Annotated in this window: 43 protein-coding genes, 1 tRNA gene, 1 pseudogene and 1 riboswitch; of the genes and pseudogenes, 18 read left to right on the top strand and 27 right to left on the bottom strand. The window is 66.9% G+C overall.

Annotated features, from left to right (window positions below; genetic code table 11):
- From Q331_RS0116615 to Q331_RS0116600, 4 genes and pseudogenes are all read right to left on the bottom strand, one after another.
- Positions 1-1,182 (bottom strand): annotated as a pseudogene (locus Q331_RS0116615) (5-methyltetrahydropteroyltriglutamate--homocysteine S-methyltransferase); the annotation flags it as partial.
- An 86-nt stretch (positions 1,183-1,268) separates the two neighbouring features.
- Positions 1,269-1,474: riboswitch (cobalamin riboswitch) on the bottom strand.
- Positions 1,475-1,628: 154 nt separating this feature from the next.
- Positions 1,629-2,438: a heme ABC transporter ATP-binding protein gene (locus tag Q331_RS0116610; protein ID WP_026381597.1), complete on the bottom strand. Its 810-nt coding sequence runs from the start codon at positions 2,436-2,438 to the stop codon at positions 1,629-1,631.
- Positions 2,439-2,445: 7 nt separating this feature from the next.
- Positions 2,446-3,543, bottom strand: a complete 1,098-nt coding sequence (locus tag Q331_RS0116605; RefSeq protein ID WP_026381596.1) for a FecCD family ABC transporter permease — start codon at positions 3,541-3,543, stop codon at positions 2,446-2,448.
- A gap of 24 nt (positions 3,544-3,567) precedes the next feature.
- On the bottom strand, positions 3,568-4,437 hold the full coding sequence (locus Q331_RS0116600) for a heme/hemin ABC transporter substrate-binding protein (RefSeq protein WP_245615711.1): 870 nt from the start codon (positions 4,435-4,437) through the stop codon (positions 3,568-3,570).
- A gap of 297 nt (positions 4,438-4,734) precedes the next feature.
- On the opposite strand from Q331_RS0116600, the gene Q331_RS0116595 reads away from it, so the two are divergent.
- The 8 genes from Q331_RS0116595 (at position 4,735) to Q331_RS23230 (ending at position 12,312) form a co-directional block, all read left to right on the top strand.
- Positions 4,735-6,819, top strand: coding sequence for a TonB-dependent receptor domain-containing protein (locus tag Q331_RS0116595; protein WP_322786513.1), 2,085 nt, complete (start codon positions 4,735-4,737; stop codon positions 6,817-6,819).
- A gap of 66 nt (positions 6,820-6,885) precedes the next feature.
- Entirely contained in the window at positions 6,886-8,244 is a 1,359-nt protein-coding gene (hutW, locus tag Q331_RS22235; RefSeq protein WP_051631287.1) for a heme anaerobic degradation radical SAM methyltransferase ChuW/HutW, read from the top strand.
- A gap of 65 nt (positions 8,245-8,309) precedes the next feature.
- Positions 8,310-8,825, top strand: a complete 516-nt coding sequence (gene hutX, locus Q331_RS0116585) for a heme utilization cystosolic carrier protein HutX (protein ID WP_026381593.1) — start codon at positions 8,310-8,312, stop codon at positions 8,823-8,825.
- Positions 8,826-9,116: 291 nt separating this feature from the next.
- Positions 9,117-9,593: a hypothetical protein gene (locus tag Q331_RS22230; RefSeq protein ID WP_051631286.1), complete on the top strand. Its 477-nt coding sequence runs from the start codon at positions 9,117-9,119 to the stop codon at positions 9,591-9,593.
- 68 nt (positions 9,594-9,661) lie between these two features.
- Entirely contained in the window at positions 9,662-10,504 is an 843-nt protein-coding gene (locus Q331_RS0116570) for a MotA/TolQ/ExbB proton channel family protein (protein WP_156953389.1), read from the top strand.
- Positions 10,494-10,886 (top strand): ExbD/TolR family protein, encoded by a 393-nt coding sequence (locus tag Q331_RS0116565; protein ID WP_026381591.1) that lies wholly within the window; start codon positions 10,494-10,496, stop codon positions 10,884-10,886. The genes Q331_RS0116570 and Q331_RS0116565 overlap by 11 nt, the downstream gene beginning before the upstream one ends.
- An 8-nt stretch (positions 10,887-10,894) precedes the next feature.
- Complete coding sequence (locus Q331_RS23235) at positions 10,895-11,296, top strand: ExbD/TolR family protein (RefSeq protein WP_084175116.1); 402 nt, start codon at positions 10,895-10,897, stop codon at positions 11,294-11,296.
- Positions 11,293-12,312: an energy transducer TonB family protein gene (locus Q331_RS23230; protein ID WP_051631283.1), complete on the top strand. Its 1,020-nt coding sequence runs from the start codon at positions 11,293-11,295 to the stop codon at positions 12,310-12,312. Before Q331_RS23235 ends, Q331_RS23230 begins: the two co-directional genes overlap by 4 nt.
- On the opposite strand, the gene Q331_RS24065 is transcribed toward Q331_RS23230, so the two are convergent.
- The 4 genes from Q331_RS24065 to Q331_RS22210 form a co-directional block, all read right to left on the bottom strand.
- Positions 12,293-12,610 carry a hypothetical protein gene (locus Q331_RS24065; protein ID WP_026381590.1) on the bottom strand — a complete coding sequence of 106 codons (318 nt, stop codon included), beginning with the start codon at positions 12,608-12,610 and terminating at the stop codon, positions 12,293-12,295. The genes Q331_RS23230 and Q331_RS24065 overlap by 20 nt on opposite strands.
- 31 nt (positions 12,611-12,641) lie before the next feature.
- Positions 12,642-12,718: transfer RNA gene (locus Q331_RS0116545), tRNA-Pro, on the bottom strand.
- A 346-nt stretch (positions 12,719-13,064) separates the two neighbouring features.
- On the bottom strand, positions 13,065-14,780 hold the full coding sequence (locus Q331_RS22215; protein ID WP_084175115.1) for an amidohydrolase: 1,716 nt from the start codon (positions 14,778-14,780) through the stop codon (positions 13,065-13,067).
- 449 nt (positions 14,781-15,229) lie between these two features.
- Complete coding sequence (locus Q331_RS22210; RefSeq protein ID WP_156953388.1) at positions 15,230-16,093, bottom strand: cell envelope integrity EipB family protein; 864 nt, start codon at positions 16,091-16,093, stop codon at positions 15,230-15,232.
- Positions 16,094-16,219: 126 nt separating this feature from the next.
- On the opposite strand from Q331_RS22210, the gene Q331_RS0116530 reads away from it, so the two are divergent.
- The 4 genes from Q331_RS0116530 to Q331_RS0116515 all read left to right on the top strand — a co-directional run bounded on the left by Q331_RS0116530 (position 16,220) and on the right by Q331_RS0116515 (position 19,144).
- A complete protein-coding gene (locus Q331_RS0116530) occupies positions 16,220-16,681 on the top strand; it encodes a RidA family protein (protein WP_026381589.1) in 462 nt (153 codons plus the stop codon).
- On the top strand, positions 16,681-17,430 hold the full coding sequence (locus Q331_RS0116525) for a glycerophosphodiester phosphodiesterase family protein (RefSeq protein WP_026381588.1): 750 nt from the start codon (positions 16,681-16,683) through the stop codon (positions 17,428-17,430). The genes Q331_RS0116530 and Q331_RS0116525 overlap by 1 nt, the downstream gene beginning before the upstream one ends.
- 64 nt (positions 17,431-17,494) lie before the next feature.
- Positions 17,495-18,688 (top strand): GNAT family N-acetyltransferase, encoded by a 1,194-nt coding sequence (locus Q331_RS0116520; RefSeq protein ID WP_026381587.1) that lies wholly within the window; start codon positions 17,495-17,497, stop codon positions 18,686-18,688.
- Between the two features lie 18 nt (positions 18,689-18,706).
- Positions 18,707-19,144, top strand: coding sequence for an HIT family protein (locus Q331_RS0116515; RefSeq protein WP_026381586.1), 438 nt, complete (start codon positions 18,707-18,709; stop codon positions 19,142-19,144).
- Positions 19,145-19,149: 5 nt separating this feature from the next.
- Here the strand turns inward: Q331_RS0116515 and Q331_RS0116510 are convergent, their stop codons facing one another.
- The 7 genes from Q331_RS0116510 to Q331_RS0116480 all read right to left on the bottom strand — a co-directional run bounded on the left by Q331_RS0116510 (position 19,150) and on the right by Q331_RS0116480 (position 24,774).
- Entirely contained in the window at positions 19,150-19,617 is a 468-nt protein-coding gene (locus Q331_RS0116510) for a hypothetical protein (protein WP_026381585.1), read from the bottom strand.
- Positions 19,618-19,636: 19 nt separating this feature from the next.
- On the bottom strand, positions 19,637-19,972 hold the full coding sequence (locus Q331_RS22205) for an STAS-like domain-containing protein (RefSeq protein ID WP_051631281.1): 336 nt from the start codon (positions 19,970-19,972) through the stop codon (positions 19,637-19,639).
- A 204-nt stretch (positions 19,973-20,176) separates the two neighbouring features.
- Positions 20,177-20,518 (bottom strand): AzlD domain-containing protein, encoded by a 342-nt coding sequence (locus tag Q331_RS0116500; RefSeq protein WP_026381584.1) that lies wholly within the window; start codon positions 20,516-20,518, stop codon positions 20,177-20,179.
- Positions 20,515-21,240, bottom strand: coding sequence for an AzlC family ABC transporter permease (locus Q331_RS0116495; RefSeq protein WP_026381583.1), 726 nt, complete (start codon positions 21,238-21,240; stop codon positions 20,515-20,517). Before Q331_RS0116495 ends, Q331_RS0116500 begins: the two co-directional genes overlap by 4 nt.
- 142 nt (positions 21,241-21,382) lie before the next feature.
- Positions 21,383-23,824 carry an ATP-dependent Clp protease ATP-binding subunit ClpA gene (gene clpA, locus Q331_RS0116490; RefSeq protein ID WP_026381582.1) on the bottom strand — a complete coding sequence of 814 codons (2,442 nt, stop codon included), beginning with the start codon at positions 23,822-23,824 and terminating at the stop codon, positions 21,383-21,385.
- Positions 23,825-23,863: 39 nt separating this feature from the next.
- Positions 23,864-24,199: an ATP-dependent Clp protease adapter ClpS gene (clpS, locus tag Q331_RS22200; RefSeq protein ID WP_051631280.1), complete on the bottom strand. Its 336-nt coding sequence runs from the start codon at positions 24,197-24,199 to the stop codon at positions 23,864-23,866.
- Between the two features lie 248 nt (positions 24,200-24,447).
- Positions 24,448-24,774, bottom strand: a complete 327-nt coding sequence (locus tag Q331_RS0116480) for a phasin family protein (protein ID WP_026381581.1) — start codon at positions 24,772-24,774, stop codon at positions 24,448-24,450.
- Between the two features lie 344 nt (positions 24,775-25,118).
- Between Q331_RS0116480 and Q331_RS22195 the strand changes: the two genes are divergently transcribed.
- Complete coding sequence (locus Q331_RS22195) at positions 25,119-26,576, top strand: SPOR domain-containing protein (protein ID WP_051631279.1); 1,458 nt, start codon at positions 25,119-25,121, stop codon at positions 26,574-26,576.
- Between the two features lie 39 nt (positions 26,577-26,615).
- On the opposite strand, the gene Q331_RS0116470 is transcribed toward Q331_RS22195, so the two are convergent.
- Both Q331_RS0116470 and Q331_RS0116465 read right to left on the bottom strand, forming a co-directional pair.
- Complete coding sequence (locus tag Q331_RS0116470) at positions 26,616-27,248, bottom strand: DnaJ domain-containing protein (RefSeq protein ID WP_245615709.1); 633 nt, start codon at positions 27,246-27,248, stop codon at positions 26,616-26,618.
- 100 nt (positions 27,249-27,348) lie between these two features.
- Positions 27,349-28,080, bottom strand: a complete 732-nt coding sequence (locus tag Q331_RS0116465) for a vWA domain-containing protein (RefSeq protein ID WP_034492755.1) — start codon at positions 28,078-28,080, stop codon at positions 27,349-27,351.
- A gap of 100 nt (positions 28,081-28,180) precedes the next feature.
- Here Q331_RS0116465 and panC point away from each other — a divergent pair, with 100 nt between their 5' ends.
- A complete protein-coding gene (panC, locus tag Q331_RS0116460) occupies positions 28,181-29,023 on the top strand; it encodes a pantoate--beta-alanine ligase (RefSeq protein WP_026381578.1) in 843 nt (280 codons plus the stop codon).
- Positions 29,024-29,035: 12 nt separating this feature from the next.
- Here the strand turns inward: panC and Q331_RS0116455 are convergent, their stop codons facing one another.
- A complete protein-coding gene (locus Q331_RS0116455; RefSeq protein WP_026381577.1) occupies positions 29,036-29,473 on the bottom strand; it encodes a DUF1489 family protein in 438 nt (145 codons plus the stop codon).
- 97 nt (positions 29,474-29,570) lie between these two features.
- Between Q331_RS0116455 and Q331_RS0116450 the strand changes: the two genes are divergently transcribed.
- Positions 29,571-29,774, top strand: a complete 204-nt coding sequence (locus Q331_RS0116450; RefSeq protein ID WP_026381576.1) for a dodecin family protein — start codon at positions 29,571-29,573, stop codon at positions 29,772-29,774.
- Here the strand turns inward: Q331_RS0116450 and Q331_RS22190 are convergent.
- Positions 29,764-31,743, bottom strand: a complete 1,980-nt coding sequence (locus tag Q331_RS22190; protein WP_051631278.1) for an ATP-binding protein — start codon at positions 31,741-31,743, stop codon at positions 29,764-29,766. The genes Q331_RS0116450 and Q331_RS22190 overlap by 11 nt on opposite strands.
- A gap of 83 nt (positions 31,744-31,826) precedes the next feature.
- A complete protein-coding gene (locus Q331_RS0116440) occupies positions 31,827-33,233 on the bottom strand; it encodes an L-serine ammonia-lyase (RefSeq protein WP_026381575.1) in 1,407 nt (468 codons plus the stop codon).
- A 174-nt stretch (positions 33,234-33,407) separates the two neighbouring features.
- Between Q331_RS0116440 and Q331_RS22185 the strand changes: the two genes are divergently transcribed.
- Positions 33,408-33,680 carry a Flp family type IVb pilin gene (locus Q331_RS22185; protein ID WP_034492753.1) on the top strand — a complete coding sequence of 91 codons (273 nt, stop codon included), beginning with the start codon at positions 33,408-33,410 and terminating at the stop codon, positions 33,678-33,680.
- A gap of 19 nt (positions 33,681-33,699) precedes the next feature.
- On the opposite strand, the gene Q331_RS0116430 is transcribed toward Q331_RS22185, so the two are convergent.
- From Q331_RS0116430 to Q331_RS0116405, 6 genes are all read right to left on the bottom strand, one after another.
- Positions 33,700-34,296, bottom strand: coding sequence for a DUF2585 family protein (locus Q331_RS0116430; RefSeq protein WP_084175113.1), 597 nt, complete (start codon positions 34,294-34,296; stop codon positions 33,700-33,702).
- A gap of 11 nt (positions 34,297-34,307) precedes the next feature.
- A complete protein-coding gene (locus Q331_RS0116425; RefSeq protein ID WP_026381573.1) occupies positions 34,308-35,699 on the bottom strand; it encodes a pyruvate dehydrogenase complex dihydrolipoamide acetyltransferase in 1,392 nt (463 codons plus the stop codon).
- A gap of 24 nt (positions 35,700-35,723) precedes the next feature.
- Positions 35,724-36,317 (bottom strand): Uma2 family endonuclease, encoded by a 594-nt coding sequence (locus Q331_RS0116420; protein WP_026381572.1) that lies wholly within the window; start codon positions 36,315-36,317, stop codon positions 35,724-35,726.
- A gap of 23 nt (positions 36,318-36,340) precedes the next feature.
- A complete protein-coding gene (locus Q331_RS0116415; RefSeq protein ID WP_026381571.1) occupies positions 36,341-37,795 on the bottom strand; it encodes a pyruvate dehydrogenase complex E1 component subunit beta in 1,455 nt (484 codons plus the stop codon).
- A gap of 7 nt (positions 37,796-37,802) precedes the next feature.
- A complete protein-coding gene (gene pdhA / locus Q331_RS0116410; RefSeq protein ID WP_051631277.1) occupies positions 37,803-38,945 on the bottom strand; it encodes a pyruvate dehydrogenase (acetyl-transferring) E1 component subunit alpha in 1,143 nt (380 codons plus the stop codon).
- A gap of 143 nt (positions 38,946-39,088) precedes the next feature.
- On the bottom strand, positions 39,089-39,412 hold the full coding sequence (locus Q331_RS0116405) for an FtsB family cell division protein (protein ID WP_026381569.1): 324 nt from the start codon (positions 39,410-39,412) through the stop codon (positions 39,089-39,091).
- A gap of 320 nt (positions 39,413-39,732) precedes the next feature.
- Here Q331_RS0116405 and Q331_RS0116400 point away from each other — a divergent pair, with 320 nt between their 5' ends.
- On the top strand, positions 39,733-40,251 hold the full coding sequence (locus Q331_RS0116400) for a VOC family protein (protein ID WP_407637784.1): 519 nt from the start codon (positions 39,733-39,735) through the stop codon (positions 40,249-40,251).
- A 35-nt stretch (positions 40,252-40,286) separates the two neighbouring features.
- Positions 40,287-41,057: a class I SAM-dependent methyltransferase gene (locus tag Q331_RS0116395; RefSeq protein ID WP_026381567.1), complete on the top strand. Its 771-nt coding sequence runs from the start codon at positions 40,287-40,289 to the stop codon at positions 41,055-41,057.
- 192 nt (positions 41,058-41,249) lie between these two features.
- Here the strand turns inward: Q331_RS0116395 and Q331_RS22180 are convergent.
- Positions 41,250-41,541, bottom strand: a 292-nt coding sequence (locus Q331_RS22180; protein ID WP_034492672.1) for an IS4 family transposase, incomplete at its 5' end; no start/stop codon positions are given.

Below are 41,541 nucleotides of genomic sequence, written 5' to 3'. Positions count from 1 at the left end.
GCGGCGGCTTTCAACGGCGGCGCTGGAAGCGGCCAAAGCTTCGGCGACGGCCTCCCTGCCCTCTCCGAGCGCACGGGCGAGCGTGACGATCTCGCCCATCTTCTGCCGGGAGAAGGCCAGCCAGCCTTTCAGCTCCGGATCGAGACCTTCTTCCAGTTCGACGTCGATCGGCACGTGCAGGAGCGAACAGGAAGGAGCGATCTCCACATGGTCTCGGCCGCGCGTGGCGATGACCGGCTCCAGCCTCTCCACCAGCTTTTCCAGATCGGTGCGCCAGATATTCCGCCCATCGATGGCGCCGAGCGAGAGGACCATGCAGGGCGGAGCCTTGTCGACGATGCGGTCGAGTTCGTCGCCGCCGCGGGTGAGGTCGAGATGCAGACCGCCGACCGGCAGGCCGAGCGCCGTATCGAGATTGTCGCCCAAACCGCCGAAATAGGTGTTGAGCATGATGGGCGTATAGGGATGCGTCGGCGCCAGCACGTCATAGGCGCGCTTCAGCGCCTTCTGCGTCGCCGGATCGGCATCGAGCGACAGGCAGGGCTCGTCGATCTGCATCCATTCTACCCCGGCCTCGCGGAAGCGGTCGAGGAGCTGGCCGTAGACCGGCAGAAGGCCCTCCAGGAGCGATAGCGTGTCGAAGCCATCTTCCTTGGCCTTGGCGAGCTTCAGGAAGCTGACCGGGCCGAGGAGGACCGGACGCGTCGCAAAGCCGAGCGCCTTCGCCTCGGCGAATTCATCGAGCGGCTTGGTGGTGGCCAGCGTGAAGCGCTGGTCGGGCGCAAGCTCCGGGACGATGTAGTGGTAGTTGGTGTCGAACCACTTCGTCATCTCAAGGGCCGGCACGCTCCGCCCGTCGATCTCACCGCCGCGCGCCATGGCGAAGTAGGTGTCGAGCGAGACCTCGCCGCCATCCCAGCCATAGATGTCGGGGATGGCCCCGACCATGACGGCCGTGTCGAGGACATGGTCATAGAGAGAAAAATCGTTCGACGGGATGTCGTCGATTCCGATCGTATCCTGATAGGCCCAGTTCGCGGCTCTGAGCTCGGCGGCCTTCTTCAAGAGCGCGCCGGCACCAGACTTGCCGGCCCAGTAGCTCTCCAGTGCGAATTTCAGCTCGCGGCGCGACCCGATGCGCGGGACGCCCAAAGTGGCTGTGGGAAGCGGAAATTTTTCCAAGAGTAACCCCCGTTGGCTGGACGGACGGGGGACGGGACGGGAACGCTGAAAGCGGGCCGCGACCTCCGGGACACCCCGCCCGAGGACATTGCACATTCGTCGGGGCAGGTTTCCTGGCTGGCGGCTCGGCGCCTCGTCCGGCCTTCCCGAAGCTTGCCGCTTCAGTGGCTTTTGGTGGACTTCGGCTCGCCGCTTACAGTTGCGGGGGCAGCTCCGGCCTTGCTTCTCGGCGCACCGGATTCCCTCTTAGCCTCGGCTCGCAAGCCGGGGCACCTCGACGGTCCACGTGTGCGATAGGCGCAGCGCCCCTGTCAAGAGATATAAAGATGTCTTTATGTTTTTATATCCTTTCCTGGTCGCAGATGCGGAGACGATTGCCGCCACACGAGGCCGCTCTTTGAAAGCGACCGCAATCATGACGCAAAAAGGCGAGCTCTCCGGCCGCTTCAGGCGCGGCGGCGTTCGGCCCCGCTTGCCGATTGCGGCAGCACGAAGGGCGTGCCAGCCCGGGGCACCGACCCGACGGAAAGCCGGCACTCGAAGACCTCGTGCAGGACCTCGTCGCGCAACACCTCGCCCGGCGGCCCGGCCGCCCATACGCCGCCCCGTTTCATCATCACCACCCGGTCGGCGAACATGGCCGCAAGATTGAGGTCGTGCAGGACGGCGATGACGCCGCCGCCGGCGCGGGCGAAGTCCGCCGCCAGCTCCATGATGCCGAGCTGATGCTTGATATCTAGGCTGGAGACCGGCTCATCGAGAAACAGCCAGCGCGGCTCGCCGTCCACGACCGGCGTCCACACCTGGCACAAGACGCGGGCAAGCTGCACCCGCTGCTGCTCGCCGCCGGAAAGCTCCTGATAGAAACGGCCGGAGAAGCCGGCGAGATCGACCCGCCGCAGCGCCTCTTCAGGCAAGCGCTCCGCCTCGCCGGGCGGAAGCCGCGCGCCGTTCCCCGTGAGCCCGAGGCGCACGATTTCCAGCACCGTGAAGGGGAAGGAGAGCGCCGTCTTCTGGGGCAGGACGCCGCGCAGAAGAGCCAGCTCCCAGGGCCGCATGGCGCGGCGATCGCGGCCGTTGATGGCGATGCGGCCGGTGGAGGCGATCTCGCCGTCGACGGCACGCAGTAGCGTCGTCTTGCCGGAGCCGTTCGGCCCGACGATGGCGGTGACTTCGCCCGCCGCGGCCGTGAGCGAGACGCCGGAAAGGATGTCGCGGCGCCCGAACCGCACCTTCAAATCCTCCACCTCGATCATCGCCGCCTCACAGATCGAGCACGCCGCGCCGACGCAAGAGAATCCACAAGAAGAAGGGCGCGCCGACGGCGGCCGTGACGATGCCAATGGGAAACTCGGCCGGGGCGACGATGGTGCGGCTCACCGCGTCGGCGAGAAGCAGGAGCACCGCGCCGAGCAATGCCGAGGCGGGAATGAGGTAGCGGTTGTCCGGACCGATCGCGAGACGCAAGAGATGCGGCACGACGATGCCGACGAAACCGATGCCGCCGCTGACGGCCACCGAGGCCCCCACCGCCGCCGCGACCGAGGTGATGGCGATCATCTTCATGCGCTGCACCGGAATGCCGAGATGGTGAGCGCTCGCCTCGCCGAGCGAAAGCGCGTTGAGGGAACGGGCGAGGAAGGGCGTGGCCATGAGGGCGAGGACGATGATCGGCCCGGCCGCAGCGATCTTGCTCCAGGTGGCGCCGGCAAGCGAGCCCAGGCCCCAGAAGGTGAGATCGCGAAGCTGCGCGTCGTCGGCGAGAAAGATGAGAACGCCCGATAGCGCGCCGGCGAGCGCGGCCAGCGCGATGCCGGCCAGAAGCATGGTGGCGATCGAGGTCTGACCCCGGCGCGTGGCCACGCGGTAGAGGATGAGGGTGGAGAGGAGGCCGCCGAAGAAGGCGGCCAGCGGCAGCGCGAAGATGCCGAAAAGGGCGATGGCCGGGCCGAGGAGAGTGCTGCCGAGGACGATGACGGTGATGGCGCCCAGGCCCGCCCCGGCCGAGACGCCGACAAGGCCGGGATCGGCGAGCGGGTTGCGAAACAGCCCCTGCATGACCGCCCCGGAGACGGCAAGCGCCGCCCCGACCAGGCTGCCCAGGATCGCCCGCGGCAGGCGGATGTCGCCGATGATGATGCGCTCGTGCTGGCTGACACCCTCCCCGCCCGCAAGGAGCAGATCGCGCAGGAGCGGCAACGGCGAGGCGTCGGAAGCGCCGGCCGTCAGGCTGAAGAGAAACGTCGCGGCGAAGGCGACGACAAGCCCTGCAATCGTAGCTTTTGCCAGGAAGGAGCGATCGCCAGCAATGCAAGGGCGGCGTCGAAAGCCTGGCGAGGCGATGGAAAGATCGGCTGACATCGATGGATCCTTCGCTTGCCGCGCCTAGCGGAGCGCCACTTCACCATGGAGGGCGGCAGCGAGGTCGCGCGCCGCGTCGGCGGTGCGCGGGCCAAAGCCGAGGAGATAGAGCCCGTCCATGCGGATGAGCTTGCCCGCCTCGCCCGCCGGTGTGGCCTTCAGCGCAGGGCTCTCGAGGATCTGCGCCGCATCTTCGTCCGCCTCGCCGCGATCCATCATCAAGATGGCGTCCGGCGCGGCCTCAATCAGCGCCTCGTCGGTCAGCGCCTTGTAGCCGGCGTAATCCGTTACGGCGTTGCGGGCGCCGGCAAGCCGGATCATGGCGTCGGCGGCCGTGCCGGTGCCGGCCGCCAGCACCTTGCCGCCCTGCATGGAGAGGATGAAGAGGACGCGCTTGCGCTCCGGGATGGCGGAAACCTCCTCGCCTAAACGGCGAAACTCCGCTTGAACGGTGCGGGCAAGCGCGTCCGCCTTGTCTTCCACGCCGAGCGCCGCCCCGACCTTTTCGATCTTCGCCACGACGCCCTCGGCGCTGTGACCCTCCGGGATGGTCACGACCGGTATGCCGGACCGTTGCAGAACCAGCATCGTCTCCGGGGGACCGCTGCCGGCGATCGACAGGATGGCCTCGGGACCGACGGAGAGCACGCCTTCCGGCGAGAGCTGGCGCATATAGCCGACATCCGGCAGTTCCTTCGCGGCCGCCGGATAGGTGCTCGTGGTATCGCGAGCGACAAGGCGATCCTCCTCGCCGAGCGCATAGACGATCTCCGTCACCGAACCGCCGATGGAAACGAACTTCGCGTCGGCGGGAAGATTGCCTGCCTCCTGCGCCGAAGCGCGCGAGGGCACCCCGGTCCCGGCGAGAGCGGCGATCGCAAGCACAAGCGCCACGGGCTTCAGGCCGCTGGCAATCTTCCCGACAACGGTTCCACCCCTTCGCAACTGATGCATTTCAGCAACTCTCCCTGTGCCTGTCGGCGTCTCGCGCCAGAAATCTTGACTCCAAATATCATGTTTTATACGCCCCTACAAAATATGATTTTTGAAATCATGTTTTTGGCACAAGCGAAAGGAATCGAGGTCATGCGAGGAAGCGGCAGCGTGCTGCATATTGGGGCCGTCATGAACCGGACCGCCGCGCGGAGCGCGCGGCAAGCCCTTCTTCAAGCCCTGCTTGTGGGAGCGGCCGTGCTTGCGCTGGCGCCGCAGGCCGGCGCACAGGAGGCGACCCCTCCGACGCCAGTGCCGGCGAGCGGCGAGGCGGTCCTCCTCGATCCGATCTCGGTCATCAGCCGTACCGGCGAGACGGCGATCGAGAGCATGGCCTCCGTCAGCGTCGTCGACGAGGAGGCGATTGCGCGCAAGATGGCGACGACGCCGCTCGGCCTCTTCCGCGACGTGCCGGGTATCAGCATTCAGGCCGACGCCAAGCGCAGCAATTCCTCCATCAATATCCGCGGCCTGCAGGATTTCGGGCGGGTGCAGGTGATCGTCGACGGCGCGCGGCAGAATTTCCAGCGCTCCGGCCATGGCACGCAGAGCGTCTTTTGGATCGACCCGCTGCTTCTGCAGCAGGCGGAGGTGATCCGCGGGCCGGTCGCCAACACCTACGGCTCGGGCGCGATCGGCGGCGTGGTGATGTTCGAGACCAAGGACGCCTCCGACTTCCTGCGCGACTGGGAGAGATGGGCCTTCGCCGGGACGGGCCAGTACGAGAGCAACGGCGACGGCTGGACGACGAGCGCCATCGGCGCGGCGCGCATCAACGAGAACATCGACGTGCTCGGCAACATCGTCTGGCGCGACTACGGTTCCTACGAGGACGGCGCGGGCATCGCCGTTCCCCATACCGGCTTCGACGTCTTGAGCGGCATGGTGAAGACCTCCATCCGCCCTACCGACAACAGCGAGGTGAAGCTCGGCTGGATCGGGACCGACGACGGCTGGTCGGAGCGCTCAGGCAATTCGGACCTCGACCTTGCGCAGAACACTTTCACCGGCCGCTACCATGTCACCGACGCGCAGGAGAGCTGGCTGGACCTGCATCTCAACACCTCACTCAACATGGCGCGGCTGGAACAGACCTACCGGGCGGCCGTCGGGCAGTTCGACGTCGATACCGGACGGCCGGTCACCATCCCGGCCGGCGCCAAGACGAACTACGACCTCGACACCTATGGGATCGACCTGTGGAACACGTCGCGCTTTGAGACCGGCATGGCCTCGCACGAGCTCACCTATGGCGGCGACTGGTTGAAGGACGAGGTCGTCACCTCCTCGCCGCTCGGCGGCAGCGACTTCTACACCCCCTCCGGCTCGCGCCAGACCTGGGGCGCCTATATCCAGGAAAAGCTCGGCATCGGCTGGTTCGAGGCGATCGCCGGTCTGCGCTACGACAGCTACGAGCTGAGCGGGACGAATGCCGAGAGCTCCGGTGAGCGCCTGTCGCCGCGGCTGACCCTCGGCGTCTCGCCCTTCTCCGGCGAAGCGTGGGGCGGCCTCAAAATCTACGGCACCTACGCGGAAGGCTACCGCTCGCCCACCCTCAGCGAGACCCTCATCAGCGGCCTTCATCCTTCCGGCGTCGTCTTCCCGTTCCTGCCCAATCCGGACCTTGAACCGGAGGTCGGCAAGACCTGGGAGCTGGGGGTGAACTACCGCCGCGACGGGCTCTTCCGCCCCGACGACCGGCTGCGCATCAAGGCCGCCTACTACCGCAACAACGTGGAGGACTTCATCGACGGGCAGCAGCTGTCGCCCTTCGATCCGACGAGCGGATGCCCGCTGCGCGCCGACCTCTTCCGCACCGGCAGTTACGCGCCGATCTGCTTCCAATACCAGAACTTCGCCAAGGCCAAGCTGTGGGGCTGGGAGTTGGAGGGCACCTACGACGCCGGCTGGGTCTTCGCCGGCGCCAATGCCTCCTTCACCGAAGGCTACCGCGTCGCCGAGGGCGCGAAGGAGGACATCACCACCCTGCCCTCCAGCAAATTCGGCGGCCATCTCGGCTTCCGCCTCCTAGAGGAGCGCCTCAGCTTCGGCGGTGAGGTGGAGCACCACGTGGCGCCCGACAGCGCCACCTTCGCCAAGGACTACACGCTTGTGAACGCCTTCGCGCAGTACGACGTCAACGAGAACTTCAGCACATCCTTGCGCGCCGAGAACCTCTTCGACGTGCGCTACGCCAACCCGCTCAACGCGACGACGACCTCCATCGTCCACGAGCCGGGTCTCAGCGTGAAGCTGGCCGCGACCCTGCGTTTCGGCGGCTGAGCGAGGAGCGGGGCCGGCCGCTGCGGCCGGCCCCATCCCGAAAGTTGAGGCTCGGAGGGCTCACCCATGCAGATACGACCTATTGAGGAATTCTTTGCCCGCGAGGACGGCGTGCCGCTCGCCCAAGCCTTTTCGGCAAGCCGGCCGGTGCACCCTTCCGTCGGTATGGTGCCCATTGCCGAAGCGGAGCGCGCCTGCACCTGGCAGGCGCTGAGCCGAAGACCGCGCCAGGGCAAGAGCGTCGCCTATCTCCACATCCCCTTCTGCGAGAACCACTGCCTTTTCTGCGGCTTCTATCGCAATGCCTGGCGGCCGGAGGACGGCGCGCGTTACCTGCGTGCGGTGGCCGAGCACTTGGCGACAGACGGCGAGCGGCCCTACCAGGCACAGGGTCCGATCCACGCCCTTTACTTCGGCGGCGGCACGCCGACGGCGCTGGCCGCCCGCGACCTCGCGCATCTCATCGAGGCCGCCCGACAGCACCTGCCGCTCGCGCCCGATTGCGAGATCACGGTGGAAGGCCGCGCCTACAACTTCACTCCCGACAAGGTGGAAGCGATCTTCGATGCCGGGGCCAACCGGGTCTCCCTGGGCGTGCAGAGCTTCGATACCAGGCTGCGCCGCTCGCTCGGCCGGAAAACCACGCGCGAGGAGCTTCTGCGCTTCATCGACAGCCTCATCCTCGCCGATCGCGGCGCCATCGTCGCCGATCTCATTTACGGCCTTCCCGGCCAGACGATGGAGATGTGGGAGAGGGATCTGCGCATCGCCTGTGCCCTTAGCCTCGACGGCATCGACATCTACTCGCTGAAGCTCATACCCGGCACCCCGCTGCTGACGGCGATCGAAAAGGGCAAATTCGCACCGACGGCGCGCGAGGCTCTTGGCGGCTACTACGCCCGCGCCGTGGAGCTCCTGGAGGATGCGCGCTGGGAAGCTGTCTCCACCACACATTGGCGCTCCACGACCCGCGAGCGCAATCTCTACAACCTCCTCGTCAAGGGCGGCGCCAGCTGCCTCGCCTTCGGCGCCGGGGCCGGCGGCAATGTGCACGGCCATTCCTACAGCATCACCCGCGACGTGACCGCTTTCCAGACGGCCATCGAACGCAGCGAGGCCCCGCTCGGCCATCTGGCCCGCCAGGCCCCGCATACCGACCTCTTCAACCGTATCAAGGGCGGCATGGAACGCCGCCATCTGAACTTGCCGTGGCTGAAGGAGGAATTGCGGCGGCGCGCGGGGCTCAATGCCGACGCCGTTCTCGGCCCCTTGATCGGGCAGTGGCAGCGGGCGGGCCTGGTGGAGATCAGCGAGGACTGGCTCGATCTCACCGTCGCCGGCAGCTTCTGGCAAGCGACCCTGACCCAGAATCTGCTGGATTGGCTTGGGCAGAGCCTGCGCCCTGTCGGGCGGGCGGTGCCGTAGCGCCTTTCCCGGTTCTCTTCCTTTTCGCGATTTTCCACACCCAGCCGCATCACAGGAGAAACGGCATGACCTTGAGTGACAACGACCGCGCCCGCCTGAGGCAAGCAATACTCGACCAACCCGCAGCAGCGCTGGAGGACATCGCCCGCGCGGCAGGCTGCAGCACGGCGGAGGTTGTGGCAAGCCTGCCGGAGGGGCAGGCCGTCATCGTGCCGGGCACGCATTTCGCGCGCGTCATTGAGGACGTCACCGGCTGGGGCGAAGTCACCTTCATCGTCAATACCGGCGACGTCATCTTGGAGGTGAAGGCGGAAGTGCCGAAGGGATCGGAAGCGAAGGGCTTCTTCAATCTCCACGGCAAGCCGCTTGGCGGGCACATCCGGGCAAACGCCTGCGCGACGATCGCCTTCGTCAGCCGCAAGCTCTTCGACAGCGAGACGAAGTCGGTGCAGTTCTACGGCAAGGACGGCGCCTGCATGTTCAAGATCTATCTCGGCCGCGACGAGAGGCGACAGCTCCTGCCTGAACAGGTCGCCGCCTTCGATGCCCTGCGCGCGGAACTTGCGCCGGTCGCGGCGTGACGCCTTCCATAGACGGGCTTCGACAGACCGGAGGGAAGCGCTTGCAGGACACCTGCGCCGATTCCGAACCTGCCGCAGGGGGCGGCAAGGGTGCGCTTCAGCCCGACCTCCGCCTTCGATATGATCGCCGTGGCGGGGGGATTCGACCCGCTCTTTTTCGGCATCTTCATCCGACGGCCGAAAAGTTGACTTTATTTGTCAGGTTATATAGCGACTTCCGCAACAAGGAGGCCGGGAGCTTCCGCGCGGCCCAGGCGGGCGCCTTTTCGACCAAGCACAGGGAGAGCCACCGTGCGCATCGGCCCAGTTTACCCGGCGAGACACGCTTTTCTCGCGGCCGGCCTTTGCCTTGCCGCCGCGACCGCTTCGGCAGCCGATAGCGCAGGCATCGCCGTGGAGCTCAACAGCCTGCAGGCCAGCGGCGATGCCTGCCGCATATCGCTCGTCTACACCAACGGGCTTGAGGTGACGCTTGAGGCATTGGAATTGGAGACCGTGCTCTTCGACCGAGATGGCGGCGCCTCGCGCTTCCTTGTCCTGAAGTCGCAGCCGCTGATCCCCGGCAAGATCCGCGTCTCGCAATACGAGCTTTCCGGCATGGCCTGCGAGGATGTCGGCTTCCTCCTCATCAACGACGTTGTCGCCTGCAAGGGTGAAGGGCTCGACCCGGCCATCTGCCTGAAACACCTTGCGCCCTCCAGCCGCACGCAAGCCGGCCTCGTCCTGACGCAGGCCGACCGCAAGGCTGCCGCGGCGGAGGCGGAGTAGTCCCTATGCCGGAGAGCGGAACGCTTGTTGCGCAACCGCCCTTGAGGCTGGCGCAATCGGAATCGAAGATGCCGACAGATGCCGCGAGCGCCCCCGCGGACGGGGCAGCCACGGCCCCGGAGGCCGCCCCCTCCCCGCCGGCGCCCCCCCTGCCCGACCCGGCCGCCGGCGCGCCGCCGCCCCTGGAGGCGGCGCCGGAGCCGACGCTTCTCTTGGGCTACGACCTGTCCCCGCTCACCGACTTTCTCGCTCTCGGCGGGCCGGTGGTCGTGATTCTTCTCGTCCTTTCCGTTGCCGGCCTTGCCATCATTTTGAAGAAACTTGCCGACATCCTGCCGCTGGGCGGCCGGCGACGCGCCAGGATCGCGGGCGCGGTCGCGCTGTGGCGGCGCGGAGAAAGGCCGGAGGCGCTCGCGGAGGCCGAGCGCCTGGAAGGGCCGACAGCCGCCGTCGTTTCGGCCGCGATGCGCCTTGCTCTCGCCGACATGCCCAGCCCGCTCCTGCGCGAGGAGGTGGAGCGGCTCGGCGGAGAAGCGTTGCATACGCTCCGCAGCTATCTGCGGGGTCTTGAAGCCATTGCACAGGTTTCGCCCTTGCTCGGCCTCTTCGGCACCATCCTCGGCATGATCGAAGCTTTCCGGGTGCTCCAGGATGCCGGCCCTAACGTCGATCCGGCGATGCTCGCCGGCGGCATCTGGGTGGCGCTTCTGACCACGGCCGTCGGCCTTGCCGTCGCCATCCCCTGCAACCTTGCCCTGCATTGGTTCGAGGGGCGGATCGAGGGCGAGCGCCAGTCGATGGAGAGCCTTGCGACATCTGTCCTGGTTTCCAGCGAGGCGGCGGCGCAGGTCGCAGGCGAGAAGGCGCCGGCGCTGAAGCCCCATCTGGGCGAGCTCGCCCATGCGCATTGACCGGCATCGCCCGCGCCGACGCGCCATCAGCATGACGCCGCTCATCGACGTCGTCTTCCTGCTTCTCCTCTTCTTCATGCTCGCCTCCACCTTCGCCCGTTTCGGCGCGGTGGACGTGTCGCTGGCGCACGAAGGGAGCGGGCCGGCGGCGACGGGCGAGCGCAGGAACGTGCTCCTCTCCGTCGCGGAGGATGCCGGCTATGCCATCGACGGCATCGCCGTTGAGAAGGATCGCCTCGCCGAGGCACTGAAAGCGGGCCGCGAGGACGGTTCCTGGCGCATCGTCGTCAGAGCCTCGCCGCGGGCCGTCGCCCAGGATGTGGTGGAAGCGATCGACGAGGCGCGCCGGGCCGCCATCGGCCCGGTCGTGCTCGTTCCCTGAGGCCGGCCATGAAGTTCGCCAGGCAAGCGCCATCCCGAGCCGCCGACGAACTCGTGCCGCTCATCAACGTCGTCTTCCTCATGCTCATCTTCTTCCTGCTGGCCGGCACGCTGATGCCGACGCCGGCCGCCCCCCTGCGCTACATCGAGGGGGCCGGCGAGGCCGCGCCAGCCATCCCGGCCGATGCCGTCTATGTCGACCATGCCGGCGTCATCTGTCTGCGCGACGGTCCGGCCTCCGCACAGGCTCTCAAGACCCGCCTCGCCGAGGCGCGCATGGCTGGGGAGCCGCTGCCGCTCGTCCTCGACCGGGCGCTTTCCATGCAGACCTTGCGCCCGGTACTTTCCCGCCTCAGCGAGGCAGGCGTCAGCAAGGTCGACATCATCACCATCCGCGGGAGCGCAAGGTGAGAGCGGAACGCCTGCGATGGAGCCTCGCCGTCGGCGGCGCAGCGCTTTTGCATCTCGGCGTCCTGCTCTACTTCGCCCACGCGGCGGTATCTGCCGATGGCGGGGGCGGCCGGCCAGAGGCCGTCGCCGGCATTGCGGAGGCCACGCTCCTTCTGCCGACAAGCGAGGACGCCCCAGCCGTTGAGGAGCTCTCGGAGGCCGACACAGCCGAGGATGCCGAAGAGATGCGGGATTTCGCCGAGCTCTCCGAGGTCGCGCCTAGGGACCTCGCCCCCTTGACGCCGGTGGAGGTTCCGGCTGTCGCCCCGGACGACGTCGGGCAGGCGCGCGAAGCGGAAGTCCCCGCCGAGGTGGCGCCGGAGGAGCTTTCGGAGGTCCTGATGCAAGAGACTTGGACGCAAGCCGCCCCGGAAGAGACCGCCCCGATGCCGCCCGTCGCCGACCCGCTTCAAACCGTCACCGAAGCGATCGAGCTTGAACCGCTTGCCGAAACGCCCATGCCAAGGGCGCGGCCGGACGAGGTGCCTGAAGAGGCGCTCGCCGAATACCGGCGGCAGAAGCGCCAGGAGGCGCGCCGGATCGCCGAGATCCAGCGCGCCAAGGCCGAGGCACGCGAACGCCGGCAAACCACCGCGCGGGCCGCCGAGCGCAAGGCGGCCTCCCAGCGCCGCAAGGCGGCTTCCGCCGGTGCCGTCGCCGGGCGGGAAGGGCCGCGCGATCCCGGCCCAAATCGGCGCGCCCTTTCAAGCTATAACAGCCGCGTCTATGCCCATCTCGCCCGCCACAAGCGCTTTCCCCCCGGTGCCCGCCGGAACGGCACGGCGACGGTGCGCTTCACGCTGAGCGCCTCCGGCAACGCGCAAGGCCTGCGCCTCGTCGCCGGTTCCGGCGATGCCGCGCTCGATGAGGCGGCCGTCGCCATGGTGCGGCGGGCCTCGCCCTTTCCGCCCATTCCCGCCGAGGTCGGTCGCAGCTCGATGACCTTCACCGTGCCGATCAACTTCGCGCGCCGGTGAAGGACGAGACCCGCGCCGCAAGAGCCACGTCGTGCGGCGGACGAAGCGGCGCGCCGGGCCGCAGATTCCAGCCTGCGGCGATACCCGATTCGCGGTGGTCTGAGCCCTTTGGCTCCCGGCGCTGCCGCGGCGCAGAGAAGGGGTACTGGGAGAAGGGCGACCATGCCGTCCCGAAAACCGGAGCCTGCGAAACGTCGTCAGTTTCGTTGTCGGTGTCGTTGGCGGTGTCGTTGGCGGTGTCGTTGGCGGTGTCGTTGGCGGTGTCGTTGGCGGTCGATTGTCCGATGACATCAACCATCCGAGAAACGATTTCTTTTCAATGAGTTGAATGGTCGGGGCAGCAGGATTCGAACCTGCGACCCCCTGCTCCCAAAGCAGGTGCGCTACCAGACTGCGCTATGCCCCGAACCCGTGGATGACGGCGGGAAAGTAGGCCCCGGCCGGCCGTGCCGCAAGGTGAAAAGCGGAACGGCATCGCCCTGTCCATGCCAATCGCATCATCGGCGGTGACGAGAGATTTCCGCAGCCGCCTTTCCGCGGTCCCCTCGCGGACGAAAAGGCCGCCAGGAGATTGCGGCGCCGCCCTTTCAGGCGACGCCGCAGCTTTCTTCGGTTCTACCAGGCGCCGCCCTTTCAGGCGACGCCGCAGCTTTCTTCGGTCCTACCAGGCGCCGCCCTTTCAGGCGATGCCGCAGATTTCTTCGGTCCTACCAGGCGCCGCCCTTTCAGGCGACGCCGCGGCATTTCTCCGCCTATTCGGCGGAGGCGGAATAGACCGTCGTGCCTTCCTTGATCGTCTCGACCACCTCCAGGCTATCCAGCGTCTCCGGATCGATGCTCAGCGGATCGCCCGACAAAATCACCAGATCGGCGAGCTTGCCGACCTCCAGGGAGCCTTTCCGGTCGTCCTCGAAATGGTGATAGGCCGGCCAGATGGTCATCGCCTTCAGCGCCGTCATCACGTCGACGCGCTGATCGGGGCCGATGATGTCGCCGGAGCGCGAGCGCCGGGTGACGGTCGCGTCCAGAACCCGCATGGAATCGGGAAAGGCGACGGGGGCGTCGGTGTGGCTGGAGAAGATCATGCCGCGCTTGCGCAGCCAGCCCGTCGGCGAAATGCTGTCAGCGAGCTCGGGACCGACCGTGTGGTCGCGGTGCCAGTCCCCCCAATAGAAGGTGTGCATGGGAAACAGCGAGGAGATGATGTTGTTGCGCTTCAAGGCGTCGACCTGATCCTCGCGCAGGAACTGGCCGTGGATCAGCACCGGGCGCAGATCGCCGGCGTCCTGATGGGATTTCTGGGCCGCCTCGTGCGCGGCGAGAAACAGATCGGAGGCCGCCTCGCCGTTGGAATGGGTGACGATCTGAATGCCGTTCTCGTAGGCCCATTCCACCGCGTCGATGATGTCCTCGTTGGGGGCGGCGGCGTAGCCGACATAGCCCGGCTCATAATCGCCGACCGGATCGTAATAGGGGCGATCGCGCCAGGCGGTGAAGCCCTGGGGCGAGCCGTCGATGGTCAGCTTCGCTCCCGCAACGCGCACGTGGTTCTCGTATTCGCGGCTGACATTTTCCTTGATGAAGTCGCGGTCGACGAGCACGTCCGGATAGGTGAGAACGTCGATCTTGAAGTCGCCCTCGGCACCGACTTCGCGCAAAATCTCGACGATGGCGGGGATGGAGCGGCCTTCCTCGGCGGTCGTGTAGCCGAAGCTCGTCCAAAGCTCGGCGCCGCCGCGGGCCAGCGCCTTGGCGCCCTCCGTGCCGAGCTGGCTCAGCAGTTTCACCAGAACCGGGCCGTGCGCCATCTCCTCAAGCACGCCGTTCGGCTCGCCGTCCGGCCCCTTGCGAATCACTCCGCCGACCGGATCGGGGGTATCGGAAGTGATGCCGGCGATCTCCAGAGCCTTGGAATTGGCTACGCCGAAATGCGCCGATTGGTGGACGATGTAGATCGGAATGTCGCTGGAGATGGCGTCCAGATCCTCCTTCGTCGGATGGCGGTGCTCGGCAAGGATCGCGTTGTCGTAGCCGAAGCCCATGATGAGATTGTACTCCTCGACGACCTCGCCATTGGCCTCGATCCAGTCGCGGATCACCTGCTGCAGAGAGGCGATGTCGGTGAGCTCGCCATCGGGCGGGGCGAGAAGATTGGCCGACAGGGCCTGCAGGCCGCCCAGGAAGACATGACCGTGGGCATCGAAGAAACCGGGCAGAAGGGCGCGGCCGTCGAGCTCCGTCACCGCCGTCGCCTCGCCGCGATGTTGCATCACCTCGTCTTGCGGACCGACGGCGAGAATGCGCCCGTCCTTGACCGCGATCGCCTCCGTCACCGGCAGGCTATCGTCCATGGTGATCACCGGACCGCCCGTAAAGATGCGATCGGCGACCTCCTGCGCGAGGGCGGGGATCGGGGCCACCATGGTCAAACAGCTCGCCAGTCCTGCAAGCCGCACAAGTCGATTCATACACTTTCTCCTTCGCTTCAAAGACAAAACACGCACTCAAGCCGACCTTGACCGTTCCCCAAACGTATTCTTATTTGAAAAGCTAATCTGCTGTAAATTTCCGGCAAATCCACCCATCCACGAACACTCGTTCGCGTAAGCAGGCAACATCGCCATCGCCGCCCTCGCCTCGTCCCAAACCTTTGCCGAATTGGCCGAGAAAACCGGCCGAATCGACGAGGTCAGCCTAACCGGCCTTGCACGCATGGATCAGGAAAAAATCGGCCGGGCGCGATGTTCCCGGCGGCGCCCAATCGCTTCGCCGCGCGCGGGCGAACGGCGCCAGGTGGCGGTCCGTGTCGCCGAGCGCTCCTCATCATCGTGCGGAAGCGCATGCCCGCCACGGTCGCGGACCTTGAACCGGCCACGGCCCCCCAAAAAAGGCGCGGGACGCGCCGAGGTTGAAACCGCTAATGGCTGCAGGGCGTCGTCGCCAATTCCTCGATGCCCTGAAGCTCGCCGGACAGGACGTAATCGCCGTAATCCATGACGAGGTTGCGGGTGACGCCGTTCTCGTAGAGCGTGAAGCTCATCTGGTAGGCTGGCACCTCCTCGCCGAGAGCGTCCGGATCCTCGCTCTCCTCGTTGAAATAGGCGATGGAGACCGGCCAATGCATGCCGTGCATCAGCGGGCTTTGCGGCGCGCCGGGCGCATCCGGACCAGGCCCGCCGGCCTTGCCCGGAAGGCCGATGATGGCGCTCGCCGTATCGGTGCGCTCGCCGGTGCCGGAGCCCTCGTAGATGGTGCTGGACAGAAAACGCTGGTCGGCGCGCGCGGCCGTCAGAAGCGCGTTGAGATGCTGGCCGGGAAACAGCGGCGGCTTCTTGAACTCCACCGTCTTGGCATGCGGCATCGACAGATCCACCACAACCCGGCCATCCTCGCGCCGGGCCACGCCCTCCACATCCTCGATGATCCTGTCGTTGAGATAGGTGCGCGAGGCGAAGCGGTAGAGCTGGCCATCGCCGCCCTCGAAGGTGGAGACGCGGAAATCGAGCAGCCGGTCGCCCTCCTCGCCGCCGATCAGATTGACGACGAGGCGCTGGGTCATGGAAAAACCCTCGCAGGCATTGCCGGAGACCTCGAAGACCATGCGGCCGCGGGCATCGTCGATGCCGGAGGCATCCGTCGACTCCGCCAGGCGGATGTCGTAGACGGCGCGATGCGGCACGGGCGCCGTCTCCTGCTGCGGAGCCGGCAGGGGCGTGGCAGCCGTCAAGAGAAACAGGCCGGCGATGCCGGCAAGAGGGCGGGCGAACGGTATCCTCAGCATCGGAGCCTTCAAATCGAGGAGTGCGGCGAAAGCGCGGCGCAAGGCGCTTGGCTGCCGAGAATGGCAGCGGCGAGCAGAAAATCAACCGGCGAGAGGCGCAAGGCGCATCGCGGATGGGAGAAGAGGATGGGCATTGCCGAAAAACTGAGCCAGATGGGCATCGTGTTGCCGCAAGCGGCGCCGCCGGCCGCCAACTACCTGCCCTGGCGGCGGCATGGCGAGCTTCTTCTCATCTCCGGCCAACTGCCGATGAAGGAAGGAAAGCTGGCGCTCACCGGCAAGCTCGGCGCGGGACTTGATGTCGCAGCCGGCCAGGAGGCGGCGCGGCTTTGCGCCATCAACGTTCTCGCCCAGGCCAAGGCGGGGCTCGACGGCGACCTGGAGAGGCTCGGCGCGCTGTTGCGGATCACCGGCTACGTGGCGAGCGCGCCCGGCTTCAGCGAGCAGCACCTCGTCATCAACGGCGCTTCCGACCTCTTCGCCGAAGTGCTCGGCAAGCGCGGGGCGCATTCGCGCGCGGCCGTCGGCGTCGCCTCGCTGCCGCTCGACGCGGCTGTGGAGGTCGACGCCATCATCGCGCTCGCCTGATGCTTGCCGCCGACGGCCTCGTTCAGCGGCCCATCGCGCATCGGGGCCTGCACGACATGCTGCGAGGCCAGCAGCGCGGGGCGCTCGGCGGCCGGGACCGGGTTCGGCGGCCGGAGAACTCGCTCGCAGCCTTCAAGGCGGCGATGGAGCGCGGCTACGCCATCGAATGCGACCTGCAGCCCTCGCGCGAGGGCGAGCCGATGGTGTTTCACGACGAATCCCTCAGACGCCTGACGGGCGCGGAAGGACAAATCCGCCAAAGCTCACTGGCGGAGATCTCCCTGCTGCGTCTTCTCGGCACGGAGGAAGGGGTGCCGAGCCTGCAGGAGCTGCTTGATCTCGTCGTGGGACGGGTGCCGCTCGTCCTGGAACTGAAGAGCGTGGCGGGCGAGAATGCCGGCTTCGCCGAGCGGGTGGCGGCCGTGCTCGCCGGCTATGACGGCCCCGTCGGCGTCATGTCTTTCGACCCGCTCCTCCTCCAGGATGTGCGCCGGGCGGGCCTTGAAGCGCCTGTCGGCCTGACGCTGACGGGCGAGGCGGAGAGCGTCGCCGCCCATCTTGCCACGATGGCGCGGCTGAAGCTCGACTTCGCCTCCTGCCGTCTCGCCGACCTTGCCCATTTCGCCCCCGCCTACCGCGAGCTCCACCAAGACCGCGCCCTCATCTCCTGGACCGTCAGGTCGCCGGCGGAGGCGGAGGCATCGCGGCGGCATGGCGCGCAGATCACCTTCGAGGGATTCCTGCCGTAGGATCGACCTCAAGTCGGCGGCGCAGGCATTGCGCGCCGGACCTCCCGCCTTACCTTTCAAGAGCATGGAAGAGGCTTCACCCGCCGCCGAGATATCCCTGCGCGCCCTTGCCGGCATCGGCGAGGTGGAACGCGCGGCGTGGGACGCGCTCGCCAATCCCCCGGGCGAGCCGCAGAACCCTTTCCTCTCCTGGGATTTTCTGGAGGCGCTGGAGGCGGCCGGCTGCGCCGGCGCGCGCACCGGCTGGGCGCCGCGCCATCTCGTCCTTAGCGGGCCGGACGGGATCGCCGGCGCCCTGCCCTGCTATCTGAAGAGCCATTCGCAGGGCGAGTACGTCTTCGACTACGGCTGGGCCGACGCTTTTGAGCGCGCCGGCGGGCGCTACTATCCGAAGCTGCAAGTCTCCATCCCCTTCACGCCCGTCACCGGCCGGCGCCTCCTGGTCGAGCCCGGGCCGAAGGCGCAGGAGAACCGCCAGCTTCTCGTCGCGGGCCTGGCGGAACTCAGGCGCCAACTCGACGTCTCCTCGGCGCATGCGACCTTCGTGACGGGGACGGAGGCGGAGGAACTCTCCAAGCTCGGCTTCCTCATCCGCAACGACCAGCAGTTTCACTTCCAGAGCGAAGGCTACGGAGACTTCGGGGACTTTCTCGCCGCGCTCGCCTCGCGCAAGCGCAAGGCCATCCGCAAGGAGCGGCGCGAGGCGCTTTCCGCCGGGATTTCCGTGCAATGGCTCACCGGCGATGCCATCACGGAGGCCGATTGGGATGCCTTCTTCGCCTTCTACATGGATACCGGGGCGCGCAAATGGGGCCGGCCCTATCTCAATCGCCGCTTCTTCTCGCTCATCGGCGAGCGGATGGCCGACAAGATCCTGCTCATCCTCGCGCGCCGCGACGGGCGCACCATCGCCGGGGCGCTCAATTTCATCGGCTCCGACACGCTCTACGGGCGCTACTGGGGCTGCCTGGAGGAGCACCCCTATCTGCATTTTGAGATCTGCTACTATCAGGCGATCGAGTTCGCCCTGGCGCACGGCCTTGCGCGCGTAGAGGCCGGGGCGCAAGGCGAGCACAAGCTGGCGCGCGGCTACCGGCCGGTCACCACCTATTCGGCGCATCTCATCGCCGAGCCGGGCTTTCGCCGCGCCGTCGCCGACTATCTTGAACGCGAGCGTCGACACGTTGCATGGGAAGGGCGCATGCTCGCCGAGCATGCGCCCTTCCGCAAAGCGGAAGGCTGCGACCGCAACGATTGAGACGACGGAGAGCGCCGCATGAGCGAGGCCGCCTACGACAACGACAATGTTTTCGCCAAGATCCTGCGCGGCGAGATCCCGTGCATCAAGCTCTACGAGGACGAGCACACGCTCGCCTTCATGGATATCATGCCCCGCGGCGACGGCCATCTGCTCGTCATCCCCAAGGCGCCCTCGCGCAACATCCTCGACATTCATCCAGAGGATCTGGCGCGGGTGATGGAGACGGTGCAGAAGCTCGGCCGCGCCGCCGTGAAGGCGCTTCAGGCGGACGGGCTGACCATCAGCCAGTTCAACGAGCCGGCCGGCGGCCAGGTCATCTTCCACACGCATTTCCATGTCCTGCCGCGCTTCGACGGCGTGGCGCTGAAGCCGCATTCGCAGCAACAGGCCGACACGAAAGTGCTGGAGGAGCAGGCAACCCGCATCAAGGCCGCGCTTGGCGGGGCCGGATAACGAGCCTAGCGCCAGTCGCGCGCCCGGTGGCCGACTTCCTGACGCAGCGCACCATTGAGTTCGGCAGCAATGTGCTGGACCTCCTTGGCGCGTGTCAGGCCCGGCGCGCGATGTGAGCCGAGGAATTCGCCGCCGCTGATCTTGTCGTAGAACTCCGGCAGCAACTCTTCGGCGGCACTTGCGGAGAACTTCGGGTCAACGACGGTAAGGGCGTTGAATAGCTGGTCCAGGCGCATCTGCTTGCCGATCAAGCGAGGCTCTATAGCGCGGGCCTGTGCGCGCTGGTCGTTCTGTCCAGCATCCAGGAGCCAGTAGCTCGTGGCAAGGTCAGCCACCTCGTTGATTTCGCCGCAGAGATGATCGATCGCCGCGCTGAGGCGATCGATCCGATAGCGCCAGCGTTGCACCAGATAATTCGCAACCGCGACGATGAGAGCGCCGACAAGACCTACGAGCGGCACAAGCCATGTCATGGGCGCGATCTCTCGCGCGCTATGCGGCGACGGGCTGGCGTTTAGCCTGCTTCAGATAGCGCTGGGCCAGACGGGCATAGGTCTCGTAGAGCGGGGATCGTGATTCCACCACTAAGTCGTCGCGGGCCTGAACGTAGCCCTTGCGCACGGCTCCGCCGAACGCCTCTTCCAGAAAGGAGGATCCGTATCCAGGTGCTCCGTCAAGCAGCACGCGAACGGCCTCTCCCTTCTCCCGGGCCTCCTGCAAGGCCGGGCGGAGAATTTCCTCGCGGAACCACTGGCCGCTATAGGGGCCATCCTTGATGTACCTGCCTCCAGGCGCAGGGACATGATCTATCACGCGGATTTCGATCATCGACGTCCCCTTAATCCGTACGTTTTCCTTCAATCAGCGTTCCAGCCAGAGATATAGGATGCGTTTTGATCTCTGGCGATTCCTGCGAGCGAAATGTGACGTCGCCACACAAGGGTCGGAGCCCGTGGCGTCGACGATGACATCGCGTGACTATTGGCCCATCGGGCAAGCATAAGATCGTATGCAGCGGCACACCAGAGATCGTTAGGTGCCGGCGAAGATTGAGGCGGCGGCGATGAGCGCCGCCTCGGCGGCCAGGACGCCGATGAGGACGTTCTTGCGCGCCAGCCAGAAGGCGAGATAGCCGCAGGCCGCCGCCCCGAGGCGGATGGCGAGCGGCACCTCCGCCAGGGCCCCCGACGGGGCGAAAATGAGATTGCCGATGACGGCGGCGACGAGCGCCGTCGCCACGGCCTTCACCCACAGAAGAAGGTCGGAATCCTCCCGCAGCCGCGCCCCGACGAGGACCCCCAGCCAGCGCCAGATATCGGTGGCGAGCGTGCCGGCGAGAAGGATGAAGAGATAGGGACCGAGCGCCTCGCTCATATCGCCCCGCCCCGGCGGTGGATGAGCTTGTGGCCGATGAAGGCGAGCGTACCGCCGACCAACCCGGCCCAGAGAAGGTGGAGCCCGACATCGTAGGCGTGCAGCGCCGGACCGAGCACCACGCCGAGGCCGAGCGCCAGCCGTTCGGCGTGATAGCGGGCAGAGGCGGAGAGCGCCGTCAGAAAATAGATGGGCGTCAGGAAGAAGAGCGCGCCGGCCAGAAGCGGCGGCAAGGCGGCGGCGCCGATGAAGCTTATGGCCGTGACGGCGACGTTGATGAGCGTCAGGGTGACGCCGAAGCCGGCGAAACAGACGGCGCGGCGCTCGCGCGGGACGTCCGGCAGGCGCATGAAGCCCCACACCCAGGCTGTGACGGCGACGAAATGGGAAAGGACGAGAAGCTGCCAGCGCGGCGTTCCCTGCGCCCTGACCAGCGGCACCCAGGCCGCCGTCATCGGCATCAGGCGGATCGCCGAAAGCGTGACGGCGATCGCCGCCACCAGGGCGGAGCTGCCGGTGGCGATCGCCCCGACGAGGACCACCTGGCTCGGCAGCGCCCAGACGAAGGCCGTCATGAACATCGCTTCGCCGAGGCTGAGCCCCGATTCCCGGCACAGAACGCCGAAGCCGATGAAGGAGCCGATCAGGATGAGCGCGGGGACGGAGGCGACGCCCCCCATGCCGCGCAGGAACCAGCGCGCCGCTGTCTGCCTCTCACCCATCCAACCTTGGATAGCTGCCAACCGGAGGTTGATGAAGAGGCTACCCGAAAGAGCATGGCTGCCATGCAGAACACGCAAGGCGGCGCCAGGCGCCGCCTTGCCCATCTCGCCCTGCGCCGAGACGCCGGCATTGAGGCGCTTGTCAGTCCACTTTCAGCGGCACGCTCGGCACGGAGCCACCGCCGCGCTTGGGCGGTTTCTTGGCCGACGCCTTGGAGCCGGAGGCCTGACGCGCCGCGCCCGTCTTCTTGGTGCCCTTGCTTCGCATCGCCGGCTTCGGCTTGGGCCGGGCATTCTCGTCCGGGATGGCCTCCAGCTTCAGGCCGGTCTTGCCGTCCTCCTTCTCCTCCAGGGAGACCTTGACGATGCCGCCCTTCTGCAGCTTGCCGAAGAGGACTTCCTCGGCGAGCGGCTTCTTGATGACCTCCTGGATGAGGCGGCCGAGGGGGCGCGCGCCCATGCGCTCGTCATAGCCATGCTCGGCGAGCCAGGAGGTCGCCGCATCGTCGAGCTCGAAGGTGACGCCGCGATCGCCGAGCTGGGCCTCCAGCTGCAGGATGAACTTCTGCACCACCATGTTGACCACGGCCGGCGGCAGCGAGCCGAAGGCGATGATGGCATCCAGCCGGTTGCGGAATTCCGGCGTGAACAGGCGGTTGATCGCCTCCTCGTCGTCGCCGGTGCGCTTGGTGGAGCCGAAGCCGATGGCGGCCTTGGCCATCTCGGCGGCGCCGGCATTGGTGGTCATGATGAGAATGACGTTGCGGAAATCCACCTGCTTGCCGTTGTGATCGGTCAGCTTGCCGTGATCCATCACCTGCAAGAGGATGTTGTAGATATCCGGATGCGCCTTCTCGATCTCGTCCAGAAGCAGGACGCAATGCGGATGCTGGTCCACCCCGTCGGTCAGGATGCCGCCCTGATCGAAGCCGACATAGCCGGGGGGCGCGCCAATGAGCCGCGAGACGGTGTGGCGCTCCATGTATTCCGACATGTCGAAGCGCAACAGGCCGACGCCCAGCAGCTCGGCGAGCTGGCGCGCCACCTCCGTCTTGCCGACGCCCGTCGGGCCGGAGAAAAGATAGTTGCCGATCGGCTTTTCCGGCTCGCGCAGGCCGGCCCTGGCCAGCTTGATCGCCGAGGCCAGCGCCTCGATCGCCTTGTCCTGGCCGAAGACCACGCGCTTTAGGTTGGCCTCCAGATGCTGGAGCAACTCCGCATCGTCCTTCGACACCGATTTGGGCGGGATGCGCGCCATGGTGGCGACGGTGGATTCGATCTCCTTCACCCCGATGAGCTTCTTGCGCCGGCTTTCCGGCAGCAGCTTCTGGGAGGCGCCGCTCTCGTCGATGACGTCGATCGCCTTGTCGGGAAGCTTGCGGTCGTTGATGTAGCGCGCCGACAGCTCCACCGCCGTGCGGATGGCGTCGTTGGTGTAGCGGACCTCGTGATGCTCCTCGAAGTAGGGCTTCAGCCCCTTCAGGATCTCCACGGTATCGGGCACCGACGGCTCGTTGACGTCGATCTTCTGGAAGCGGCGCACCAGGGCGCGGTCCTTCTCGAAGAACTGCCGGTATTCCTTGTAGGTGGTGGAGCCGATGCAGCGGATGTTGCCGGAGGCGAGCGCCGGCTTCAGAAGGTTGGAGGCGTCCATCGCCCCGCCCGATGTGGCGCCGGCGCCGATCACCGTGTGGATCTCGTCGATGAACATGACGGCGCCGTCGATGGCCTCCACCTCCTTGATCACCTGCTTCAGGCGCTCCTCAAAATCGCCGCGGTAGCGCGTGCCGGCCAGAAGCGCGCCCATATCGAGCGCGTAGATGGTGGCGTCCTTCAAGACCTCCGGCACGTCGCCTTCCACGATGCGCTTGGCGAGCCCCTCGGCGATGGCCGTCTTGCCGACGCCCGGATCGCCGACATAGAGCGGATTGTTCTTGGAGCGGCGGCACAGGACCTGGATGGTGCGCTTCACCTCCGCCTCGCGGCCGATCAAGGGGTCGATGCGCCCGCGCAGCGCCTTCTCGTTGAGATTGACGCACCAGGCTTCCAGGGCGGAGCCGGAGCCGGCCTCCCCGTCCTCGTCGGCCGCGCCCTTGCCGGGCTGCTCGGCGCCACCCTTGGCCGGACGCGGCTCCGACAGCCCCGGCCGCTTGGCGATGCCGTGCGAGATGTAGTTGACCGCATCGTAGCGGGTCATGTCCTGCTCCTGCAGGAAATAGGCGGCGTGGCTCTCGCGCTCGGCGAAGATCGCCACGAGCACGTTGGCGCCGGTCACCTCCTCGCGGCCGGAGGACTGGACATGGATGACGGCGCGCTGGATGACCCGCTGAAAGCCCGCGGTCGGCTTGGAATCCTCGTCGGTATGGGTGACGAGATTGGCAAGCTCGGCATCGACGTAATCGGTCAGGTCGCCCTTCAGCCTCTCAAGGTCGACGCCGCAGGCGCGCATCACCGCGGCCGCGTCCTTGTCGTCGATCAGCGCCAGGAGAAGGTGCTCCAAGGTGGCGTATTCCTGACTCCGCTCGTTGGCGGAGGCCAGCGCTCTGTGCAGGGCGAGCTCCAGTGAGCGAGAAAAAGATGGCACGATGGTCAGGCCCTTCCGGTCCGTTTCAGCCCCTTGGGGCTACTTCTTTTCCATGACGCATTGCAGAGGATGCTGGTGCTGGCGCGCAAAGTCCATCACCTGGGTCACCTTCGTCTCCGCCACCTCGTAGGTGAAGACGCCGCATTCGCCGACGCCATGATTGTGCACATGGAGCATGATGCGGGTGGCGGCTTCCTGGTTCTTCTGGAAGAAGCGCATCAACACATGCACGACGAATTCCATCGGCGTGTAATCGTCGTTGAGAAGGAGGACGCGGTAGAGATTAGGCCGCTGGGTCTTCGGCTTCGTCTTAGTGACGACAACCGTCCCGGTGCCGTTGCTCTTACCGGAATCCTTGCGGTTGTCCTTGGCCATGGGCCGCCTCGATCTCCCCTGATCCTGCCCTCCTGCCTGCCCCTATGTAGGTAGGGACAGGACAAATGTTAGAGCCGTTCGGCGGCGCTGGGTAGGGGGGCGACGGGAAGGATCGCGAAAAAGCTTTATCGCTCGCGCGAGGAGGGCGGGCGGCGCGGCCGGCGCCGGCGCAGCCTTGCCGCCGGCGACAAAAAAGCCCGGCGCTCGGCCGGGCTTGAAGGAAACTCGCTTGGGAACGAACCGGCGCGTCAGGCGCGCTTGGCCAGATCCTCGAAGGGCTTGGCCATATCCTTGGCGAGGTCGACATAGAGCTCGCCGAGACGGCTCGCCTGGGCGACGGCGCCCTCGTAGCTCTTCTTCATGTAATCGCTCTGGGCCTCGATCGCCTTGTCCAGCGACTTCACGGCCAGCATCGATTCCATGTGGGAGGCGGTCGTCTCGAAGGACTTCTTGGAATAGTCCGCCGTCTCCACCGCGATCTCCTGCATGCGCTTGGAAAAAAGCCCGAAACTCTCCATGGCCTTGTCCATGCCGGAGGTGCTCAACTTCTGAAACTCGTCAAAGGCGTTCTGCATAGCTCTCCCCTCAATCGTATGGGTGGGCTTGGCACGGCCCCCGCATGGGGCCCCCTGCTCGATGGGGCAAGATATATGTGCACTGCACAAAAACGCAAGTGTTTTTTTGCGGCGCAGCAAAAGAATCGTCGCAGCGGTGTTGCCAACAACCCTCAAAAGGGTGCAAGCATTACGAGCCACGTTTACCGCGTGGTAACGACGCTCCGCCTAGCTTGGGGCAAGCATAAGCACGGAGGAGCGGGCAGCCGGCGCGACAGGCTACCGTGCGGCTGGCGTCAGTGGGGAAGACATTGAGACAGGCTCGACCAATTCCGGCGACGGCACGGCCGCGTTTCTGCGTCTGGATGATCTTAGCGGTCACGTTCTTCGTCTTCGCGCCGGGCGATTTCGCACTCGCCAATGCCAAATATGCAGGCTTCGTCATCGACGCCAAGACCGGCGAGGTTCTCTACGAGGATCGGGCAGACGCGCAGCGCTATCCGGCCTCCCTCACCAAGATGATGACCCTCTACGTGCTCTTTGAGGAGCTGGAGAAGGGCAATCTGCGGCTCGACAGCCGCCTCAAAGCCTCCCAATACGCCGCTTCCAAGCCGCCGACGAAGATCGGCATCCGCCCCGGCCAGACCATCCGCGTGGAAGACGCCATCAAGGCTCTGGCCGTGCGTTCGGCCAATGACGTGTCCGTCGTCATCGCCGAGGCCATCGAAGGCTCCGAAAAGGCCTTCGCGCGCCGCATGACGCGCACGGCGCACTCGCTCGGCATGATCTCCACGACGTTCCGCAACGCCAACGGCCTGCCCAATAGCGAACAGAAGACGACGGCCCGCGACATGGCCAAGCTAGGCTGGGCGCTGCACGATCGCTTTCCGCGCTATTTCAAATATTTCAACACCCGGTCCTTCACCTGGAAGGGGCGCACCTACCGCAATACCAACCGGCTGCTCGGCCGGGTGAAGGGCGTCAACGGCATCAAGACCGGCTATATCCGCGCTTCCGGGTTCAATCTCGTCACCTCGGTGGAGCGCGACGGGCGCCATATCATCGCCGTCGTCATGGGCGGGCGCAGCGGTGCCTCGCGCAACGCCCATATGGTCGATCTCATCGGTCGCTATCTCGACAAGGCCCGGCCGGGACTGCGCACCGCGCCTCTGCTCGTCGCCGAGGTCCCCGCGCCGGAGCGTCTTCCGGCGGCGCGGCCGATGCTGGCCTTCGCCGCCAATACCGCCCGTGGCGGCCCGCTCGACGCGCAGGCGGCGATCCTGGCCGTCTCCGCGCCGCAGCCGAAGCAGCAGACGGCGGCCGACGACTACGATCCGATCGCCGCACGCATCCGCGAAGCCTCGGAAGTCGCCCAGCTCGCCTATGCCGGCGGCGACGGGCGCAGCGATCCCATCGCCCTTCTGGCGGCACGCGCCGAAGCCAAGGCGGCCGCCATGGCCTCCGCCGAAACCGCCCAGGGCGCGGCCCCGGCGCCGAAGATCCTGCCGGATGCCCGTCCGCGCTACGCGAGCGCCACCGGCATTGGCGTGCGCTTCCCCGAGCCCAAGGCCCTGCCCCGCGGCTGGCATATCCAGATCGGCGCCACCCCCAGCGAGGCGGGCGCGCGCAGCCTTCTCGCCCGCGCCCAGAACGAAGCCGGTAGCGTGCTGAATTCCGCCTCTCCGTTCACCGAGCCTGTGAAGAAGAACGGCGAAACGCTTTATCGGGCACGCTTTGCCGGTTTCGCCGGCAAGAAAGAAGCGCGCGCGGCCTGCGCCCGCCTGAAACAGAAATCCTTTTCCTGTCTTGCTTTGCCCAATTGAGCGCCCGCCCCTCAATGAGCTAGGTTTTGCGTACGGAGTTCATCGTTGTTTGCCCAGAAGCGTTTCCTTGGCCTGATTGATGCGGGCGGCCAAAGCGGCGGAGCCGCCGCGATCCGGATGGACCTGCTTCATCAATCGGCGGTGGGCATCGCGGATTTCCGTCTCGCCGGCGCCCGGCTCAAGCCCCAAAATCTCATAGGCTTCCTGCGCGCTCATTCCGCCCGCGCCACCCGCCGGGCCTCTCCCCCGATCGGCATCAGTCTCCATGTCATCTCGCCATCGGGGGTGCGCCCGGTCGAGATATCCTTCCAAAAGACGGAGTGACTCTTCGTCGCCGGCCAGCTCACCGGCGAGGTCGCGCAGTTCGGTAAAACTCATCTGCGACAGCAACCGGCCCTCGTGACGACCGACCAGGACGCGCCCGTCCAGAGCGCCGGTCTCGTGATCGAGGCTCATTTCTAGCCCGGCGGAACGCACGCTGGAGCGCCGCTGCCCGCCGCCTTTCACCGCGCCGCGCCAGCTGCCGCGGACCAGGGCGAGGCCTGCGACCGCCGCCGGCAGGGCAAAGGCGAATTGCTGCGCCAGGCCAAGCAGCACGGCGATAATCAGCAGGAGCACGCCGCCCCCGAGCTTGACGCTCTCCGCCAGCCTTGCCGGCGAGGTCGTCATCATCACCCGCAAGAGCAGAAACAGCGCCGCGACGCCGGCAATCAGAAGAAAAAGCGGTCGGATCATCGCCCGCCGAAGGCTCCGTCGCGCCGCATGGCGATCCTCACTTCATCGACGGCAAGAGACGCCGCGACGCCGGGCTGCCGAGATCCTGGAGCGCTTTCATGCCGCCGGCGGCATAGGTCGCGACGGCGCCGAGGAGCTCTTTCAGCTCCTTTGCCGAGGCAGCGTCAAAAGGCAGATAGGCCCCGCGCGTCAGCCGGGCGATCTCGCGAAAGGCCCGCTCGGCACCGGGATCGTGGCCCTCATGGAACATGAAGGCGCGCACGCCGCGCAAACCGATCTCGCCGGCGATGGCGCAGAGCGCATCGACATTCTCCTCCATGGCGTCGCCGACATAAACGAGCGCGGCCACCGGCTGCTTTTCCGCCTCGCGGCGGGTATGGGCGAGCACCTTCTTGATCTGCGTCTGGCCGCCGCGGCAGTCGATCTTCACCATGAGATCGCGTAGCGCCGCCGTATCGGCGACCCAGCGCGAGGCGCGGCATTCGCCAAAGCCGCGGAAATAGACGAGCTGCACGGTGAGGCCGCCCACCTCGCCGGCCGCCTTGAACATCTCCGCCTGCAGCGAACAGGCGAGATCCCAGGTCGGCTGGCGGCTCATGGTCGCGTCGAGCGCGAAGATGAGGCGGCCCCGCGCCGCCGGATCGACTGGGCCGAGCGTCTTGGCGGTGCGCAGGAAGGCCTCGATGTCGCCACGCGAGGAACGCGGAGGATCGGTCGGCAGCTCCTGCCTTCCTTCGCCGCTTCCAACGATGTCCTTGCCCTTGGGCATGGGGTTCTCCTTCTCGGCAAGATGTGGGCGCGGCAAGGGCTTGCGCAAGGGAGCCGCGGCGATTACCGCTCCCCGTGAACGTCAAGCCTTCCAGACAGCCGTGTCCCTTCAAACCGTCGCTACCGTCCCGGAATTACGCGCACGCCTTGCCGAATGGCGGCGCGCGCAGGAACGAGTCGCGCTCGTTCCTACCATGGGAGCTTTGCACGAGGGGCATCTGAAGCTCGTGCAGGCGGCAAGAAAAGCCGCGCCGCACGTTCTCGTCTCCATCTTCGTCAATCCGAGCCAGTTCGGCCCGAACGAGGATTTCGCCCGCTATCCGCGGCGCGAGGCGGAGGATATGGCGGCGCTGGAGGCGCTCGGCGTGCCGCTGGTCTTCGCGCCGAGCGTTGAAGAAATGTATCCGCAAGGCTACGCCACCGCGGTCACCGTCGGCGGCCCGGCGCTCGGCCTTGAGACGGATTTCCGCCCGGCCTTTTTCCAGGGCGTGGCCACCGTCGTCGCCAAGCTGTTGATTGCCGCGCTGCCGGATGTCGCCACCTTCGGCGAGAAGGACTACCAGCAGCTGCAGGTGGTCAAGCGGCTCGTCGTCGATCTCGGCCTGCCCACCGAAATCCTGCCGGTGGCGACGGTGCGCGAGCCGGACGGGCTCGCCCTTTCCTCGCGCAACGTCTATCTCGGCGAGGAGGAGCGGAGGGCGGCCCCCCTCCTCTACCGCACGCTCACCGACACGGCGCAAAGGCTGACAGAGGGCGCCTGCGCCGAGGTCGCGCTGGCGAAGGCCGAGAGCCTTCTTGCCGAAGCCGGCTTCCGGGTCGATTACGTCGCCCTGCGCCATGCCGAGACGCTGGCGCCGCTTGCGGCGGTCGGAAAAGAACCGGCACGGCTTCTCGCCGCCGCCTGGCTCGGCTCCACCCGCCTCATCGACAATATCGCGGTATAGCGCCTCAAGCCCTCACAGCAGGCCGAGCTCGGCAAGCTCGCCCCTGAGGCGCGGCGGCAGCTCCTCAAAGCCCTCCGTCCCGGCACCGAGATCGGCCGGCGCGTCCTGCGGCTTCAGATAGCGCCAGCCCTGGAAGGCGCGGCGGGGCTGCCAGGCCGTCGGCACCAGAACCGGCTCCAGCACCAGCTTGCAGCGGGTGATGCCGTCCTCGTCCTCGAAGGTGCGGATATCCAGGAGGCGCTGGCGCGCCTGCACCTGGCCGCGGATGACCCAGTAGAGCGAGCCGCCGTCGGTCAGCTCGGCGGCGCGGCGCGGCACCATGCGGGTGACGTGCCAATGCTCTTCCCGCTCGCCGGCGCGGCGCTTTTCGGCCAGCCGCCGCTCGATCCAGGCCGCCACATCCTCCATGGAATCGGCGCCGACGCAGAGCTTGAGAAGATGAAGCGCCATATCCCCGGTTTAGGGCGCCGATGGCGGAGGGTGAAGAGGAACGTCGTCGCCGTCCCCGACGTTCTCACCCCGCACACCGAAAGAGGAGGACATGCTTATGTCCGTTGCACGCGTTACCGAGATTACCGCCGCATCCAAGGTCAGCATGGAAGATGCGGTCAAGACCGGCCTCGCCCGCGCCAGCAAGACGCTCGACAATATCAAGGGCGCCTGGGTTCAGCAGATCACCGTCGATTGCAAGGACGGCGAAGTCTCCGAATGGCGGGTGAACATGAAGGTGACCTTCGTGCTCAACGACTGACCTCGTCCAAAGCCTCGGCTGGGGCCGTTTGCGCGGCCTGCGCGACCGGCTCCAGCCGCACAATCTCCGCCCCTTCCTCCACCTGCTCGCCCTCGACGGCCAGAAGCGCGGCCACCCGCCCGGCGGCCGGTGCCAGGATGGAATGCTCCATCTTCATCGCCTCCAGCGTGAAGAGAAGTTCGCCCGCCTCCACCCTATCGCCCTCTGCCACGCCAAGGCGTGTGATACGACCATGCATCGGGGCGCGAACGAGGTTCTCGCCGGCGACCTCCGCCAGCGAGCGCCCCAGGGGATCGGGGAAGGCAAGCACCGCCTGATGCCCGTCCTGCAACAGATAGAGGGCGTCTTCCGACGACACCTGCACCAGCCCGTCCGTCGCCCTCGCCGCGGCGACATCGGGCGCGTGCGGGCGGCCGCCGCGCCAGAGAAGACGCACCTCGCGCGCCTCGCCGTCGACAAGGCAGGGCACCGCTAGCTGGCGCTCAAGCCCGCCGAGCTCAAAACCCTCGCAGCCGCTCCAGGGCGAGGCCGGGTCGGGGGCTGGCGCGCGCCGGGCGATCTCCTGTGCCACCAGGGAAAGGGCGAGCGGTGCAAGGTCGGGACGCGCTGTCAGGGCCTCGCCCTTGGCGTCGACGAAGCCGGTATCGACGCCGCCGGCGGAAAATTCGGGGCTGCGCAGGATGGCGAGGAGAAAGGCGAGATTGGTGCGCGGCCCGGCAAAGCGGGTCGCCGCCAGCGCCGCCTCAAGCCGCTCCAGCGCCTGTCGCCGGTCCGCGCCGGAGGCGATCACCTTCGCCAGCATGGAATCGTAGAAGGGGCTGACGCGCGTGCCGGCGTCAACGCCGCTATCGACGCGCACCCCCTCCCCGGCCGGAAAATCGGCGGCGACGATGCGGCCGGTGCCGGGCGCAAAGCCGGAAGACGGGTCCTCTGCGTAAAGGCGGGCCTCGATGGCATGGCCGCGCAGCGGGATGGCCTCCTGCGTCAGGGGCAGGCTCTCGCCCGCGGCAACGCGCAGCTGCCATTCCACCAGGTCGAGCCCGGTGACGGCCTCGGTGACGGGATGCTCCACCTGCAGGCGGGTGTTCATCTCCATGAAGAAGAAACCGTCCGCCTTCAGCCCGCCGGCGCCGTCGGCGATGAACTCCACCGTGCCGGCCCCCTCGTAGCCGACGGCGCGCGCCGCCTTCACCGCGGCCTCGCCCATCGCCGCGCGCAGCTCCTCGCTCATGCCCGGCGCCGGCGCCTCCTCCAGCACCTTCTGGTGCCGGCGCTGCACGGAGCAGTCGCGCTCGTAAAGGTGCACGACATGGCCGTGCTGGTCGGCGAAGACCTGAATCTCGATATGGCGCGGGGCCGTCACATAACGCTCGATGAGGACGCGCGGATCGCCGAAGGCGCCCTGCGCCTCGCGCCTTGCGCTTTGCAGGGCGGCATCAAAATCCTTGGCCTTGTCGACGCGGCGCATGCCGCGCCCGCCGCCGCCGGCAACCGCCTTGATGAGCACCGGATAGCCAATCTCGTAGGCCTTGCGGCGCAAAAAATCCGGCTCCTGGCGCTCGCCGTGATAGCCCGGCACGACCGGCACGCCGGCAGCCTCCATCAGCGCCTTGGCCTCCGACTTGGAGCCCATCGCCCGCATCGCCGCGGCGGGCGGGCCGACGAAGGTCAGCCCCGCTTCGGCGCAGGCTTCGGCGAAATGAGCGTTCTCCGACAGAAAGCCGTAGCCGGGATGGACGGCCTCCGCGCCGGTCTCTTCGGCGGCGCGCAAAATTTTCTCGATCGAAAGGTAGCTGTCGGCGGCGGGCCCCTCGCCGATGAAGACGGCTTCGTCGGCCTCGCGCCAATGCGGCCAGCTTCGGTCGGCCTCCGTGGCAAGGGCGATGGTGCGCATGCCCATGCGCCTGGCGGTGCGGATGATGCGGCGGGCGATCTCGCCGCGATTGGCGATGAGGAGCGAGGCGAACATGGCCGAAGTATTAGGCCGGGCGCCGGCAAGCCGCCAGCGCCGATTCTCGCTCGCCCTTCAGCTTGCGCCGGCGAGCGTGCGGCTCAGCACTCGATGACGTTGACGGCCAGGCCGCCCTTGGAGGTCTCCTTGTACTTCTCGTGCATGTCCTGCCCGGTCTGGCGCATCGTCTCGATGCATTTGTCGAGCGGCACGAAATGCTCGCCCGTGCCGCGCATGGCGAGCGAGGCGGCGGTGACGGCCTTCACCGCGCCGAGCGCGTTGCGCTCGATGCAGGGCACCTGCACGAGGCCGCCGATCGGGTCGCAGGTCATGCCGAGATGGTGCTCCAGCGCGATCTCGGCGGCGTTCTCGATCTGCGCGTTGGTGGCGCCGAGCGCGGCGGCAAGGCCGGAGGCGGCCATGGCGGAGGCGGAGCCCACCTCGCCCTGGCAGCCGACCTCGGCGCCGGAGATGGAGGCGTTGTGCTTGATGATGCCGCCGATGGCGGCGGCGGCGAGCAAAAAGGCGCGCACGCCCTCCGGCGAGGCGCCGATGCAATGATCGAGATAGTAGCGCATCACGGCCGGCACGACGCCGGCCGCGCCATTGGTGGGCGCGGTGACGATCTTGCGGCCGGCCGCGTTCTCCTCGTTGACGGCCATGGCGTAAAGGCTGAGCCAGTCCATCACCCGGTGCGGCTGCAGCGCGTTGGCGCCGGTCTCCGCCTTCAGCTTGTCGTGCAGCTCGGCGGCGCGGCGCTTCACCCTAAGCCCGCCCGGCAGTTCGCCATCGGCGGTCAGGCCGCGTTCGATGCAGGCCTGCATCTCGGTGAAGATACGGTCGAGCCCCTCGTTGAGAACCGCCTCGCCGTGGCCGCGCGCGGCTTCGTTGGCGCGCTTCATCTCGGCGATGGACAGCCCGGATTGCGCGCCCATGCGCAACATCTCCTCCGCGCTCGCGAAGGGATAGGGCACGGCGCTGTGCTCGGTGACCGGCGAATCGTCCTTGGCGGTCTTGGCAAGCTCGTCCTCCGTCAGGACGAAGCCGCCGCCGACCGAATAATAGACCTCGCGCACCAGAAGCTGGCCGTCCTCGGCGAAGGCGGAGAAGCGCATACCGTTGGCGTGGCCGGGCAGCGGCGTCTCACGGTCGAAGACGAGGTCGGCGCCAGGGTCGAAACGGTAGGCGCGATGGCCGGGAGGCGAGACCTCGCATTCCGCCTCCACCTTCTTCAGGATCTCCTCGATCCGGTCCGGGTCGATACCGACAGGCGTCTCGCCGGCGAGACCGAGGATGACGGCCCGGTCGGTAGCGTGGCCCTTGCCGGTAAAGGCGAGCGAGCCGTGCAGGCTGACGGCGATACGGGCTGGCTCGGCGCCGGCCGGGCGCGGCCAGTCGCCCTTCTCAAGAAATTCCAGGAAACGGGCGGCAGCCACCATGGGTCCCATCGTGTGGGAGGAGGAAGGGCCGATGCCGATCTTGAAAATATCGAAGACGGATAGGAACATACGCGTCGTTCTGTCGCCCGGAAGGCACCTGGTCAACGCCCAGGGAGGATAATTCTTCTGCGCTGAGCCGGTAACGACCGGGAATCTCTTCGTCTTTTAGCGTTCGCCTCAACCCCTCGTTTACCCTCTCGCAAGGTCTGGCACCTAAGCTCGTGGCGCACGAGGAGGTGTCCCATGCGCACGCTTGGAATGCGGTTTCTTTCCGAGGAGAAAGGCAGCGCGGCCGTCGAATACGCCACGCTGGTCACGCTTATCGCCGTCATCGCCATTGCCGGTGTGAAGCTCACCGATGTCAGCCTCGACAAGCTGGCGACGGAAGTGGCCGCCAAACGCCTGGAAGCGCAGATGATCCTCGCGGAAAAGCGGCGCGAAGGGCCGGTCCTCACGGGCTCCATCGAGCCCAGCGAGGAGCCGGTGATCACCGGATCGATCAAGTCGCACGATTGAGCGGGCGGGGACCCCCCGCTCAGCCACCCGCCTGCCAGGCGCGGACCGATTCAAGCGGCCAGAGCAGCATCAGGATATTGAGGGCGAGGCCGTCGCGGATAGCGGCCATCACCCAGATTTCCAGTCCGATCGCCAGCGCTATCGTCATCCAGACGGGCAGCCAGGCGGCCAGGAAGAACCCGACCATCATGGCCAGGATATCGGTCATGGAGTTGAGGATGGTGTCGCCGACATAATCGAAGGCGATCGTCGCCGCGCGGTAGCGGTCGATCACCATCGGCGTGTTCTCCGCAATCTCCCAGGCGGCCTCCACGAGCGTGGCAAGGACAAGGCGCAGGCCGAAGGGGCGCAGCCCTGGCACGAAGCGCGCGCCGAGCCAGAGCGCGCCATAGAAGAGGAAGCCGTGGATGACGTGGGAGGGCGTGTACCAATCCGTCAGGTGCTGGGAATTGCCCGGCCCGTCGGCACGTCCGTACCACAGCTCCACGGTGCCGCAGGCGCAGATCGGGATGCGCCCCATGGCAAGGAGCACCGCCGCGGTCGCGGCGAGGATGAGCCCCAGAGCGGCGACGGTCGCAAGGCTGCCACGGCCGTCCAGCGCCAAGGCGCGCGCCACTTCCTGCGGACCTAGACGAGCATCGACATCGGGCTCTCGATGAAGCGCTTGAAGGCGGCGAGCAATTCGGCCCCGAGCGCCCCGTCGACGGCACGGTGATCGGTGGACAGCGTCGCCGTCATCACGGTCGCGACGGCGAGCGCGTCATCGCGTACCACGGCGCGCTTCTCCCCGGCCCCGACCGCCAGGATGGTGGCGTGCGGCGGGTTGATGACGGCAGAAAAGTCGCGAATGCCGTACATGCCGAGATTGGAGACGGCCGAGGCGCCGCCCTGGTATTCTTCCGGCTTCAGCTTGCGCTCGCGGGCACGCCCCGCCAGATCGCGCATCTCGCGGGAAATGGCGGAGAGCGTCTTGGCCTCAGCGCCGCGCACGACCGGCGTGATGAGGCCGCCCGGGATGGAGACGGCGACGCCGATATCGGAGGTCCTGTGCTTCAGCATCGCCTCTTGCGTCCAGGTGACGTTCGCCTCCGGCACCTCCTGCAGCGCCATCGCCAGCGCCTTGATCACCATGTCGTTGACGGAGACCTTATAGGCGGGCTTGTCGTCCCTGGTCGGCGCGGCGGCGTTGATCTCGGCGCGCAGCTTCAACAGCGCGTCGATCTGGCAATCCACCGTCAGATAGAAATGCGGAATGGTCGTCTTCGCTTCCACCAGCCGCCGGGCGATGGTGCGGCGCATGGAATCGTGCGGCACCGCCTCGTAGCTGCCTTCGGCGAACATCTGGCGGATCTGCTGATCGCTCATGCCGGTCGGCGCCGGGGTGGCCGGAGCTTCTCCGGCCTGGGCGCCTGGCACCGCCGCCGGGGCGGCCTTGCCGACACCCTTCTTTGCGGCGTCTTCGATATCGTGCTTGACGATACGCCCACGTGGTCCGGAGCCGGAGAGCGCGGCAAGCTCGATCCCCTTCTCCTTCGCCAGACGCCGGGCGAGCGGCGAGGCGAAGATGCGTTCGCCCTCCCCGCCGCTGCCGTTCTTGCCGTTTGAGCCGGCTGGCGCGTGCAGGCCGGCGCGCGGCACCCCCTCGCCCTCGCCGGCCCGTTCGGGCCTTGCCGGCTCGGGCGGGGCATTCGGCTCCGGCTTGGCTTCGGCGGCCTTTCCGCCGCCATTGGCTTGCGTCTTGCCGCCGGCCGGTGCCTCGATGTTGCCGGCGTCCTCGCCTTCCTCCGCCAGAACCGCGATGACGTCGTTGACGGCGACGTTCTCCGTGCCCTCGCCGACGAGGATTTTGGCGACGACGCCCTCGTCAACCGCCTCCACCTCCATCGTCGCCTTGTCGGTCTCGATCTCGGCGATGACGTCGCCGGCCTCCACCGTGTCGCCCTCCTTGACATGCCATTTGGCGAGATTGCCGACCTCCATGGTCGGCGAAAGGGCGGGCATCAGGATATTGATCGGCATGAACCGTCGTCTCCGAAAGCTTTTTCAGGTGTTGTCGCTTGGCGGCGTGTCGGCCGGCGCATCGAGCGGCCACAGCACGCCGAGCGAGAAGGTGATGGCGTCGAAGGGCGGGGCACTGACGGCGTCCTCGCCGCTGAAATCTCCAAGCAGGGTCCAATTGCCGCCGGTGAGCGCGAAGGTCTCCAGGAGCTTCAGACGCGGGTCGAGAAGCCACAGATGGGCAATGCCCGCCCGTGCGTAGATGCGCCGCTTGGGGCCCCGGTCATAGGCCTCGGTGGATGGCGAGATCACCTCGCATACCCAATCGGGCGCGGTCTCCATATACGGCGTGTCCGGGAGCGCGGTCAGGCGCTCGCGCCGCCAGCCGGCGATGTCGGGCACCACCACGTCCGACCCGAGATGTAGCTCCGGCTCGTCGATAAACAGCCAACCGCCTGGGCCACCTCCACCCATCTGGAACTCGGCAAGCTTCATGCCGAGCGCCGAGGAAGCAGCACCGTGCTTGGGCGCCGGTCGCGGATGCGTGACGAGTTCGCCGTCGATGATCTCGCCCACCAGATGCGGCGGCACCGCCTCAAGGTCGGCGTAGGTCGCGCCCCGCTTGGCCGGCTCAGCCATGGCCCTTCCCGCCCGGAACGCCGCTAGTCAGCATAGCTGACGGCCTTCACCGCCGCCACGACATCCTTGGCGCTCGGCAGGGCGAGCTTCTCAAGGTTGGCCGCGTAGGGCATCGGCACGTCCTTGCCGGTGACGGAGAGGACCGGCGCGTCCAGCCAGTCGAAGGCTTTGGCCATCAGCTCGGCGGCGATGAAGGAGCCGACGGAGCTCTGCGGCCAGCCCTCCTCCACGGTGACGCAGCGATTGGTCTTCTTCACCGAGGCGATGACGGTATCCATGTCCATCGGGCGCAGGGTCCTGAGGTCGATGACCTCGCAGTCGATACCCTCTTCCGCCAGCGCCTCGGCCGCCTGCAGCGCATGCGTCATGCCGATGCCGAAGGAAACGATGGTGGCATCGCCGCCCTTCCTGGCGATCTTCGCCTTGCCGATCGGCAGGACGAAATCGTCGAGCTCGGGCACCGGGAAGGTCTGCCCGTAGAGAATCTCGTTTTCCAGGAAGATCACCGGATTGGGATCGCGGATCGCCGCCTTCAGGAGCCCCTTGGCGTCGGCGGCGGTGTGCGGCTGGATCACCTTCAGTCCCGGGACATGGGAATACCAGGCGGCGAAATCCTGGCTGTGCTGGGCGGCAACGCGCGCGGCGGCGCCGTTCGGGCCGCGAAAGACGATCGGGCAACCCATCTGGCCGCCCGCCATATAGAGCGTCTTGGCCGCCGAGTTGATGATCTGATCCATGGCCTGCATGCCGAAGTTCCAGGTCATGAACTCCACGACCGGCCGCAGACCTGCAAAGGCGGCGCCGACGCCAAGTCCGGCAAAGCCGTGCTCGGTGATCGGCGTGTCGATGACGCGGCGGGCGCCGAACTCGGCAAGAAGCCCCTGCGTCACCTTGTAGGCGCCCTGATACTCGGCGACCTCCTCGCCCATGACGAAGACCTCGCCGTCGCGGCGCATTTCCTCCGCCATGGCGTCGCGCAGCGCCTCGCGCACCGTCTGCTCGACGAATTCGGTGCCTTCCGGAACCTCCGGCTCTTCGGGCGGCTCGGCCTTGTCCATGGCGACGAGCACGGAGACCGGCCCGTCGGCGCGGCCGAGCTTGCCGCTCTCGCTCTCCTCGCTTGCGGCTTTCGCCTCGCCTTGCGCTGGCGCGGCTTCGGCGGCATCGCCATTGGGATGGGCGGCGCCGTTGCTCTTCCTCGCCCCGCCGGCCTCTCGCAGGTCGGCCTCATCCTCGCCCTCCATCAGCAGGAGCGCGATCGGCGTGTTGACCTTCACCGCGTCGGTGCCCTCGCCGATGAGGATCTTGGCGATGGTGCCTTCGTCGACGGCCTCCACCTCCATCGTCGCCTTGTCGGTCTCGATCTCGGCAATGACGTCGCCGGCGGCGACCTCGTCGCCCTCCTTGACCGTCCATTTGGCGAGCTTGCCCTCTTCCATCGTCGGCGACAGGGCCGGCATCAGAATCTCGGTCGGCATCGGCCCCTCACGCTTCTACGTAGATGTCGGTCCAGAGCTCGGACGGATCGGGCTCCGGATCGTTCTGGGCGAATTCGGCCGCGTCGTTGACGATGGCGCGAACCTCCTTGTCGATCTCCTTCACCTCGTCCTCGGAGAGCTTGTGCTCGCCGAGAAGGCGCTGCTTCACCTGCTCGATGGCATCGTGTTCGGTGCGCATCTTCTGCACTTCTTCCTTGGAACGGTATTTGGCCGGGTCGGACATGGAATGGCCGCGATAGCGGTAGGTCAGCATCTCCAGGATGATCGGCCCCTTGCCGCTCCTGGCATGCTCGGCGGCGAAATCGGCGGCCGCCTTCACGGCGCGCACATCCATGCCATCGACCTGATGGCCGGGAATGTCGAAGGACTGGCCGCGCTTGCACAATTCGGTCGTCGCGGAGGCCCGGGCGACGGAGGTGCCCATGCCGTACTGGTTGTTCTCAATCACGTAGACGACCGGCAGGTCCCAGAGCTTGGCCATGTTGAAGCTCTCGTAGACCTGGCCCTGATTGGCCGCCCCGTCGCCGAAATAGGTGACGGAGATGGCGCCGTTGTCGCGATATTGGTTGGCGAAGGCCAGCCCGGTGCCGAGCGGCACGGAGGCGCCGACGATGCCGTGCCCGCCGTAGAAGTTCTTCTCGCGGGAGAACATATGCATGGAGCCGCCCTTGCCCTTGGAATAGCCCCCGCGGCGGCCGGTCAGTTCGGCCATGACGCCGCGCGGCTCCATCCCGGTCGCCAGCATATGGCCGTGATCGCGATAGGTGGTGGTCACCTGATCGCCCTGCTTGAGAGCGAACTGAACGCCGACGACGACCGCTTCCTGGCCGATATAAAGGTGGCAGAAGCCGCCGATGAGGCCCATGCCGTAAAGCTGGCCCGCCTTCTCCTCGAAGCGGCGGATGAGGAGCATCTCGCGATAGGCCTTGAGATCCTCGTCCCTGGAAAAGACGATGGGATCGAAAGCCGACTTCTCGGCCGTCTCCGTCGCCGGCTTGTCGGCCGCCTTGGGCGCCGCCTGCCTTGGCTTCTCAGGCGTCTTGCGCGGCCCGCGCGAGCCAGACTTGCCTCGGTTTTGCGCGTTCGAGCGACGGCTCCTCGTCCTGGACGAGGTATTGGCTTCGGCCATCAACTTCCTCCCCGAAAAATCGGCGACACCCTATTACGGGAAAATGGGCGGGAAAACCCGTTTCGCAAGCGTGCAGAGCTGACCCTCGCGGGGCGGGACGGTCTAGAACGGTTTAAGAGAAGGACGGCTCAGCGCACTGGCGCTCAACGATTTTCCGGAGAATCGTAGACGACGATATCCGTCGGATATGCGAGGTCGAGCGCCTGGCGGGCACGCTCGTCCACCATATCGGGGTCGAGGCTTTCGGGCCGCATCAGCGCCACGCGCCGCTCCAGCCGGGCACGGGTCTCAAGCAGTCCGGCGAGCTCTTGCTCCAGCGCCGCCTGCCGCTCCTCAAGCTCGTTGAGGGCGGTCAGTCCGAAATCGCCCTCAACGGCATGATAGGAAAAATAGGCGAGAACGAGAAGACAGCCGAGAGGAAGGGCGAGCGGCTTCAGTTTCGACTGCTTCTTTTGCCTGGTCGCCATCCGCCGCTCTACCCCAACGCTCACTCGACTGGAGGTGACCGGTGGGAACGTACGCAGAACCCTTCCGTCCCCACGGTTTTGAACCTAGCGGCGCAGGGTAAAGAAACGGTGTGGCCGGCCGATCATCGACGTCTCAATTCGGGGCGGCTTTCTTGCCGATGCGTTAAGGCGTCTGGAGCTGGACCAGACAAGGCGCAGCGGCCGCCGCGCTTTTCTCAAAAGTCCGTCCACCCCCCGGCATCTCGCCTTTGAACAGCCTACATGGAGGCAGGCGAAGCGCCGCCCCGGCGCGGAGCGCACAACCGACCGGAAGGGAAATGATGACAGAAACATCGCGGCGCGCCAGTGAACTCCAGCGCCAATCGGCGCCCATCGATGCCGGCGTGCGGATCGGCCATGTGCATCTGAAGGTCGCCGATCTGGAGCGCGCGCTGGAGTTTTACTGCGGCGTTCTCGGATTTCAGCTGATGCAGCGTTACGGCACGGAGGCGGCCTTCGTCTCTGCCGGCGGCTACCATCACCATATCGGCCTCAACACCTGGGAAAGCCGCGGCGGGCCGCCCCCGCCCCCCGGCACGACGGGGCTTTTCCATCTCGCCATTGTCTATCCGAGCCGCGCGGCGCTTGCCGACGCGCTACGGCGCCTCCTCGCCGCCGATATCGCGCTCACCGGGGCGAGCGACCATGGCGTTTCGGAGGCGCTCTATCTCAACGACCCGGACGGCAACGGGCTGGAGCTCTATCGCGACCGGCCGGAAGCGGAATGGCCGCGCGCCGCCGACGGGACGCTGCAGATGTTCACGCGCCGGATGGACCTGCAGGATCTCTTGGCGACATAGATTTATTGTCGCCGCCCAAGGCGAGGGAGTACGACATGACCGCCACAGAGACGCAGAACCGCCTGATCGACCGTCAGTTCGGCGACCAGGCGGCGGCCTATCTCGACAGCCCCGTCCACGCCGGCGGGCCGGACCTTGCCTGTCTGACGTGGCGCATCGCGGAGTTGCAGCCAGGCGTCGCCGTCGATCTCGGCGCCGGCGGCGGCCATGTCAGCTACGCGATGGCCCCGCATGCCGGCCGGGTGCTGGCCTGCGATTTATCGGAGAAGATGCTGGCCACCGTCGCCGAAACGGCGGCGGCGCGCGGCTTCGCCCATGTGGAGACGCACCGGGCGGACGTGCATCACCTGCCCTTCGCCGACGCCTCGGCCGATTTTCTTGCCAGCCGCTACAGCGCCCATCATTGGACCGATCTCGCCGCCGCGCTGAAGGAAGCGCGACGGGTGCTGAAGCCCGGCGCCACGGCGATCTTCATGGACGTCGTCTCGCCGGGCGCGCCGCTCCTGGACACGCATCTGCAGGCCGTCGAGCTCTTGCGCGACCCTTCGCATGTGCGCGACTACGCGCTCGGCGAATGGCTTTCGGCGTTCGCCCAGGCCGCCTTCGCAATCCGCCATGTCGAGACGTTTCGGCTGCGGCTGGATTTTGCGCCCTGGGTGGCGCGGATCGGCACCGCGCCGGAGCGCGTGGCGGCGATTCGCACGCTGCAGAGCGATGTCGCGGACGAGGTGAAGGCGTATTTCGCCATTGAGGAAGACGGCTCCTTCACCCTCGATACGGCCTTGATCGAGACGGCGGCGGCATAAGCCTCCTCTCAGCGCAGCGCTAGGCCCTCGTGCCTCGAAACTCGGAACGCGGAACGGAATGGATGCCAAGGTCAAGCCTTGGCACGACGAAATCAAAGACGGAGCGCGCCCCGCCTCTGTCGCCGTTCGCCGGGTTCGCTCCCCCGTGTCGTCGTCATGGCCGGGCTTGACCCACGGCTGTCCGGTTTAATTTCACGCCCATTGCAGGAGCATTTGGTTGGGGTCCTTGGACGGCTCTGGGGGTGGCTCGATCAGGCGGTCGATGCGCTTTTTGTGCATGAGGTTGGCGCGCACGAGCCTGGCGAAGGCGAGCGGGCTTTGAATGGCGTTCTGGGCGGCCTGGGCGAGGCGCAGGATGAGGAAGGCGATGAGCGCCACGGCGATCTGGATGCGCACGGCGTTCTCGCCGCGCCCGAGAAAATGCCTGATCTTGAGCGTCTGCTTGACCCACCGGAAGAACAGCTCGATGGCCCAGCGCCTTTTG

The organism is Afifella pfennigii DSM 17143 (genome assembly GCF_000688515.1).
In the GTDB taxonomy this organism is placed as follows: Bacteria; Pseudomonadota; Alphaproteobacteria; order Rhizobiales; family Afifellaceae; genus Afifella; species Afifella pfennigii.
Note: the sequence above shows the minus strand (reverse complement) of the source record. Positions and strands in the feature narration are given on the sequence as shown.

Coding starts and splice junctions, on each gene's coding strand:
- Q331_RS0116610 (WP_026381597.1), bottom strand. CDS start 2,438: ATGATCGAGGTGGAGGATTTGAAGGTGCGGTTCGGGCGCCGCGACATC.
- Q331_RS0116605 (WP_026381596.1), bottom strand. CDS start 3,543: ATGTCAGCCGATCTTTCCATCGCCTCGCCAGGCTTTCGACGCCGCCCT.
- hutW (WP_051631287.1), top strand. CDS start 6,886: ATGCAGATACGACCTATTGAGGAATTCTTTGCCCGCGAGGACGGCGTG.
- hutX (WP_026381593.1), top strand. CDS start 8,310: ATGACCTTGAGTGACAACGACCGCGCCCGCCTGAGGCAAGCAATACTC.
- Q331_RS0116570 (WP_156953389.1), top strand. CDS start 9,662: ATGCCGACAGATGCCGCGAGCGCCCCCGCGGACGGGGCAGCCACGGCC.
- Q331_RS0116565 (WP_026381591.1), top strand. CDS start 10,494: ATGCGCATTGACCGGCATCGCCCGCGCCGACGCGCCATCAGCATGACG.
- Q331_RS23235 (WP_084175116.1), top strand. CDS start 10,895: ATGAAGTTCGCCAGGCAAGCGCCATCCCGAGCCGCCGACGAACTCGTG.
- Q331_RS24065 (WP_026381590.1), bottom strand. CDS start 12,610: ATGGTTGATGTCATCGGACAATCGACCGCCAACGACACCGCCAACGAC.
- Q331_RS22215 (WP_084175115.1), bottom strand. CDS start 14,780: ATGAATCGACTTGTGCGGCTTGCAGGACTGGCGAGCTGTTTGACCATG.
- Q331_RS22210 (WP_156953388.1), bottom strand. CDS start 16,093: ATGCTGAGGATACCGTTCGCCCGCCCTCTTGCCGGCATCGCCGGCCTG.
- Q331_RS0116530 (WP_026381589.1), top strand. CDS start 16,220: ATGGGCATTGCCGAAAAACTGAGCCAGATGGGCATCGTGTTGCCGCAA.
- Q331_RS0116525 (WP_026381588.1), top strand. CDS start 16,681: ATGCTTGCCGCCGACGGCCTCGTTCAGCGGCCCATCGCGCATCGGGGC.
- Q331_RS0116520 (WP_026381587.1), top strand. CDS start 17,495: ATGGAAGAGGCTTCACCCGCCGCCGAGATATCCCTGCGCGCCCTTGCC.
- Q331_RS0116515 (WP_026381586.1), top strand. CDS start 18,707: ATGAGCGAGGCCGCCTACGACAACGACAATGTTTTCGCCAAGATCCTG.
- Q331_RS0116510 (WP_026381585.1), bottom strand. CDS start 19,617: ATGACATGGCTTGTGCCGCTCGTAGGTCTTGTCGGCGCTCTCATCGTC.
- Q331_RS22205 (WP_051631281.1), bottom strand. CDS start 19,972: ATGATCGAAATCCGCGTGATAGATCATGTCCCTGCGCCTGGAGGCAGG.
- Q331_RS0116500 (WP_026381584.1), bottom strand. CDS start 20,518: ATGAGCGAGGCGCTCGGTCCCTATCTCTTCATCCTTCTCGCCGGCACG.
- Q331_RS0116495 (WP_026381583.1), bottom strand. CDS start 21,240: ATGGGTGAGAGGCAGACAGCGGCGCGCTGGTTCCTGCGCGGCATGGGG.
- clpS (WP_051631280.1), bottom strand. CDS start 24,199: ATGGCCAAGGACAACCGCAAGGATTCCGGTAAGAGCAACGGCACCGGG.
- Q331_RS0116480 (WP_026381581.1), bottom strand. CDS start 24,774: ATGCAGAACGCCTTTGACGAGTTTCAGAAGTTGAGCACCTCCGGCATG.
- Q331_RS22195 (WP_051631279.1), top strand. CDS start 25,119: ATGATCTTAGCGGTCACGTTCTTCGTCTTCGCGCCGGGCGATTTCGCA.
- Q331_RS0116470 (WP_245615709.1), bottom strand. CDS start 27,248: ATGATGACGACCTCGCCGGCAAGGCTGGCGGAGAGCGTCAAGCTCGGG.
- Q331_RS0116465 (WP_034492755.1), bottom strand. CDS start 28,080: ATGCCCAAGGGCAAGGACATCGTTGGAAGCGGCGAAGGAAGGCAGGAG.
- Q331_RS0116455 (WP_026381577.1), bottom strand. CDS start 29,473: ATGGCGCTTCATCTTCTCAAGCTCTGCGTCGGCGCCGATTCCATGGAG.
- Q331_RS0116450 (WP_026381576.1), top strand. CDS start 29,571: ATGTCCGTTGCACGCGTTACCGAGATTACCGCCGCATCCAAGGTCAGC.
- Q331_RS22190 (WP_051631278.1), bottom strand. CDS start 31,743: ATGTTCGCCTCGCTCCTCATCGCCAATCGCGGCGAGATCGCCCGCCGC.
- Q331_RS0116440 (WP_026381575.1), bottom strand. CDS start 33,233: ATGTTCCTATCCGTCTTCGATATTTTCAAGATCGGCATCGGCCCTTCC.
- Q331_RS22185 (WP_034492753.1), top strand. CDS start 33,408: ATGCGCACGCTTGGAATGCGGTTTCTTTCCGAGGAGAAAGGCAGCGCG.
- Q331_RS0116425 (WP_026381573.1), bottom strand. CDS start 35,699: ATGCCGATCAATATCCTGATGCCCGCCCTTTCGCCGACCATGGAGGTC.
- Q331_RS0116420 (WP_026381572.1), bottom strand. CDS start 36,317: ATGGCTGAGCCGGCCAAGCGGGGCGCGACCTACGCCGACCTTGAGGCG.
- Q331_RS0116415 (WP_026381571.1), bottom strand. CDS start 37,795: ATGCCGACCGAGATTCTGATGCCGGCCCTGTCGCCGACGATGGAAGAG.
- pdhA (WP_051631277.1), bottom strand. CDS start 38,945: ATGGCCGAAGCCAATACCTCGTCCAGGACGAGGAGCCGTCGCTCGAAC.
- Q331_RS0116405 (WP_026381569.1), bottom strand. CDS start 39,412: ATGGCGACCAGGCAAAAGAAGCAGTCGAAACTGAAGCCGCTCGCCCTT.
- Q331_RS0116400 (WP_407637784.1), top strand. CDS start 39,733: ATGACAGAAACATCGCGGCGCGCCAGTGAACTCCAGCGCCAATCGGCG.
- Q331_RS0116395 (WP_026381567.1), top strand. CDS start 40,287: ATGACCGCCACAGAGACGCAGAACCGCCTGATCGACCGTCAGTTCGGC.